The sequence below is a fragment of the Clostridium disporicum genome, assembly GCF_001405015.1.
GTDB lineage: Bacteria > Bacillota > Clostridia > Clostridiales > Clostridiaceae > Clostridium > Clostridium disporicum_B.
On sequence record NZ_CYZX01000018.1, the window covers coordinates 27,886 to 72,804 of the forward strand.

At 31.5% G+C, this 44,919-nt stretch carries 59 protein-coding genes; 56 read left to right on the top strand and 3 right to left on the bottom strand.

Annotation, left to right across the window (positions count from 1 at the left end):
- From ARA56_RS16970 to cwlD, 41 genes are all read left to right on the top strand, one after another.
- Positions 1–255: EF-Tu C-terminal domain-related protein (locus ARA56_RS16970; protein WP_479723137.1), on the top strand; the 255-nt coding region annotated here is incomplete at its 5' end.
- A gap of 562 nt (positions 256–817) precedes the next feature.
- Entirely contained in the window at positions 818–1,126 is a 309-nt protein-coding gene (rpsJ, locus tag ARA56_RS12055; RefSeq protein WP_032117023.1) for a 30S ribosomal protein S10, read from the top strand.
- A 74-nt stretch (positions 1,127–1,200) separates the two neighbouring features.
- On the top strand, positions 1,201–1,830 hold the full coding sequence (gene rplC, locus ARA56_RS12060; RefSeq protein ID WP_055267033.1) for a 50S ribosomal protein L3: 630 nt from the start codon (positions 1,201–1,203) through the stop codon (positions 1,828–1,830).
- A gap of 23 nt (positions 1,831–1,853) precedes the next feature.
- Positions 1,854–2,474 (top strand): 50S ribosomal protein L4, encoded by a 621-nt coding sequence (gene rplD, locus ARA56_RS12065; RefSeq protein WP_055267034.1) that lies wholly within the window; start codon positions 1,854–1,856, stop codon positions 2,472–2,474.
- Positions 2,474–2,770, top strand: a complete 297-nt coding sequence (gene rplW / locus ARA56_RS12070; RefSeq protein ID WP_032117026.1) for a 50S ribosomal protein L23 — start codon at positions 2,474–2,476, stop codon at positions 2,768–2,770. Before rplD ends, rplW begins: the two co-directional genes overlap by 1 nt.
- A 61-nt stretch (positions 2,771–2,831) precedes the next feature.
- Positions 2,832–3,665, top strand: coding sequence for a 50S ribosomal protein L2 (gene rplB, locus ARA56_RS12075; protein ID WP_055267036.1), 834 nt, complete (start codon positions 2,832–2,834; stop codon positions 3,663–3,665).
- Between the two features lie 66 nt (positions 3,666–3,731).
- Positions 3,732–4,016 carry a 30S ribosomal protein S19 gene (gene rpsS, locus ARA56_RS12080; protein ID WP_032117028.1) on the top strand — a complete coding sequence of 95 codons (285 nt, stop codon included), beginning with the start codon at positions 3,732–3,734 and terminating at the stop codon, positions 4,014–4,016.
- A 21-nt stretch (positions 4,017–4,037) separates the two neighbouring features.
- Positions 4,038–4,373 (top strand): 50S ribosomal protein L22, encoded by a 336-nt coding sequence (rplV, locus tag ARA56_RS12085; RefSeq protein ID WP_055267038.1) that lies wholly within the window; start codon positions 4,038–4,040, stop codon positions 4,371–4,373.
- Positions 4,374–4,394: 21 nt separating this feature from the next.
- Positions 4,395–5,063, top strand: a complete 669-nt coding sequence (gene rpsC, locus ARA56_RS12090; protein WP_055267040.1) for a 30S ribosomal protein S3 — start codon at positions 4,395–4,397, stop codon at positions 5,061–5,063.
- Positions 5,064–5,080: 17 nt separating this feature from the next.
- On the top strand, positions 5,081–5,515 hold the full coding sequence (gene rplP, locus ARA56_RS12095; protein ID WP_040419026.1) for a 50S ribosomal protein L16: 435 nt from the start codon (positions 5,081–5,083) through the stop codon (positions 5,513–5,515).
- Positions 5,515–5,727 carry a 50S ribosomal protein L29 gene (rpmC, locus tag ARA56_RS12100; protein ID WP_032117032.1) on the top strand — a complete coding sequence of 71 codons (213 nt, stop codon included), beginning with the start codon at positions 5,515–5,517 and terminating at the stop codon, positions 5,725–5,727. The genes rplP and rpmC overlap by 1 nt, the downstream gene beginning before the upstream one ends.
- Before the next feature lie 22 nt (positions 5,728–5,749).
- Positions 5,750–6,004, top strand: coding sequence for a 30S ribosomal protein S17 (gene rpsQ, locus ARA56_RS12105; RefSeq protein WP_055267042.1), 255 nt, complete (start codon positions 5,750–5,752; stop codon positions 6,002–6,004).
- A gap of 31 nt (positions 6,005–6,035) precedes the next feature.
- Complete coding sequence (gene rplN / locus ARA56_RS12110; RefSeq protein ID WP_021876949.1) at positions 6,036–6,404, top strand: 50S ribosomal protein L14; 369 nt, start codon at positions 6,036–6,038, stop codon at positions 6,402–6,404.
- Between the two features lie 16 nt (positions 6,405–6,420).
- The gene (rplX, locus tag ARA56_RS12115; protein WP_055267043.1) at positions 6,421–6,735 is read left to right on the top strand and encodes a 50S ribosomal protein L24; all 315 of its coding nucleotides are present in this window, start codon (positions 6,421–6,423) and stop codon (positions 6,733–6,735) included.
- Between the two features lie 22 nt (positions 6,736–6,757).
- On the top strand, positions 6,758–7,303 hold the full coding sequence (rplE, locus tag ARA56_RS12120) for a 50S ribosomal protein L5 (protein ID WP_055267044.1): 546 nt from the start codon (positions 6,758–6,760) through the stop codon (positions 7,301–7,303).
- Between the two features lie 12 nt (positions 7,304–7,315).
- On the top strand, positions 7,316–7,501 hold the full coding sequence (locus ARA56_RS12125; protein WP_032117036.1) for a type Z 30S ribosomal protein S14: 186 nt from the start codon (positions 7,316–7,318) through the stop codon (positions 7,499–7,501).
- A gap of 29 nt (positions 7,502–7,530) precedes the next feature.
- Positions 7,531–7,929, top strand: a complete 399-nt coding sequence (gene rpsH, locus ARA56_RS12130) for a 30S ribosomal protein S8 (protein WP_055267047.1) — start codon at positions 7,531–7,533, stop codon at positions 7,927–7,929.
- A 70-nt stretch (positions 7,930–7,999) separates the two neighbouring features.
- On the top strand, positions 8,000–8,542 hold the full coding sequence (gene rplF / locus ARA56_RS12135) for a 50S ribosomal protein L6 (protein ID WP_055267048.1): 543 nt from the start codon (positions 8,000–8,002) through the stop codon (positions 8,540–8,542).
- A gap of 18 nt (positions 8,543–8,560) precedes the next feature.
- Positions 8,561–8,923: a 50S ribosomal protein L18 gene (gene rplR, locus ARA56_RS12140; RefSeq protein ID WP_032117039.1), complete on the top strand. Its 363-nt coding sequence runs from the start codon at positions 8,561–8,563 to the stop codon at positions 8,921–8,923.
- A 20-nt stretch (positions 8,924–8,943) separates the two neighbouring features.
- On the top strand, positions 8,944–9,441 hold the full coding sequence (rpsE, locus tag ARA56_RS12145; protein WP_032117040.1) for a 30S ribosomal protein S5: 498 nt from the start codon (positions 8,944–8,946) through the stop codon (positions 9,439–9,441).
- Between the two features lie 12 nt (positions 9,442–9,453).
- Complete coding sequence (rpmD, locus tag ARA56_RS12150) at positions 9,454–9,633, top strand: 50S ribosomal protein L30 (protein ID WP_005212077.1); 180 nt, start codon at positions 9,454–9,456, stop codon at positions 9,631–9,633.
- 22 nt (positions 9,634–9,655) lie between these two features.
- Positions 9,656–10,096: a 50S ribosomal protein L15 gene (gene rplO / locus ARA56_RS12155; protein ID WP_055267050.1), complete on the top strand. Its 441-nt coding sequence runs from the start codon at positions 9,656–9,658 to the stop codon at positions 10,094–10,096.
- 1 nt (position 10,097) lies between these two features.
- Complete coding sequence (secY, locus tag ARA56_RS12160; RefSeq protein ID WP_055267052.1) at positions 10,098–11,375, top strand: preprotein translocase subunit SecY; 1,278 nt, start codon at positions 10,098–10,100, stop codon at positions 11,373–11,375.
- 22 nt (positions 11,376–11,397) lie between these two features.
- Positions 11,398–12,048 (top strand): adenylate kinase, encoded by a 651-nt coding sequence (locus tag ARA56_RS12165; protein WP_055267054.1) that lies wholly within the window; start codon positions 11,398–11,400, stop codon positions 12,046–12,048.
- A complete protein-coding gene (gene map, locus ARA56_RS12170; protein WP_055267056.1) occupies positions 12,048–12,797 on the top strand; it encodes a type I methionyl aminopeptidase in 750 nt (249 codons plus the stop codon). The genes ARA56_RS12165 and map overlap by 1 nt, the downstream gene beginning before the upstream one ends.
- A 51-nt stretch (positions 12,798–12,848) precedes the next feature.
- Positions 12,849–13,160 (top strand): KOW domain-containing RNA-binding protein, encoded by a 312-nt coding sequence (locus ARA56_RS12175; RefSeq protein WP_055267058.1) that lies wholly within the window; start codon positions 12,849–12,851, stop codon positions 13,158–13,160.
- A gap of 7 nt (positions 13,161–13,167) precedes the next feature.
- Positions 13,168–13,386, top strand: coding sequence for a translation initiation factor IF-1 (gene infA, locus ARA56_RS12180; RefSeq protein WP_005212092.1), 219 nt, complete (start codon positions 13,168–13,170; stop codon positions 13,384–13,386).
- 47 nt (positions 13,387–13,433) lie between these two features.
- Entirely contained in the window at positions 13,434–13,547 is a 114-nt protein-coding gene (gene rpmJ, locus ARA56_RS12185; RefSeq protein WP_016205879.1) for a 50S ribosomal protein L36, read from the top strand.
- Positions 13,548–13,754: 207 nt separating this feature from the next.
- Positions 13,755–14,120, top strand: a complete 366-nt coding sequence (rpsM, locus tag ARA56_RS12190; RefSeq protein WP_055267060.1) for a 30S ribosomal protein S13 — start codon at positions 13,755–13,757, stop codon at positions 14,118–14,120.
- Positions 14,121–14,135: 15 nt separating this feature from the next.
- Positions 14,136–14,531 (top strand): 30S ribosomal protein S11, encoded by a 396-nt coding sequence (gene rpsK, locus ARA56_RS12195; RefSeq protein ID WP_055267062.1) that lies wholly within the window; start codon positions 14,136–14,138, stop codon positions 14,529–14,531.
- A 32-nt stretch (positions 14,532–14,563) separates the two neighbouring features.
- Positions 14,564–15,184 (top strand): 30S ribosomal protein S4, encoded by a 621-nt coding sequence (gene rpsD, locus ARA56_RS12200; RefSeq protein ID WP_055267064.1) that lies wholly within the window; start codon positions 14,564–14,566, stop codon positions 15,182–15,184.
- Between the two features lie 102 nt (positions 15,185–15,286).
- Entirely contained in the window at positions 15,287–16,234 is a 948-nt protein-coding gene (locus ARA56_RS12205) for a DNA-directed RNA polymerase subunit alpha (RefSeq protein ID WP_055267067.1), read from the top strand.
- A 20-nt stretch (positions 16,235–16,254) separates the two neighbouring features.
- Positions 16,255–16,596 carry a 50S ribosomal protein L17 gene (gene rplQ, locus ARA56_RS12210; RefSeq protein WP_032117049.1) on the top strand — a complete coding sequence of 114 codons (342 nt, stop codon included), beginning with the start codon at positions 16,255–16,257 and terminating at the stop codon, positions 16,594–16,596.
- Positions 16,597–16,793: 197 nt separating this feature from the next.
- Positions 16,794–17,627, top strand: a complete 834-nt coding sequence (locus ARA56_RS12215; protein WP_055267113.1) for an energy-coupling factor transporter ATPase — start codon at positions 16,794–16,796, stop codon at positions 17,625–17,627.
- Positions 17,612–18,490, top strand: a complete 879-nt coding sequence (locus tag ARA56_RS12220; RefSeq protein ID WP_055267069.1) for an energy-coupling factor transporter ATPase — start codon at positions 17,612–17,614, stop codon at positions 18,488–18,490. Before ARA56_RS12215 ends, ARA56_RS12220 begins: the two co-directional genes overlap by 16 nt.
- A gap of 2 nt (positions 18,491–18,492) precedes the next feature.
- Entirely contained in the window at positions 18,493–19,290 is a 798-nt protein-coding gene (locus tag ARA56_RS12225; RefSeq protein WP_055267071.1) for an energy-coupling factor transporter transmembrane component T family protein, read from the top strand.
- A 23-nt stretch (positions 19,291–19,313) separates the two neighbouring features.
- Positions 19,314–20,048, top strand: a complete 735-nt coding sequence (gene truA / locus ARA56_RS12230; protein WP_055267073.1) for a tRNA pseudouridine(38-40) synthase TruA — start codon at positions 19,314–19,316, stop codon at positions 20,046–20,048.
- Between the two features lie 158 nt (positions 20,049–20,206).
- Positions 20,207–20,641, top strand: coding sequence for a 50S ribosomal protein L13 (rplM, locus tag ARA56_RS12235; protein ID WP_055267075.1), 435 nt, complete (start codon positions 20,207–20,209; stop codon positions 20,639–20,641).
- Positions 20,642–20,667: 26 nt separating this feature from the next.
- Positions 20,668–21,060 carry a 30S ribosomal protein S9 gene (rpsI, locus tag ARA56_RS12240; RefSeq protein ID WP_032117054.1) on the top strand — a complete coding sequence of 131 codons (393 nt, stop codon included), beginning with the start codon at positions 20,668–20,670 and terminating at the stop codon, positions 21,058–21,060.
- A 287-nt stretch (positions 21,061–21,347) separates the two neighbouring features.
- The gene (locus ARA56_RS12245; protein ID WP_055267076.1) at positions 21,348–22,961 is read left to right on the top strand and encodes a Na/Pi cotransporter family protein; all 1,614 of its coding nucleotides are present in this window, start codon (positions 21,348–21,350) and stop codon (positions 22,959–22,961) included.
- Positions 22,962–23,108: 147 nt separating this feature from the next.
- Positions 23,109–23,813, top strand: a complete 705-nt coding sequence (gene cwlD, locus ARA56_RS12250; RefSeq protein ID WP_055267078.1) for an N-acetylmuramoyl-L-alanine amidase CwlD — start codon at positions 23,109–23,111, stop codon at positions 23,811–23,813.
- 135 nt (positions 23,814–23,948) lie between these two features.
- On the opposite strand, the gene ARA56_RS12255 is transcribed toward cwlD, so the two are convergent.
- The gene (locus ARA56_RS12255; RefSeq protein ID WP_055267080.1) at positions 23,949–24,806 is read right to left on the bottom strand and encodes a YitT family protein; all 858 of its coding nucleotides are present in this window, start codon (positions 24,804–24,806) and stop codon (positions 23,949–23,951) included.
- Positions 24,807–25,120: 314 nt separating this feature from the next.
- Here ARA56_RS12255 and ARA56_RS12260 point away from each other — a divergent pair, with 314 nt between their 5' ends.
- The 6 genes from ARA56_RS12260 (at position 25,121) to iadA (ending at position 32,801) form a co-directional block, all read left to right on the top strand.
- Positions 25,121–27,352: a ribonucleoside-diphosphate reductase subunit alpha gene (locus ARA56_RS12260; RefSeq protein WP_055267082.1), complete on the top strand. Its 2,232-nt coding sequence runs from the start codon at positions 25,121–25,123 to the stop codon at positions 27,350–27,352.
- Positions 27,353–27,505: 153 nt separating this feature from the next.
- Positions 27,506–28,540, top strand: coding sequence for a ribonucleotide-diphosphate reductase subunit beta (locus ARA56_RS12265; protein WP_055267084.1), 1,035 nt, complete (start codon positions 27,506–27,508; stop codon positions 28,538–28,540).
- Between the two features lie 172 nt (positions 28,541–28,712).
- On the top strand, positions 28,713–30,332 hold the full coding sequence (gene ptsP, locus ARA56_RS12270) for a phosphoenolpyruvate--protein phosphotransferase (protein WP_055267085.1): 1,620 nt from the start codon (positions 28,713–28,715) through the stop codon (positions 30,330–30,332).
- Positions 30,333–30,498: 166 nt separating this feature from the next.
- Positions 30,499–31,032 (top strand): chromate transporter, encoded by a 534-nt coding sequence (locus ARA56_RS12275; RefSeq protein WP_055267087.1) that lies wholly within the window; start codon positions 30,499–30,501, stop codon positions 31,030–31,032.
- A gap of 3 nt (positions 31,033–31,035) precedes the next feature.
- Positions 31,036–31,560 carry a chromate transporter gene (locus ARA56_RS12280; RefSeq protein ID WP_055267089.1) on the top strand — a complete coding sequence of 175 codons (525 nt, stop codon included), beginning with the start codon at positions 31,036–31,038 and terminating at the stop codon, positions 31,558–31,560.
- A 68-nt stretch (positions 31,561–31,628) separates the two neighbouring features.
- On the top strand, positions 31,629–32,801 hold the full coding sequence (gene iadA, locus ARA56_RS12285; RefSeq protein WP_055267090.1) for a beta-aspartyl-peptidase: 1,173 nt from the start codon (positions 31,629–31,631) through the stop codon (positions 32,799–32,801).
- Positions 32,802–33,011: 210 nt separating this feature from the next.
- Here the strand turns inward: iadA and ARA56_RS12290 are convergent, their stop codons facing one another.
- Positions 33,012–33,602, bottom strand: a complete 591-nt coding sequence (locus tag ARA56_RS12290) for a cell wall hydrolase (protein ID WP_055267092.1) — start codon at positions 33,600–33,602, stop codon at positions 33,012–33,014.
- Positions 33,603–33,666: 64 nt separating this feature from the next.
- Positions 33,667–34,665: a hypothetical protein gene (locus tag ARA56_RS12295; RefSeq protein WP_055267094.1), complete on the bottom strand. Its 999-nt coding sequence runs from the start codon at positions 34,663–34,665 to the stop codon at positions 33,667–33,669.
- A 159-nt stretch (positions 34,666–34,824) separates the two neighbouring features.
- Between ARA56_RS12295 and cdaA the strand changes: the two genes are divergently transcribed.
- The 9 genes from cdaA to ARA56_RS12340 all read left to right on the top strand — a co-directional run bounded on the left by cdaA (position 34,825) and on the right by ARA56_RS12340 (position 44,806).
- Positions 34,825–35,682 carry a diadenylate cyclase CdaA gene (cdaA, locus tag ARA56_RS12300; RefSeq protein WP_055267096.1) on the top strand — a complete coding sequence of 286 codons (858 nt, stop codon included), beginning with the start codon at positions 34,825–34,827 and terminating at the stop codon, positions 35,680–35,682.
- Positions 35,649–36,893, top strand: coding sequence for a CdaR family protein (locus ARA56_RS12305; RefSeq protein WP_055267098.1), 1,245 nt, complete (start codon positions 35,649–35,651; stop codon positions 36,891–36,893). Before cdaA ends, ARA56_RS12305 begins: the two co-directional genes overlap by 34 nt.
- A 261-nt stretch (positions 36,894–37,154) precedes the next feature.
- Positions 37,155–38,753: an NAD(P)/FAD-dependent oxidoreductase gene (locus tag ARA56_RS12310; RefSeq protein ID WP_055267100.1), complete on the top strand. Its 1,599-nt coding sequence runs from the start codon at positions 37,155–37,157 to the stop codon at positions 38,751–38,753.
- Positions 38,754–38,895: 142 nt separating this feature from the next.
- Positions 38,896–39,804 (top strand): phosphate butyryltransferase, encoded by a 909-nt coding sequence (gene ptb / locus ARA56_RS12315; RefSeq protein WP_055267101.1) that lies wholly within the window; start codon positions 38,896–38,898, stop codon positions 39,802–39,804.
- 24 nt (positions 39,805–39,828) lie between these two features.
- A complete protein-coding gene (buk, locus tag ARA56_RS12320; RefSeq protein WP_055267103.1) occupies positions 39,829–40,899 on the top strand; it encodes a butyrate kinase in 1,071 nt (356 codons plus the stop codon).
- A gap of 223 nt (positions 40,900–41,122) precedes the next feature.
- Complete coding sequence (locus ARA56_RS12325) at positions 41,123–41,962, top strand: AIM24 family protein (RefSeq protein WP_055267105.1); 840 nt, start codon at positions 41,123–41,125, stop codon at positions 41,960–41,962.
- A 173-nt stretch (positions 41,963–42,135) separates the two neighbouring features.
- Complete coding sequence (gene glmM, locus ARA56_RS12330) at positions 42,136–43,479, top strand: phosphoglucosamine mutase (protein ID WP_055267107.1); 1,344 nt, start codon at positions 42,136–42,138, stop codon at positions 43,477–43,479.
- Between the two features lie 332 nt (positions 43,480–43,811).
- Positions 43,812–44,234: an FMN-binding protein gene (locus ARA56_RS12335; RefSeq protein WP_055267109.1), complete on the top strand. Its 423-nt coding sequence runs from the start codon at positions 43,812–43,814 to the stop codon at positions 44,232–44,234.
- A gap of 155 nt (positions 44,235–44,389) precedes the next feature.
- The gene (locus ARA56_RS12340; RefSeq protein WP_070205695.1) at positions 44,390–44,806 is read left to right on the top strand and encodes an FMN-binding protein; all 417 of its coding nucleotides are present in this window, start codon (positions 44,390–44,392) and stop codon (positions 44,804–44,806) included.
- Positions 44,807–44,919 lie beyond the last annotated feature (113 nt).

Consider the following 44,919-nt stretch of genomic DNA (forward strand, 5'->3'; position numbering starts at 1 on the left):
GTACTTAAGAAAGAAGAAGGTGGAAGACATACTCCATTCTTCGATGGATACAGACCACAATTCTACTTCAGAACAACAGACGTTACAGGATCAATCAAATTACCAGATGGTATGGAAATGGTTATGCCTGGAGACCACATCGATATGAACGTTGAATTAATAACTCAAGTTGCTATGGACGAAGGTTTAAGATTCGCTATCAGAGAAGGTGGAAGAACTGTAGGTTCAGGAGTTGTTACATCTATAATCGAATAATTTCAATTATAAATGTATAACTTTTAAAATTAAAAGATTAATTTCTTACAAATATATAAGCGCTAAAAAAGTCATGACAATTGAAAAGAATAAGGGGACGCCCTTATTCTTTTTTTTATTTAAAAAAAAAATTTTTATGGATGATAATGTTTAACATGTGAAGTTTAGGGGAAGATTAAAAAAGATAATCTAAAAAAGGCTAAAATTACATCTAAATAACTATTGATTAAAATTAAAAATCATTATAGAATATTAATTGCAAATTGAGAAAAAACACAGAAATTATTTACTTTAAAATCCAATAATGACGATGAAAAAACAATAAAAAAAGTCTTGATAAAGATATGTAAACATAGTATAATAAAGAAGTTGTGTAATATGACGCGATGAATCAAGAGGTTGTCGGACTTCCGGGTTATTCTTGAGGAGCAAGTTAGGATCTAGAATCCAACGACAGTGATTAGTTTTACGTTTCATATATATGAAACACCAGGAACAGTTTACAGAACTATCGCTGTTGTGCGTTAGAAGTAAAGCGTACATGAAAAGGAGGGAAACCAGAATGTCAAAACAAAAAATAAGAATCAGATTAAAGGCTTTTGATCACACAATATTAGATCAATCAGCTGAAAAAATCGTTGAAACAGCAAAGACTACAGGTGCAAAGGTTGTAGGTCCAGTACCACTACCAACTGAGAAAGATGTAATAACAATCTTAAGAGCTGTTCACAAGTACAAAGATTCAAGAGAACAATTCGAAATCAGAACACACAAGAGATTAATCGACATCGTTAATCCATCACCAAAGACTGTTGATGCTTTAATGAGATTAAACTTACCAGCTGGTGTGGATATCGAAATAAAGCTATAATTAATATTTAAACGAAAAGTTGAACGGTTATGATTGCTAAGCAATCCGCTAATACGTTTAGGAGGTGTAAATACATGAAAAAAGCTATAATCGGTAAGAAAATAGGTATGACTCAAATATTCGACGAGAATGGAAAAGTTGTTCCTGTAACTGTAGTAGAAGCTGGCCCATGTGTTGTTGTTCAAAAGAAGACTATCGAAAAGGATGGTTATGAAGCAATACAAGTAGGTTTCGGTGAAATAAGAGAAAAGTTAGTGAATAAACCAGTTAAAGGTCATTTCGCTAAAGCAGGAGTTTCTTTAAGAAGAACTTTAAAAGAATTTAGATTAGATAACGCTAACGAATACGAAGTTGGTCAAGAAATAAAGGCTGACATATTCACTGCTGGTGAAAAAGTTGACGTTTCTGGAGTTTCTAAAGGTAAGGGATTCCAAGGTGTTATCAAGAGATGGAATGCTAACAGAGGACCAATGTCACACGGTTCTAAGTTCCACAGAGCAGTAGGTTCAATGGGAGCTTCATCAGATCCATCAAAAACATTCAAGAACAAGCAAATGCCAGGACATATGGGTGCTGTTAACACTACAGTAATGAACTTAGAAGTAGTTAGAGTTATCCCAGAAAAGAACTTAATACTAGTTAAGGGTGGTATCCCTGGTGCAAATAAGAGCACAGTAGTAATAAGAAACGCAGTTAAAGCTTAATTCTGTAGAAAGGAGGAAATAGGATGCCTACAGTAGGATTATTTAACAAAGAAGCAAAGCAAGTTGGAGATATCCAATTAAATGATAAAGTATTCGCAGTAGAAGTGAATGAAGCTGCAATGCATCAAGTAGTTGTTGCATTATTAGCTAACAAGAGACAAGGAACTCAATCAGCTAAAACTAGAGCTGAGGTTAGAGGAGGCGGAATCAAGCCTTGGAGACAAAAGGGAACTGGTAGAGCAAGACAAGGTTCAATCAGAGCACCACAATGGATCAAAGGTGGAGTTGTATTCGCACCAAAGCCAAGAGATTACAGAATGTCAATACCAAAGAGCATGAAAAGAGTTGCTATGGTATCAGCATTAACTAGCAAGGTTCAAAACAACGAAATGGTAGTTTTAGAAAGCTTAGATTTCGAAGCACCAAAGACAAAGCAAGTTGTTGAAATGTTAAAAGCTTTCGAAGCTAAGAAGACATTAATCATCACTGCTGAATCTAACGAAAATGTTTATAAATCTGCTAGAAATATTGAGGGGGTAGCAGTATTACCTGTTAACAACATCAATGTTTATGATTTATTAAAGTATCCAACAGTAATGGTAACTAAGGATGCCGTAACAAAGATTGAGGAGGTGTACGCATAATGAAGTTAACAAGCCACGATATAATAAGAAAGCCTGTTATAACTGAAAAATCTATGACTGCTATGGCAGAAAAGAAGTACACTTTCATAGTTCACATGAATGCTAACAAAGTTCAAATAAAAAGAGCTTGTGAAGAAATTTTCGGCGTTAAAGTTGAAAAAGTTCAAACAATCAGAACTATGGGAAAAACTAAGAGAATGGGCGTACATGTTGGTAAGAGAGCTGACCAAAAGAAAGCTATCGTTACTTTAGCTCAAGACAGCAAAGCTATTGAATTCTTTGAAGGAATGCAATAATTTTAAAAAAGCGTAGTATTGGCGACAAAGCCAGAGAAGCTTAAAGAAGGAGGGAATTAGCATGGCAGTTAAAAAGTTTAGACCTACTACACCATCAAGAAGAGAAATGACTATGGCTACTTTTGAAGAAATAACTACAAATAGCCCAGAGAAATCACTTCTTGTTTCTTTAAAGAAAACTGGTGGTAGAAATGCTCAAGGTAAAATAACTGTAAGACACCACGGTGGTGGAGCTAAGAGAAAATACAGAATAATAGATTTCAAGAGAAACAAGGATGGTATTCCAGCAAGAGTTGCTACTATAGAATACGATCCAAACAGAACAGCTTACATTGCGTTAGTTGTATATGCTGATGGAGAAAAGAGATACATACTTGCTCCAGTAGGATTAAAGGTTGGAGATACAGTAGTATCTGGACCAGAAGCAGATATCAAACCAGGTAACTGTTTACAATTAAAGCACATGCCAGTTGGTACAGTAATTCACAACATCGAATTACAGGCTGGTAAAGGTGGTCAAATGGTAAGATCAGCTGGTACTTCAGCTCAATTAATGGCTAAGGAAGGCGATTACGCTACATTAAGATTACCATCAGGTGAAATGAGATATGTAAGAATCGAATGTAGAGCTACAATCGGAACAGTTTCTAACACTACTAACGATATCATCAACATTGGTAAAGCAGGTAGAAAGAGACACATGGGATGGAGACCTACAGTTAGAGGTTCTGTAATGAACCCTTGCGATCACCCTCATGGTGGTGGTGAAGGTAGATCACCAATCGGTAGACCAAGTCCAGTTACTCCTTGGGGTAAACCAGCTCTTGGATACAAGACTAGAAAGAATAAGAAGTATTCTGATAGATTTATAATTAAGAGAAGAAATAGCAAATAATTGAAGAGAATTTTAATTCTCTTCGAGGTTTGCTAAGCCTAGAGATTATGAAGGGAGGCAAAAATAGTGAGTAGATCAATTAAAAAAGGGCCTTTCGTACACGAAGGACTTTTAAAGAAAATAGAAGAAATGAACGCTAATGGTGAGAAAAAAGTTGTTAAGACTTGGTCAAGAAGTTCAACAATTTTCCCACAAATGATCGGTCATACAATCGCTGTTCACGATGGAAGAAAGCACGTTCCAGTTTATGTTTCAGAGGATATGGTTGGACATAAGTTAGGAGAATTCGTTCTTACTAGAACTTATAAAGGACACGATTACGACGAGAAAGCATCAAGAAAGAGAAAGTAATCTCAGAAAGGAGGAACATAAATGGAAGCTAGAGCTATAGCTAAATACGTTAGAATATCTCCAATGAAAGTAGGAGTTGTTCTTGATTTAATAAGAGGAAAGAGTGTTAACGAAGCTTTCGCTATATTACAATATACTCCAAAGGATGCTGCAGTTGTTATAAACAAAGTTTTAAAATCAGCTGTTGCAAACGCAGAGAACAATCATGACTTAAACGTTGAAAACTTATATGTTGCAGAAACATTCGTAGGTGCTGGTCCAACATTAAAGAGATTCAGACCAATGGATCACGGTAAAGCATTCAGAATCAACAAGAGAACAAGTCATATTACAGTAGTAGTTAAAGAAAGAGCTTAATAAAGAAGGAGGGAAACAATAGTGGGTCAAAAAGTACATCCTCACGGACTTAGAGTAGGAGTTATCAAGGGTTGGGATGCAAAATGGTACGCTGACAAGAAGACTTTTGCAGACAACTTAATCGAAGATAACAAAATAAGAGAATTCGTAAAGAAGGAACTTTTCTCAGCTGGTATCTCTAAGATAGAAATCGAAAGAGCTGCTAAGAGAGTTAAGTTAAATATATATACTGCTAAACCAGGTGTTGTTATCGGTAAAGGTGGAGCAGGAATCGAAGCTTTAAAAGCTAAGGTTGCAAAATTAGTAAACGGAAAGAACATCTTAATCAACATCGTTGAAGTTAAGAATGCAGAAGCTAATGCTCAATTAGTAGCTGAAAATATAGCTGCTCAATTAGAAAAGAGAGTATCTTTCAGAAGAGCTATGAAGCAAAGCATCCAAAGAGCTATGAAATTAGGAGCTAAGGGTGTTAAAACTGCTTGTTCAGGAAGATTAGGCGGAGCTGAAATCGCTAGAACTGAACAATATCATGAAGGAACAATTCCACTACAAACATTAAGAGCTGATATCGATTATGGATTTGCTGAAGCAGATACAACATACGGAAAAATCGGAGTTAAAGTTTGGGTTTATAATGGAGAAGTTCTTCCAACTAAAAAAGTTGAAAAGAAGGAAGAAGTTAACGCATAAGAAAGGAGGAATAAGTCATGTTAATGCCTAAAAGAGTAAAGCATCGTAAGGTACAACGTGGTAGAATGAAAGGTAAGGCAACTAGAGGTAATTTCCTTGCATACGGAGATTTCGGTATACAAGCGCAAACTTGTGGTTGGATTACAAGCAATCAAATTGAATCTGCCAGAATTGCTATAAATAGATACATTAGAAGAGGTGGAAAACTTTGGATAAAAGTATTCCCAGATAAGCCAGTTACTGAAAAACCAGCTGAAACAAGAATGGGTTCTGGTAAAGGTTCACCAGAATACTGGGTAGCTGTAGTTAAACCTGGTAGAGTATTATTTGAATTATCAGGAGTTAACGAAGAAGTTGCAAGAGAAGCAATGAGACTTGCATCACACAAACTTCCTGTAAAGTGTAAGTTCGTTACAAGAAGAGATTTTGAGGAAATGGGTGGTGAAGAATAATGAAGGCTAGAGAGTTAAAAGAATTAAGAGCAAATAATCCTCAAGATTTAAAGGTTAAATTAAACGACCTTAAAGCTGAATTATTCAATTTAAGATTCCAATTAGCTACAGGTCAATTAGAAAATCCTATGAGAATAAAAGAAGTGAAAAAATCTATAGCCCAAATCAAAACCATCATAAGAGAAGAAGAGATCAGGGCATTTGAACAGTAAATCTGGAAGGAGGTAGCCCCTAATGGAAAGAGGATTAAGAAAAAAGAGAATCGGTAGAGTTGTTTCTGATAAAATGGAAAAAACTATCGTTGTTGCTGTTGAAACTAAAGTAAGACATCCACTTTACGGGAAAACAGTAAACAGAACTACTAAATTTAAAGCTCATGATGAAAATAATGAAGCAAAAATTAATGATAGAGTATTAATAATGGAAACTAGACCATTATCTAAAGATAAGAGATGGAGACTTGTTGAAATAGTTGAAAGAGCTAAATAAGCTTTAAAGACTGAAAGGAGGGTAAAATTCAATGATACAACAACAAACCTTACTAAAGGTAGCAGATAACTCAGGTGCAAAAGAAATCATGTGTATCAGAGTTTTAGGCGGATCAAAAAGAAAGTTCGGTAACATTGGAGATATAATAGTTGCTAGCGTTAAAAGTGCAACACCAGGCGGAGTTGTTAAAAAAGGTGACGTTGTAAAAGCTGTTATAGTTAGATCAGTAAGAGGATTAAGAAGAGCTGACGGTTCATACATCAAATTTGATGAAAACGCAGCAGTTATAATAAAAGACGACAAGCAACCAAGAGGAACTCGTATATTCGGGCCTGTTGCTAGGGAGCTAAGAGATAAAGAATTCAATAAAATATTATCATTAGCACCAGAAGTTCTATAATAAGGAGGTGGCTAATTTGAAGTTACACGTTAGAAAGAACGACACAGTAGTAGTTATTTCTGGTAAAGATGCTGGAAAGACTGGTGAAGTTTTAAAAGTATATCCAAAGACAGGAAAGGTTCTTGTTCAAGGAGTTAACATAGTAAAGAAACACCAAAAGCCAACAAGAGCAAACGCTCAAGGTGGTATAATAGAAAAAGAGGGAGCTATATTCAGCTCAAAAGTTATGTTATACTGCACAAAATGCAAAAATGCTACAAGAATTAGCAACAAAATCTTAGAAGATGGTACTAAGGTTAGAACTTGTAAGAAGTGCGGAGAAACATTCTAGAATTTGAAAGGAGGTACTTATAATGACACCAAGACTTCAAGAAAAGTACAAAAATGAAGTAGTTCAAGCGATGATTGAAAAGTTCGGATATAAAAATATTATGGAAGTTCCAAAGCTTGAAAAAATAGTTATAAACATGGGAGTTGGAGAGGCTAAAGATAACCAAAAGGTTTTAGAATCAGCTGTTGCAGATTTAACTTTAATCACTGGTCAAAAGCCAATCTTAACTAGAGCGAAGAAATCAGTTGCAAACTTTAAGATAAGAGAAAACATGGCATTAGGATGCAAAGTAACATTAAGAGGAACTAAAATGTTTGAATTTGCTGACAAACTAGTGTCAATAGCCCTTCCAAGAGTTAGAGACTTCAGAGGAGTTTCAGATAAGGCTTTCGATGGAAGAGGAAACTATTCATTAGGAATTAAAGAGCAATTAATATTCCCAGAAATAGAATACGATAAAATCGATAAAGTTAGAGGAATGGATATAATCTTCGTTACTAGTGCAAAAACTGACGAAGAAGCAAGAGAATTATTAAGATTCCTTGGAATGCCATTCGCTCAAAAATAAGGAGGGAAAACTGTGGCACGTAAAGCTATTATTGAAAAGTGGAGCAAAACACCTAAATACACTACAAGAGCTTATACAAGATGCAGAATATGTGGAAGACCACATGCAGTACTAAGAAAATTTGGTATTTGTCGTATATGCTTTAGAGAACTTGCTTACAAGGGTGAAATCCCAGGATGTAGAAAAGCAAGTTGGTAGACTTGAACCAGTGAAAGGAGGCAAATTAAATGGTTATGACAGATCCTATCGCAGATTTACTAACTCGTATTAGAAATGCAAATTCTGTGAGACACGAAGTTGTAGAAGTACCTTCTTCAAATGTAAAGAAGGCTGTTGCAAATATATTATTACAAGAGGGATACATCAAAAATATTGAAGAATATAATGATGGTGTAGTTCCAATGATGAGAATAGCTCTTAAATATGGCTCAAACAAAGAAAGAGTTATAACTGGTATAAAGAGAATATCTAAACCAGGTTTAAGAGTTTACTGTAAGAAAGACGAAGTTCCAAGAGTTCTTAACGGACTAGGAGTTGCTGTTATATCAACTTCAAAAGGAATAGTAGTTGATAGAGAAGCTAGAAAAATGGGATTAGGCGGAGAAGTTCTTTGCTACGTTTGGTAGTTTCTAAACTAAAAAGAGAAATTAACTAGATTAACATATATATCTAACAAGTAAAATAGGAGGTGCGATTATGTCAAGAGTAGGTAGATTACCAATAGCTATCCCTACTGGTGTAACTGTAACTGTTGCTGAAGGTAACGTAGTTACTGTTAAAGGACCAAAAGGTGAATTAGTTAAAACTATGGCTAAAGACATTAATATTGCAGTTGAAGACAACCAAGTTGTTGTAACTAGACCTAGCGATGTAAAAGAGCACAGAGCTCTTCATGGATTAACTAGAGCATTAATCAACAACATGATTATAGGAGTTGAAAAGGGATTCCAAAAAACTCTAGAATTAGTTGGTGTTGGTTACAGAGCTCAATTACAAGGTAAAAACTTAGTAATGAACTTAGGATTCTCACATCCAGTTGAAATAAAAGCAGTTGAAGGGATAACTTTCGAAACTCCATCAGCTACTAAAGTTGTTATATCAGGTATAGATAAGCAAGTAGTTGGAGCTGTTGCAGCTGATATAAGAAAATGGAGAAAACCAGAACCATATAAGGGTAAAGGTATTAAGTTTGAAGGTGAAGTTATCAGACGTAAAGAAGGTAAGACTGGTAAGAAATAATAGAAAGGAGTGGACCGTATGTTTAAAAAGGTAGACAAAAATTCAAATAGAGTAAAGCGTCACCTTAGAGTACGTAAGAAAGTTTCTGGTACTCCTGAAAGACCAAGACTTTCAGTATATAGAAGTGAAAAGAATATATACGCTCAAATAATAGATGATGTAAATGCTGTTACTTTAGTATCTGCTTCAACTTTAGATAAGGATTTAAACTTAAAAGTTGGTGGAAACAAAGAAGCTGCAAAGCTTGTTGGTGAATTAATCGCTAAGAGAGCTGTAGATAAGGGTATAACTGAAGTTGTATTTGACAGAGGTGGATACGTATATCACGGAAGAGTTCAAGTATTAGCAGATAGCGCTAGAGAAGCAGGCTTAAAATTCTAATAAAACAAGGAGGGAAATCAATGAGAATCGATCCTAGCACACTAGACCTTAAGGAAAAGGTTGTTTTTATAAACAGAGTTACTAAGGTTGTTAAGGGTGGTAGAAACTTCAGATTCAGCGCTTTAGTTGTTGTTGGTGACGAAAACGGACACGTAGGCGTAGGAATGGGTAAGTCAATCGAAATCCCAGAAGCAATTAAAAAAGGTATCGAAGACGCTAAGAAAAACATGGTTAGCGTTGCTATAGTTGGAACAACAGTTCCTCATGAAATATATGGTAAATTTGGAACTGGTAAAGTTCTAATAATGCCAGCTAAAGAAGGTACAGGAGTTATCGCTGGAGGTCCAGCAAGAGCTGTCCTTGAATTAGCAGGATTAAAGGACGTTAGAGCTAAGTCTTTAGGTTCAAACAATCCAAGAAACATGGTAAATGCTACAATCAATGGTTTAGCAAGCTTAAGAACAGCTGAAGATATAGCTAAGTTAAGAGGCAAAACTGTTGAGGAAATTTTAGGTTAGGAGGTATAAGCAATGGCAAAGATAAAGGTTACTTTAGTTAAGAGCTTAATCGGAAGAAAGAAAGACCATATCGCTACTGCAAATGCCCTTGGTCTAAGAAAAATCAACAAGACTGTAGAGCATGAGGATACTCCTCAAATCAGAGGTATGATCAACAAAGTTGACTACTTATTAAAAGTAGAAGAAGTATAAGAACGAGGAGGTGCACTAAGATATGAAACTTCATGAATTAAAACCAGCAGCTGGAAGCAGAAAAGCTCCTAAAAGAGTTGGTAGAGGTACTGGTTCAGGTTTAGGAAGAAACGCTGGTAAAGGTGAAAAAGGACAAAACGCTAGATCAGGTGGTGGAGTAAGACCTGGTTTTGAAGGTGGTCAAATGCCTTTATACAGAAGACTTCCTAAGAGAGGATTCACAAATATCTTCGCTAAAAAGTACGTTTCTATCAACGTTGATAGATTAAACATATTTGAAAATGGTACAGAAGTAACTCCTGAATTATTATTAGAAACTAGAGTAATATCTAAGGTTCTAGACGGAGTTAAGATATTAGGTAACGGAACTATAGAAAAAAGCTTAACTGTTAAGGGATGCAAATTCTCTAAACAAGCGGCAGAGAAAATCGAAGCAGCCGGAGGAAAAGTTGAGGTGATTTAATATGCTATCAACCCTACGTAATGCCTGGAAGGTTCCCGAATTAAGAAAGAAATTTTTATGGACGATATTTTTAGTAGCAATTTTCAGGATAGGGATACATATTCCTGTTCCTGGGATTGACACATCATATTTGACACAAGTAACTGAATCTGGAGGATTATTAAGTTTTTATAACTTAATATCAGGAGGAGCTTTAAAAAACTTTAGCATATTTGCTTTAGCAGTTTCTCCATATATTAATGCTTCAATCATAGTGCAATTACTAACAATTGCAATTCCTTCATTAGAACAACTTTCTAAAGAAGGTGAAGAAGGTAGAAAGAAGATACAAAGTATTACAAGATACTTATCAATAGGAATAGGATTCGTTTTAGCAATGGGAATATTCACTATGATATCTTCTCAAGGAGCTGCTACAGGATTAAATACAGCTGAAAAAGCAGTAGTATTAATTTCTTTAGTAGTTGGTTCTACATTCTGTATGTGGCTTGGAGACCAAATAACTCAAAGAGGATTCGGTAACGGGGTATCAATATTAATATTTGTCAATATCGTATCTCAATTACCAATGACTTTAATGTCATTATTTACATTAAAGGAAGCTGGTCAAGTAGGAATAGTAGAAATTACCATATTCTTAGTAGCTGTAGTTGCACTACTAGCAATAAGTATTTTCTTCTCATTAGCAGAGAGAAGAGTGCCTGTTCAATATGCTGGTAAAGCTGTTGGAAGCAAGGTTATGAAAGGTCAATCTACACATATTCCACTAAGTATAATAGGATCAGCGGTTATTGCTATAATCTTTGCAATGTCAGTAATGATGTTCCCTGAGACAATAGCTAATTTCTTCCCTGGTAAGAGTTGGTCAACATGGATTTTACATAGTCCATATAGTATATTCAATAAAGAAACATGGATGTACCCAGTATTCTATGCTGCGTTCACTATATTCTTTACTTGGTTCTATACTCAAATCACTTTTAAACCAGATGAAATGGCTGAAAATCTTCATAAATCTGCAGGATTTATTCCAGGTGTTAGACCAGGAGCTCCAACAGAGAAGTATTTTGAAAAGTTACTTACTAAAGTATCTTTAATCGGAGGAGTATTTGCAGCGGTTTTAGCAGTATTACCAACAATAGTTAATAATTATACAGCATTCAAAGGAATTCAATTCGGTGGAACATCTGTATTAATTTTAATCGGAGTTGGATTAGATTTTTCTAGACAACTTGATTCACAATTAGTAATGAGACACTATCAAGGATTCTTAAAATAGATTAATAATGGAGATGATGCCCGTGAAGATAGTATTATTAGGTCCTCCTGGGGCTGGAAAAGGAACACAGGCAAAATCAATTAGTAATAGATATTCTATACCACATATTTCTACTGGGGATATCTTTAGAAAGAATATTTCTGAAGGAACCCCTCTAGGAATAGAAGCAAAGAGTTACATGGATAAAGGTCAGTTAGTTCCAGATGAAGTAACTATTAATATGGTTAAGGATAGACTTACTTGGGAAGACTGTAAAAATGGATATCTATTAGATGGTTTTCCAAGAACTGTTGCTCAAGCTGAAGCCCTAGAAGGATTTTTAGCAGATAGAAATGAAAAGTTAGATACAGCTCTTTCAATAGAAGTACCTAGCAGTTTCATTCTTGAAAGAATGACAGGAAGAAGAGTATGTCCATCATGTGGAGCTAGTTATCATGTAAAATTCAATCCACCTACTAAAGATGGTGTGTGCGACGTTTGCGGAAGTGATATAGTACAAAGAAAAGATGATACTGAAGAGACAGTTAGTGAAAGACTAGAGGTCTACGAAAGACAAACACAACCACTGATTGATTTTTATAATAATAAAAACTTATTATCAACAGTAGATGGAACTAAAGCTATAAACGAAGTTTTTGAAAGTATCTGTAGCATATTAGGAAGTGTTAATTAATGATAATTATTAAGACTGAAAAAGAAATTGACCTAATGAGACAGGCAGGAAAAATCGTTGCTGAAACTTTATTACTTGTTGAAAAAGAGGTTAAACCAGGAGTAACTACTGCTGAACTGGATAGAATAGCAGAAGAATTTATAACTAAGCATGGGGCAAAACCTTCATTTAAAGGGCTCTATGGATTTCCTGCTTCACTATGTATATCAGTTAATGAGCAAGTAGTTCATGGAATACCAGGAGGTTATGTATTAAAAGAAGGAGATATTATCAGCGTTGACTGTGGAGCAGAAATAAATGGCTTCCATGGTGATGCAGCAAGAACTTTTGCTGTTGGTGAAATTTCTGAAGAAGCAAGAAGGCTTATAACTGTAACTGAAGAATCATTCTTCAAGGGAGTTGAAGCTGCTATCGTTGGAAACAGACTATCTGATATTTCTCATAATATACAGAATCATATAGAGGCTAATGGTTTTTCAGTTGTAAGAGATTTCGTAGGTCATGGAATAGGAAAGACAGTTCATGAAGATCCTGAAGTTCCTAACTTTGGTAGACCTGGCCGTGGTCCCAAGTTAGTTGCTGGTATGGCACTAGCTATAGAGCCTATGGTTAACATGGGAACATATAGAGTGAAAACCGCAGGTGATGACTGGACAGTTGTTACTGCAGATAAGAGCTTATCAGCTCACTACGAAAACACTGTTGTAATTTTACCAGATGGGCCGGAAATATTGACACTAATTAAATAAGTGTTGCTTAGTTATAAATTCGCATGATACCAAAAGGTGGCTTGTAGATTTATGACTAAGGTAATCATCGAGGTGAAAAATTTGCAAAACAATGACTTAATTGGAAAAGTTGTTCTTTCAACATGTGGAAGAGATAAGGATCATTATTATGTTATTGTTAAAAAATTAAATGATGATTATTACCTTCTTAGTAACGGAAGGACTAAAACTATTCAGATGCCGAAGAAGAAAAAACTAAAACATTTTATTGTTTTAGAAGATGTAAATGATGAGATTAAAGCATCAATTATATCTCAACATAGAGGTGCTGATTTAAAGATTAAAAAATTTCTAAAAGAAAAAGGCATTGTTAAGGAGGGTTGATTACCTTATGTCAAAAGATGATGTAATAGAAATGCAAGGTGTAGTTTTAGAAGCTTTACCTAATGCAATGTTCCAAGTTGAGTTAGAGAGTGGTCATAAGATTCTAGCTCATATCTCAGGAAAGTTAAGAATGAACTTCATAAGAATTCTACCTGGAGATAAGGTTACTATAGAACTTTCTCCATATGACCTAACAAGAGGAAGAATTACTTGGAGAGCTAAATAAATTAAACCAATTAATTGGTTTACCATAAATAACAAGGAGGGTTAGCGATGAAAGTAAGACCATCAGTTAAGCCTATTTGCGAAAAGTGCAAGATTATAAGAAGAAAAGGAAAAGTAATGGTTATCTGTGAAAATCCAAAGCACAAGCAAAAACAAGGCTAATATAATTAAGTATTAGACATATGTATTTACAAATATTAATATATTGACTTTTTACTGAAATTTCAATATTATTATATAGGCGTTAAATTAGATGAAAATAGTTTTTAGGTACGGCTGACAATAGGAATTTTCCTATTGACCTAAAAATTTATTATAAATAAAACAAGCAAATATAAATGCATTTCAATTATCAGGAGGTGTAAATTAATGGCAAGAATAGCAGGTGTTGACCTACCAAGAGAAAAAAGAGTTGAGATAGGTCTAACATATATATATGGAATAGGTTTATCAACTTCACAAAAGATTTTAGCTACTACTGGAATCAATCCAGACACTAGAGTTAAGGATCTTACTGAAGATGAAGTAAATGAAATCAGAAACTACATTAAAGACTTATTAGTTGAAGGTGACTTAAGAAGAGATGTTGCTTTAAACATTAAGAGATTAGTAGAAATCGGTTGTTATAGAGGGATTAGACATAGAAAAGGTCTTCCAGTTAGAGGACAAAAAACTAAGACTAATGCTAGAACTAGAAAAGGTCCTAAGAAGACTATCGCAAACAAGAAGAAGTAATAAGGAGGGAAACACATGGCAGCTAAACAAGTCAAGAAGACTAGAAGAAGAAAAGAAAGAAAGAATGTTGAGCACGGTGCTGCACACATTCAATCTACTTTCAATAACTCAATAGTTACTTTAACTGATGCAGCTGGAAATGCTTTATCATGGTCAAGTGCTGGTGCATTAGGATTCAGAGGATCAAGAAAGAGCACTCCTTTCGCAGCACAAATGGCAGCAGAAACTGCAGCTAAAGCAGCTATGGAACACGGTTTAAAGAGTATAGAAGTATACGTAAAGGGACCAGGTTCAGGTAGAGAAGCAGCTATAAGATCATTACAAGCTGCTGGATTAGAAGTAACTTTAATTAAAGATGTTACTCCAATTCCACACAACGGATGTAGACCACCAAAAAGAAGAAGAGTCTAGTTATTATATAAATTCAACAGGAGGTGTAACGAATGGCAAGATATACTGGAGCTACATGTAGATTATGTAGAAGAGAAGGTCAAAAGCTATTCCTTAAGGGAGATAGATGTTATACAGATAAATGTGCTTTCGTAAGAAGAAGCTATGCACCAGGACAACATGGCGCAGCTAAGAAGAAGATGTCAAACTACGGAGTACAATTAAGAGAAAAGCAAAAAGCTAGAAGAATATACGGAGTTTTAGAAAGCCAATTCAGAACATATTATGAAAAGGCTGATCACATGAAAGGTATCACAGGTGAAAACTTACTTAAGTTACTAGAAATGAGATTAGATAACGTTGTTTACAGATTAGGATATGGTGCTTCAAGAAACGAAGCTAGACAATTAGTTACTCATGGACATTTCTTAGTAAATGGTAAGAAGGTAGATATCCCTTCATACAGAGTTTCAGTAAATGACGTAATTGCTGTTTGCGAAAAGAGCAGAGGAACTGAAAAGTTCAAGACATTTGTTGAAAATCCAAAGACATTACCAAAATGGTTAGAAGCTAACGTTGAAAACTATGAAGGTAAAGTAGTTGCTGAACCAGCTAGAGAAGACATTGACGTACCAGTTAACGAAACTCTAATCGTTGAGTTATACAGCAAATAATAAATTAATATTTGTTTTAAAACGAATATATCTTAGATTTAAGTATGGAATCAGTTGCCCTCGTAATAAGGTTGCCATTTTAAATATAAGGAGGGTTTGTACATGTTAGAAATAGAAAAGCCAATAATCGAGTGTATAGAATCGAATGAAGATGGTACTTACGGTAAGTATGTAGTAGAACCACTTGAAAGAGGTTACGGTATAACACTTGGAAATGCTATGAGAAGAATACTTTTATCATCACTTCCAGGTGTGGCTACTACATCAGTTAAAATTGACGGAGTATTACATGAATTCTCAACTGTACAAGGTGTTAAAGAAGATGTTACTGAGTTAATCTTAAACATTAAATCTTTAGCATTAACAATGGAAGGTGAAGGTCCAAAGACTATCTACATAGATGCTCAAGGACCTGGAGTAGTAACAGGTGCAGATATAAAAACAGATGGAGACGTTGAGGTTGTAAACAAAGACCTACATATTGCAACTTTAGACGATAACGGAAAGTTATATATGGAGTTAACTGTTAACAGAGGTAGAGGATACGTTACTCAAAATAAAAATAAGAGTGATGAACTTCCTTTATCAGCAATAGCTGTTGATTCTATATACACTCCAGTAAAAAGAGTTAACTTCACTGTAGAAAATACAAGAGTTGGTCAAATTACTGACTACGATAAGTTAACTTTAGAAATCTGGACTAATGGAACTATTAAGATTGATGAAGCTATAAGTTTATCAGCTAAGATTTTAATTGAGCACTTTAAGTTATTCATGTCTTTAGGAGTAGCTACTAACGACGTTGAAATTATGATAGAAAAAGAAGAAGACAAAAAGGAAAAAGTCCTAGAAATGACAGTTGAAGAACTAGATCTTTCAGTTAGATCATATAACTGTTTAAAGAGAGCTGGTATCAACACTGTTCAAGAATTAGCTAACAAATCAATGGACGACATGATGAAAGTTAGAAATCTAGGAAAGAAATCCTTAGAAGAAGTTGAAAGAAAGCTTAAGGAATTAGGCTTAAGCTTAAAACTAAGCGACGAGTAGTAAGTAAGGAGGTAAATTCCATGGCAGGTTATCGTAAGTTAGGTCTTTCTACAGACCAAAGAAGAGCTATGTTAAGAAGTCTTGTTACAAGCTTTTTAAAGCATGGTAAAATAGAGACTACTGAAACAAGAGCTAAAGAAGCTAGAAGTATAGCTGAAAAAATGATCACTCTTGCTAAGAGAGGAGATCTTCACGCTAGAAGACAAGTTTTATCTTACGTTTTAGAAGAAGAAGTAGTTAAAACTTTATTTGAAGAAATCGCTCCAAAGTATGCTGACAGAAATGGTGGATATACTAGAATGATTAAAAAAGGCCCTAGAAGAGGGGACGGAGCTGAAGTTGTTATACTTGAATTAGTATAATATATTAGGGGATTAAGTTAATACTTAATCCCCATTTTGTATATAATTAGATATTATATAAAAATTTTAACTTTTTACTTAAAGTATATACACTTGTAAATAATTTAACATGATATATAATTAATTTATGGAAAAAATATAAAGTTTTTATATGATATTTATTATTACTTTCTAAGGGAGGGATTGAATTGACAAAAATGATTGAGTGTAAGAACTTAGTTTTTAAATATGATAATTTTGAAGATAAAGCTCCAAAATATGCTATCAATGGTGTAAATCTTGAAGTAGAAAAAGGGGAATTTCTAGTTATATTAGGACATAATGGATCAGGAAAATCAACGATAGCAAAGCATATGAATGCTTTATTATTACCAAGTGAAGGAACTGTAGTTGTAAATGGATTAAATACTTCAGAGGATAATAATTTATGGGAAATAAGAGCAGCAGCAGGCATGGTTTTTCAAAATCCAGATAATCAATTAGTCGCTACTATAGTTGAAGAAGATGTAGCTTTTGGACCAGAGAATTTAGGAGTACCTCCTGAGGAAATTAGACAAAGAGTTGATGAAGCTCTAGAAAAAGTAGGTATGCTTGAATATAAGAAACATGCTCCACATTTATTATCAGGTGGACAAAAGCAAAGAATTGCTATTGCAGGTATTTTAGCAATGAAGCCTAAATGTATAATATTTGATGAGCCTACGGCTATGTTAGACCCATCAGGACGCAAAGAGGTTTTACGTAATATAAAAGAGGTAAACAAGAAATATGGAATAACTGTTGTATTAATAACTCACTATATGGATGAAGCTGCAGAAGCTGATAGAGTTATAGTTATGGATGGTGGTAAAGTTATTTTAGAAGGAATACCTAGAGATGTCTTTTCACAAGTTAAGAAAATGAAAGATATAGGATTAGATGTACCACAGGTTACAGAGTTATGCTATGAGCTACAAAAAGCTGGTATAGATATAGATACTAAAATTTTAAATGTGAATGAGATGGTGAGTGCGTTATGTCAATTAAAATAGAGAATTTAACACATATCTATATGCCAAAAACTCCTTTTGAAAAAAAAGCATTAGATGATGTTAATTTATATATAGAAGATGGAGAATTTATAGCATTAATAGGACATACTGGTTCTGGAAAATCAACATTGATTCAACATCTAAATGGATTATTAGAACCAAGTTCAGGGAAGATAATAATTGATGATATCGATATAACTGAAAAAGGTGTTAAATTATCAGATATAAGAAAAAAAGTAGGATTGGTATTTCAATATCCAGAGTATCAATTATTTGAGGAAACTATTGAAAAGGATATAGCTTTTGGACCTACTAACTTAGGATTAGAGCAAGATGAGATATTAATTAGAGTTAAAAGAGCTATGGAAATGGTTGGCCTTGATTATGAAAAATATAAAGATGTATCTCCATTTGAGTTAAGTGGAGGACAAAAAAGAAGAGTTGCTATTGCAGGTGTTATAGCAATGGAACCAAAAGTTTTAATTTTAGATGAACCTACAGCAGGATTAGACCCAAAAGGTAGAGAAGATATTTTATCTCAGATTAAAAAGCTTCATGAAGAGTATAAAATGACTATTATTTTAGTTAGTCATAGTATGGAGGATGTAGGTAAGCTTGCTAAAAGAATAATAGTTATGAATCATGGAAAAGTAGCGTTACAAGGAGAACCTAAAGATGTATTTAAGGAAATTGATACATTAGAGGAGATTGGATTAGGAGCACCGCAGGTTACTTATTTAATGAGAGAATTAAGAAGAAGAGGATTTAATGTTTCTGATGAGATATTTACAGTTGAACAGTGTAAAAAGGAATTATTAAGAGTTCTTCTGAATGATAAAAAAATTAATATGGGAGAAAAGTAATTATGATTAAGGATATAACTATAGGACAATATTTGCCTGGCGATTCATTTGTTCATAATCTAGACCCTAGAACTAAGATATTATTATCAATATTATTTATAGTTTGCTTATTTGTAATTGATAAATTTGTAGGGTATGCGTTTGTTGTTGCTTTTTTAGCATTGGTGGTATACATTTCACAAATACCCCCTAGATATTTATATAAAGGTTTAAAACCAGTATTTTTCTTAATAATTTTAACTGCAGTATTAAACATATTTATGTTAAGAGGCGGAGCTTTATTATTTGAATTTGGTTTTATTAAGATATATGAAGAGGGAATAAGAACAGCTGTATTCATGGCTGTAAGGTTAGTATTATTAATAATGGGTACTTCAGTATTAACACTAACTACATCACCTATAGAGCTTACAGATGGTATAGAAAGACTATTAAGACCTATAGGTAAAGAAATAGCACATGAATTAGCTATGATGATGACAATAGCTTTAAGATTTATACCTACATTAATAGATGAGACTGATAAGATTATGAAAGCTCAAAAGGCAAGAGGAGCAGATTTTGAAACAGGTGGTATAATTCAAAAGGCGAAGAGTTTAATTCCATTACTTGTACCACTATTTATTAGCTCATTTAGAAGAGCTGATGAGTTAGCAATGGCAATGGAGGCAAGATGCTATAGAGGGGGAGCGGGAAGAACTAGAATGAAGGTATTAAAGTTCTCATCAAGAGACTTTATAGCCTTTGGTGTTTTCTCACTTTTAGTTATAGCAAGTTTTGCAATAAGATTTGCTATGTAATATTAAATCAATAAGGTGATAATGTGAATAATATAAAGCTAACAATAGAATATGATGGAACAAATTATTATGGATGGCAAAGACAAAAAGATAAAATAAGTATACAAGAAGCAATAGAACAGGCTATTGCTTCTATTACTAAGGAGAATAGTGAAGTTATAGGATCATCTAGAACAGACGCAGGAGTTCATGCAAAAGGTTTTGTAGCTAACTTTAAGACTAATAGTTCTGTGCCTCCAAACAGGTTTAGAGAAGCGTTAAATACTAAACTACCTGATGATATAGTTATAATTAAATCAGAAGCTGTAAATGACGAATTTCATGCGAGATATAACGCAAAAGGAAAGACTTATGAATATAATCTTTTAAATACTGAGGCTCCTTCAGCCCTACTTAGAAACTATTCATATCATCCTAAGTATGATTTAAACGTAGAGGCTATGAAAGAAGCTGCAAAATACTTTATAGGAACTCATGACTTCATTGCGTTTAGAAGTCAAGGAAGCTCAGTAAAAGGAACTGTAAGAACTATTTTCGATTTAAAAGTAGAAGAAAAAGATGAAATAATAAAAATTTCTGTTACAGGTGATGGTTTTTTATATAATATGGTTAGAATAATAGTTGGAACACTTATTGAAGTAGGCCGTGGAAAAACTAAATCGGAAGATATCAAAGAAATTATATTAAAAAAAGATAGGAAATTAGCAGGATTCTGTGTACCTGCAAAAGGATTATTTCTTAAAGAAGTTTATTATTAAAAAAATTTAAAAATTTGTTGACACACCCGAAACCGTGTATTATAATAAGTTTTGTTTGTTAGAATATTTATGTAGGTAAGATCCGCTAGCCCAGGATCTTAACATAAATCGGTAATTATAAAAAATTACTTTAAATGTAAGTTCAGGGAGGGAAAAACATGAAATCATACATTGCAAAACCACAAGAAGTTGAAAGAAAATGGTATGTTGTTGACGCTGCTGGAAAGCCACTAGGAAGAGTTGCTTCTCAAGTTGCTTCTATCTTAAGAGGAAAGAACAAGCCAACATTCACACCAAACGTTGACTGCGGAGATCACGTAATAGTAATCAATGCTGAGCAAGTTGTTTTAACTGGTAAGAAGTTAGATCAAAAAATGATGAGAAAATACAGCGGATACGTTGGTGGATTAAAGGAAACTCCATACAGAGAAGTTTTAGCTAAGAAGCCAGAATTTGCTATGGAAGAAGCTGTTAGAAGAATGCTTCCATCAGGAGTATTAGGAAGAAAAATGCTTGGAAAATTAAAAGTATATAGAGGTGCTGAGCACAATCACGAAGCTCAAAAACCAGAAGTACTTGAATTAAAGTACTAATACAATCTCGGGAGGAGGAATAAAAAATGGCAAAAGTTCAATACATGGGTACTGGAAGAAGAAAGAAATCAGTTGCAAGAGTAAGACTTGTACCAGGAAATGGTAATGTAGTTATCAATAAAAGAGATATCGAAACATACTTCGGTTTAGAAACTTTAAGAATGATCGTTAACCAACCATTAGTTTTAACAGGAACTAAGGAAAAGTTCGACGTTTTAGTTAATGTTCACGGTGGTGGATTCACAGGTCAAGCTGGAGCTATCAGACACGGAATAACTAGAGCTTTAATAAAATCAGATGAAAACTTAAAATCTGAATTAAAGAAAGCTGGTTTCGTAACAAGAGACCCAAGAATGAAGGAAAGAAAGAAATACGGTCTTAAAAAGGCTAGAAGAGCTCCACAATTCTCTAAGAGATAGTTTGGTGTTCCAAGAGAGGTTTTTACCTCTCTTTTTTTTATGTCAATATATTCATTAATTTGTTCCAGGTAATTATTTATTTTTAGCTAAGATAAATTTAGTTATATTAAATCTATGTTAAAAAACAGATACAACGCTTAACAATTGTTAAGAAGTATTGTAAACTTACTCTGTAATATAAATTTGTAATAAGTGAGAATCAAAATTTTATATTTTGTAAGTGAAACTTGCACATGTTCTTATGGGGGAAGGAGTTTCATTTATATGGAGAAAAGGAGATTATTATTTTGGATACTTTAATGGTTATAATCAAATTATTAGGCGGTTTAGGACTATTTATCTATGGTATGAAGTTAATGGGAGATGGTCTTGAAAATGCTGCAGGAGAAGGCTTAAAAAAGATACTTGAAAAAGTAACTAAGAATCCAATTATAGCGGTTACAGTTGGTGCAATAGTAACTGCAGTCATTCAAAGTAGTAGTGCTACCACAGTAATGGTAGTAGGATTTGTTAATGCAGGTCTTATGAATCTTGCACAAGCAGCAGGAATCATAATGGGAGCTAATATTGGTACAACAATAACGGCTCAACTTGTAGCTTTTAAATTAAGCACAATAGCTCCAATATTTGTTTTTATTGGTGCTATGATAGTTATGTTTGTAAAGGTAAAGAGAAAAAGAGAAATTGGTAATATTATTTTAGGATTTGGTATTTTATTCACTGGAATGGGATCAATGAGCTCAGCAATGAAGCCTTTAACAGACTCAATAGTATTCCAACAAATATTATCAACAGTTGGAGGAAACTTATTCTTAGGAGTTCTTGCAGGGGCAGTAATAACTGCAATATTACAAAGTTCTTCAGCAACTACAGGTATTTTAGTTGCATTAGCAACAGCTGGAGCATTAGATATAAATCAAGCATTACCAATTATAATGGGATGTAATATAGGTACTTGTGTAACAGCAATGATAGCTACAGTTGGAACTAATAAAACTGCACATAGAGCAGCCTTATTACATTTAATATTTAATATAGTTGGTACAGTAATATTCTTACCATTTATAGCAAGTCATTTATTAGGAAACTTTGTTGCAGGATTTACTTCAGATGTAAGTAGACAAATAGCAAACTCACATACTATATTTAATATAGTTAATACAGTAATAATGGTACCATTGATACCTGTCTTAATTAAGATAGTTACTAGATTAATACCTGGTGATGATGATGACGAAAAGGCTGGAGTTAAGTATATTGATGATAGATTATTAGAAACACCAGTAATTGCAGCGGGACAAGTTATTAAGGAAACTATTAGAATGGCTAATAAATCTAAAAAGAGTTTAGAGTTAGCTATGAGTGCATTCAATAATAACGATGAAAAATTAGCTCAAAAAGTTTATGAAAATGAAAATGTAATAAATATTCTTGAAGAATGTATCACTACTTATTTAGTTAAGTTGTCTAAGTGTGAATTATCAGATAAAGAAAAGAATATAGTTGCAGCTACATTCCATATAGTTAATGATATAGAGAGAATTGGAGATCATGCAGAAAACCTTGCAGATTTAACAATTCAAAAGATAAATAAAAAATTAGAGTATAGTGCTGAAGCTTTAGAAGAGTTAAAGTCTATTTATGAATCGACGTTACAGGCTGTAGATATATCTATTGAAAGTTATGAAAATAGAGATGTTGAAAAAGCTAAAACTGTTATGGAAGTAGAAGCTCAAATAGATAAAAAGCAAAGAAAATTCAGAGATTTACACATAAAGAGATTATATGATGGAACTTGTAACGCTTATGCAGGTGCAGTTTACCTGGATTTATTAAGTAACCTTGAAAGAATAGGGGACCATTCAACTAATATAGCCGAAAGTGTTATAGAAAATAATTAATAATTTAAAAAAAAGATGTTGTAGGATTAAAGCTTATAACATCTTTTTTTTATTCAGGTACTTTAAAAATTTTAATAAATGTAGAATGGTATAAAGAGTGATACATTAAAGAATACTAATATCAGATATGTATATTGGAGGAATAATATGAAGAAGATTATTATATTTGTATTTAGTATTTTTATTTTATTATCAATTTGTACAGTGTCTGCAAAAGCAAATGTAGAAAGTGATGATTCTAAAGTTATATTAATAGATCCTGGTCATGGAGGAATTGATGGAGGAGCTCAATCTAAAAATGGAACTATAGAAAAGGATATTAATCTCCAAATAGCTACAAAGCTTAAAGAAAAACTAGTTAGTAAGGGATATACAGTATATATGACTAGAGATGAAGATGAAGGATTATACCAAAAAGGTAGTACTATTAGAGAGAAGAAGCGTGATGATTTAAAAAGAAGAACAGAGATGAAGATAGAAACTAATTGTGATATATTTGTCTCTATACATCAAAATATGTTTGCGCAAAGCAAGTGTTATGGAGCACAGGTTTGGTATGCGTCTAATGATAAGAGCTCAACATTAGCTAATATAGTTCAAGATTCATTAAAAGAAACAATTAAAGATAATAATAAAAGAGTAGCTAAGCCTGCTGGTGAGGCATATTTGATTTTAAGAGATAAGTTTGATGGAGCATCAATATTAGTTGAATGTGGCTTTTTATCTAATCCTGAAGAGGAAGTAAAGTTAAAGAGTGAAGAGCATCAAAATTTAATAGTTGATGGAATTTCTTTAGGAATAGATAGATATTTTAATGAAAATAGTAATAATACTAATGATAATAGCAATTAATAAACATTGCCGGGGAAATAACACGAAAGGGTAATAGAGAAGAGTTAAAAGTTAAAGAATAAAATTATAATAACTTTATTGTATTAGAAACTATATTAGTAGTTCCATCTTTAACTTTTAACTCTTAATTTTTAACTATATGTTTATGAATCCTTTACCTTTAACTTCTGAAGCATCAATTATTGTAATAAATGCTTTAGGATCAATACGAAGAATTTTATTTTTTAAACTAATAAATTGTGAAGAAGTAATAGCTACATATAACATCTTCTTCTTACTATGAGTATATTCACCTTCAGCCATAATTGATGTAATACCACGGTGCAAGTCATTTATAACGTAATTTATAATTTCATTTTCTTTTTCTGTAAGGATTAACAATAATTTCTTGCTTGTAAATCCATTTAATACTTTATCTAAAATAGTTCCTTGTATGAACATAGAGATAAGTGTATAAAGCGCTTGTGGTAAACCGAAAATAAGTGCAGCAATAGCAACTATAATTAAGTTGAATACAAAATTAAGTTTACCAATTTCAAAATTAGAATATTTTTTTCTAATTACCATAGTTATAATATCTATTCCACCAGTAGAACCATTTCTATAAAATACAAGCCCCATACCAATACCACATAAGACTCCACCGTATATACAGTATAATAGTATGTCGTTAACTTGAATTAATGCTGATAATGGTTTAGTAATTATTAATGATAATGAAATAGAAAGCATACCTATAGCGGTATATAGAGTAAATCTTTTACTAAGAAATTTATAACTTATAAAAAATAAAGGAATATTTAATAGGAATACAGTAATACCTGATGGAATATCAGATACATATTGTAAAATAAGAGCTATTCCTGTAACCCCTCCACTTACAAGTTTTGCATTAGTTAAGAAAAGATTAACTCCTAGTGAGTAGATAAAACACCCTAAAATTATAACTACTACATCAATATAAAAGTTTTTTGATTTAAGTAAATCTTTCATTAGTGCACCTCATGTTACAATTATTATTTTTCATAAGTTTGATTATATATTAGTTTCTAAGAGATGTTAATATTATTTTAATAAAATTAGCAATAAAATATTGACAATTACGATAATATATATTAAATAGTAATAGTTATTAATTATTAAAAATAATAGATAATTTAAGCAAGTGAGAGGAAAATATGTTATTTTCTCTTTTTTTATTTATTTTTTAATTTTACAAGTATATATAGCAAAGTTATAATTAACAATATATTGTGTCAGAGTGTTGAAAAAAAGAGTAAAGTATACTATATATGGTGGAGGAAACTATGGGATATTTACAAAGAATATGTAACTATGCAGTTGAAGGATTAGAAGGGGAAAATGAAATCTATACAAGTAAGAAGCTAATAGAGAGTTGTGAAAATATAATAAGACCGTCAATGAGTAATGATGAGATTAGAAAGTCAGTAATTCAAATTTCACTTGAGTTAACAACAGATAGTGAACCAAAGTGGCAATATGTAGCTTCAAAATTATATATAGATAAACTGTATGATGACATAAGAAAAAACAGAGAATTAGAAGAAGATTCTAATGTATATAATGATTTTTATAGCTTCATAAATAATATGACAGAAAAAAAATTATATGGAGAGTATATATTAAACAGTTATTCTAAAGATGATATATATGAATTAGAGAAATTTATAAAACCAGAAAGAGATTTAATTTTTACATATAGCGGAATAGATTTATTAGCAAAGAGGTATCTAATTCAAGACTTTAGTAGGGCTGTTTTAGAAGCACCTCAACAGATGTTTATGGGTATAGCTATGCATTTAGCAATTCCAGAAAAAAAAGAGGAAAGATTGTATTGGGTAAAAAGATTCTATGATGTTTTAAGTTCGCTTAAAGCAACTATGGCAACACCAACTATGTCAAATGCAAGAAAACCATTCTATCAATTGAGTTCGTGTTTTATAGATACAGTAGATGATAGCTTGAAGGGAATATATAAATCATTAGACAATTTTGCTGAGGTTTCTAAATTCGGTGGAGGAATGGGAATATATCTTGGTAAAGTAAGAGCTATGGGTTCTACTATTAGAGGATTTAAAGGAGCTGCAGGCGGAGTAATACCATGGATAAAATTATTTAATGATACAGCTATTGCAGTAGACCAATTAGGAGTTAGAAATGGATCAGTTGCAATATGGTTAGATGCTTGGCATAAAGATTTACCAGAATTTTTACAGTTAAGAACAAATAATGGTGATGATAGAAAGAAAGCTCACGATATATTCCCAGGGCTTTGTTATCCTAATCTTTTCTGGAAGCTAGCTGAGTCTAATATAGATGCAGATTGGTATATGATGTGTCCACACGAAATAAGAACTGTGAAAGGATATAATCTTGAAGATTTCTATGGAGAAGAATGGGAAGAAAAATACTATGAATGTGTTAATGATGAAAGAATAGAAAAAAGAGTAATGTCTGTTAAAGATATAGTTAGATTAATTATAAAGAGTGCTGCAGAAACAGGAACTCCATTTGCTTTTTATAGAGATACAGCAAATAAAATGAATCCTAATAAGCATAAAGGTATGATATATTCTTCAAATCTTTGTACAGAGATAATGCAAAATACAAGTGCTATGGACATACAACAAACAGAAATAATTGATGAAGATGGAGACAAAATAATAGTAGAAAAAACTAAAGCTGGAGATTTTGTAGTATGTAATCTTTCATCAGTAGTTTTAGGAAATATAGATGTAAATTCAGATAAAGAAATTGAGTATGTAGTAGAAACTCAAATAAGAGCTATGGATAATGTAATTGATCTAAATTATTATGCGGTACCATTTGCAGAAGTTACTAATAAGAAATACAGAGCTATAGGTCTTGGAACAAGTGGTTATCATCATATGCTAGCTAATAATAAAATTCATTGGACAGAAGATAAGCATCTAGAGTTTGCTGATAAAGTGTATGAAAAGATTAATTTCTATGCAATAAAAGCTAGTGTTAATATAGCAAAAGAAAAAGGTTCGTATACATATTTTGAAGGATCTGATTGGCAGACAGGTGATTATTTTGATTTAAGACAATATAACTCACCAATGTGGAATGAATTAAGAGAAAATGTTAAAGAATTTGGAATGAGAAATGGATACCTATTTGCGGTTGCTCCAAATGGATCTACTGCTACTATAGCTGGAACATCTGAAGGTGTTGACCCTGTTATGGCAAGATTCTGGTTAGAGGAGAAAAAGGGAAGTATAATACCAAAAACAGCTCCAAATTTAAGTTGGGAAAACTTCTGGTATTATAATTCAGCGTATAACATAGAACAAAAATTATGCATACAAGTAAATGGAATAAGACAAAGACATATAGATCAAGGACAATCATTTAATTTATATATAACTACAGATTATACAATGAGACAAATAATGAACCTATATATAGAAGCATGTAAATGTGGTGTTAAATCAATTTATTATGTAAGATCTAAATCATTAACTGTTTCAGATTGTGAAAGCTGTTCAGCTTAAAACAGTGACAACTTAAAGTGAGTTAAAACTTAAGGAATAAAATCACCTGAGGTTATTTTAGAAAATTTTATTTAAAGAAAGTTGCTTAGAAATTTTATTAGTAACTTGTAATTTTAAATTTGTCACTAAAAAAGAAGTGAGGAGAAATGAGAGATGAATGTTAATAGAAAGCCATTATTTAATGAAAATGGTGATATAGATATAAGTAAGAAGAGGATGATTAATGGAAATACAACTAACTTAAATGATTTTAATAATATGAAGTATAGTTGGGTTGCTGATTGGTACAGACAAGGAATGAATAATTTCTGGATACCAGAAGAAATTAATCTTTCTCAAGATTTGAAGGATTATAATAAATTAACAACAGAAGAAAGAACAGCTTATGATAAAATACTATCTTTTTTAATATTTTTAGACTCAATACAAACTGCTAATTTGAGTAATATAAATAATTACATCACAGCTAGTGAAGTAAATTTGTGTTTAACAATTCAAGCTTTCCAAGAAGCTGTTCACTCTCAAAGCTATAGTTATATGTTAGATACTATATGTTCACCAGAAAAGAGAAATGAGATACTTTATCAATGGAAAGATGATGAAATTTTATTAACTAGAAATAAATTTATAGGAGATTTATATAATAATTTTATAGAATCACCTACAAAAGAGAATTTGATTAAGACTATAATGGCAAACTATATATTAGAAGGTATATATTTTTATTCAGGATTTATGTTTTTTTATAATTTGGAGAGAAATGGTAAAATGCCAGGTTCAGCTCAAGAAATAAGATATATAAATAGAGATGAGAATACACACCTTTGGTTATTTAGAAACATAATGAGAGAACTTCAACGAGAAGAGGAAACCTTATTTACGGATGAACTTAAAGAGGAATTAAGGGAAATGATGAGATGTGGAGTGGAAAATGAAATAAATTGGGGGCATTATGTTATCGGAGATAATATCCAAGGAATAAATAAAAATATGATAGAGTCGTATATAAAATATTTAGGTAATAAAAGATTAAAAGAGATAGGTTTAACGCCTTTATATGAAGGATATGATAAAAATCCTGCTAATTGGGTAGACACTTTATCAGATGCAAATTCAGTAAAAACAGATTTTTTTGAAGCTAAGTCAACAGCATATGCAAAAGCAAGCACATTAATAGATGATTTATAGGAAAATAATATAGAATTTTTTTCAGATTGGAAAAAATGTAAACAATTTTTATTAACAATAATAAAAAATATGTTATAATGAAAATTAGTGATAATTATTTGATAAAAATTTTAATTAATTTTTAACTTAAGAACAACAAGATTTATGCTTAAGTATAGGGAGGAATTCAATAATGAAAAAAGGTATTGCTGCATCAAAGGGTTATGCAATAGGTAAAGTATTCATACAAGAACATGAAGAAATAGTTATAACTGATGCTAAAGTTTCAGACGTAGCTGCTGAAAAAGAAAGCTTAAAGAAAGCTTTAGACGCTTCTAAAGAACAATTAACAGCTATAAAAGAAAAAACCCTTGCAGAAATAGGAGAGCACGAAGCACAAGTTTTTGAAGCTCATTTAACTTTATTAGATGACCCAGAATTCACAGGTCAAATGGAAATGACTATTGAAGGTGATAGCTTAAATGCTATGAAAGCAGTTCAAAGCGTTACAGATACATTTGTTATGATTTTCGAATCAATGGAAGATGACTATATGAGAGAAAGAGCTGCTGATATTAAAGACGTTTCTAAGAGAATCATCTCTAACTTAGCAGGAAAAGGTGGAAGTGGATTTGCTATAACTGAAGCAAATACTGTAGTTGTTGCTTACGACTTAACTCCATCAGATACAGCTCAATTAGATAGATCAAAAGTTGTAGGTTTCTTAACTGATATCGGAGGAAGAACTTCTCACTCTGCTATCATGGCTAGAACTTTAGAAATCCCAGCTGTAGTTGGTTTAGGAGATATAACTAAATCAGTTAAAAATGGTGATTCAATCATCGTTGATGGTATAGAAGGATTTGCAATAATCAATCCATCAGAAGAAGTTATTGCTGAGTATATAGCTAAGAAAGAAAGATTTGCAGCAGAACAAGAAGAGTTAAAGAAACTTATCGAAGTTAAGACTGTAACTAAATCAGGAAAGAGAATTGAAGTTTGTGGTAACATCGGTAAGCCTGAAGATATAGATCAAGTATTAGCTAATGGTGGAGACGGTGTAGGTCTTTTCAGAACTGAATTCTTATACATGGATAGAGAGTCAGCTCCAACTGAAGAAGAACAATTCCAAGCTTACAAAACTGTTTTAGAAAAAGCTAACGGTAAACAAATCGTTATTAGAACATTAGATATCGGTGGGGATAAAGTATTACCATACTTACCATTACCAGAAGAAATGAACCCATTCTTAGGATATAGAGCTATAAGATTATGTTTAGATAGAAAAGACATATTCAGAGTTCAAATAAGAGCTTTATTAAGAGCTTCTGTATACGGAAATCTTTGTGTAATGTTCCCAATGATTTCAGGATTAGAAGAATTCCAAGCAGCTAAAGCATTCGTTGAAGAATGTAGAGCAGAATTACATTCTGAAGGAGTTAAAACTTCAGATACAACTCAATGGGGTATCATGGTTGAAATTCCAGCTGCAGCAGTTATGGCTGATGAATTAGCTAAGCACGTAGACTTCTTCTCAATCGGAACTAACGACTTAATCCAATATACATTAGCTGCAGACAGAATGAGTGAGAAGGTATCATACCTTTACAATCCAATGCACCCAGCTGTATTAAGATTAATAAAAATGACTATAGATGGAGCTCACAAACACGGTAAGTGGGTTGGAATGTGTGGAGAAATGGCAGGAGATGAAGCTGCTATCCCAACATTAGTAGAATACGGACTAGATGAATTCTCAATGAGTGCTACATCAATATTAACAGCTAAGAAGATAATATTAGAACAAGAGTAATATTAAAATAATTAACAATAGATAAAAAAGTACGCTTAATAGGCGTACTTTTTTTATTTATTAATAATTGAAAAATATATCATAAATTGTTAAATTTAAACTATAGATTATTGAAGTATCATATACTCACAGTAAGAAAGAATAAAGGTAAATTATGGAGGAGATTATGAAAAAGTCTTTAGAACTATTTTTATCAATATTTAAGATTGGGACATTTACCTTTGGAGGAGGATATGCAATGATACCACTAATAGAAGAGGAAGTGGTAGTAAATAAAGGATGGATTAGTAAAGAGGAATTTTTGGATATTTTGGTTGTTTCTCAAAGTTTACCAGGAGCTTTAGCTGTTAACACTTCAGTATTTTTAGGATATAAAATTGGGGGATTTATAGGTGCGATGGTAGCATTACTTGCTGTAATACTACCATCATTTTTAATCATTCTAATCATTGCAGTTTTTTTTATGAAATTTAGAGATAACTATTATGTAAATGCAGCTTTTAAAGGGATAACAGCAGCAGTGCCAATGCTAGTTTTAATTGGAGCAATAAGCCTTTCAAAAGGTCTAGAGAAGAATATAAGAACACTAATAACTATAATTGTTGGAATAATTGCTTTGGCATTTTTTAATATACACCCTGTATTGGTAATAATTATTTCAGGATTATATGGAGTTATATTCTTAAAAAATCAGGTGTAATATATGGAAATATTAATTAAACTTTATTTTGTTTTCTTAAAGATTGGAACATTTAGCTTTGGCGGGGGTTATGCAATGTTACCTTTTATGCAGAGGGAAATAGTAGAAAATAATTGTTGGATATCAATGTCTCAATTTAGTGACATAATAGGAATATCACAAATGACACCAGGACCTGTAGCGATAAATTCAGCAACATTTGTGGGATATAAAGTTGGAGGAGTGGCTGGTAGTGTTGTAGCAACACTAGGAGTTATAACAACATCGTTTATATTAGTAACAATTATAAATAAGATATTAGATAAGTTTAAAGAATCGATTACTGTAAAGGCTATGTTAGCTGGTATGAGACCTATACTTATAGCTTTAATAATATATGCATTTATAGATTTAGCTAAAGAATCATACGTAGATTTAAAAAGCATAATTATAACTATAATAATAGGAATTATATTAGTCTCCAAGAAAGTACATCCAATTTTAGTTATAGTTATTGCGGCAATATTAGGACTAATATTTTATTTGTAACTAATAATATTAATAGGATAAAAATATAACTTAGATAAAGTTTTTAAGAAAATTATAGGAGGAGAATAATGATTACTGTTATTAAGAATATACATGTTTACGCGCCAGAAGATTTAGGAATTAAAGATGTAGTAATAACTTCAAATAAAATTGAAGGAATATATGATAATGTAGAAATTCCAAATAATTTTGTAGCAATAGAAATAATTGATGGGAAAGGAAAGCTACTTTATCCAGGATTTATAGATAATCATGTTCATATATTAGGTGGAGGTGGTGAAGGTGGATTTAAGACACGTACACCAGAGATGCAGTTATCAACGCTAATAGAAGCTGGAGTAACGACAGTAGTAGGATGTATTGGAACTGATGGAGTATGTAGAAATATGAGATCATTAATTGCAAAAGCTAAAGGATTAGAAGAAGAAGGTATAACTACTTATTGTTATACTGGTTCTTATGAGATTCCTGTAAAGACCATTACAGATAGTATAAAAGGGGATATGATGATGGTCGACAAAGTTATAGGAGTTGGAGAAGTAGCGTTATCTGATCATAGAAGTTCTCAAGCAACATTTCAAGATTTCGTAAATACAGTAGCTAGTGCTAGAGTTGGAGGCTTGTTATCTGGAAAGGCTGGGATAGTTAATGTTCATTTAGGAAATGGAGCAAGAAAGTTAGAATATTTATCTAAATTAATAGATGAAACAGAGATTCCACCAACGCAAGTATTACCAACTCATATAAATAGAAGTGATAAGTTATTCTATGAAGGTGAATTATATGCAAAAAAAGGTGGTTTTATAGATTTAACAACAAGTAGTGATCCTAACTTTTTAGAGCCAGGAGAAATAAGAGCCGGTGAAGGATTATCAACTCTTTTAAGAAATGGAGTAGATATAGAACATATAACATTTTCTTCAGATGCTAATGGAAGTATGCCTAAATTTGATGAACAAGGACATTTAGTAGGGTTAGGAATATGCTCAGTATCAAGTTTATATAGAGAGGTTAAAGAGAGTATAAAAGAACATAAGGTACCAATAGAAGAGGCTATAAAAGTAATAACTTCTAATGTAGCAAATATACTTAAGCTTGATAATAAGGGAAGGATAACAGGAGGAAGAGATGCAGATTTTGTAATAGTAGACGAAGAAAGTTTAGATATAGATATGGTAATAGCGAAAGGAAAAATAGTTGTTGAAAAAGGAGAGGCTGTTGTAAAAGGAACATTTGAATAGTATTGTTGGCGAAGCTCATAAGCGAAAAGTCGACTACGTCGAGGTGAAAATGCTACTATCGTAGCAGTGAAAATTTAACTGAAGTTAAAGTGAAAGCTATTAATATAGATACTTTCCATCATTGCCATAGGCAATATTTTCACTGTCACGTCAGTGGCATTTTCCCTTTTGACAAAGTCAAACTTTTCACCAAAGTGCTACGCAATTTATTTAATACAGTGAAAAGAAAACGTGATGACCTATAGGGGTTATATTAGTTTTATCAACTTCTTGCATCCAACTACAGGTTGCAATTTCAGGATTATAAAAGAATAAGGCCTCTCTAGTTGGATCGTGGCCATTTATAGCCTCATGAACTGCATCAAAACATTCTTGAGTAGGTGATACTTGTATTTCGTTATTTATGACGCAAGAAAAAGCATTTGGTTGAAATACTACCTCCTCAATAGTATCAGGAAAGTTAGGAGATAATACTCTATTAAGTATTACCGATGCAACCGCTACCTTTCCTTCAAAGGGTTCCCCTTTACTTTCAGCATAAACTATTTGCGACATAAGATATATATCATTTTGAGTTAAATAAATCATTTTATCATTTTGGCTAAAAACTTCTACATACTCATCATTGGATATATCTATAAAATTATTTATTAAATTGTTGTTTTCTCTAGTCGTTAAAAGTATATTTGCGCTATCATTAATGATATTTATATCATTTTCAGAAGCAAATTTAGGATAACTATATAGTACTGAAAGGGAAAGGGTCAAAATAAAAGAAAATATTTGTTTTAATTTTTTCATAAAAACCTCCTTTTGGATATAACCCAATCAAACAATATTTTTACCCAAAAGAAGAAAATTAATACTAAAAATTTTCTAAAGACTTATTTAAAGAGTTTAATGAGTCATTTACATCGTCAAGTTTAGAAAAAGCATTCTCATAATTCTTATCTATAGAATCTTTATTATCTTTATAATTAGTAGATGATTTTTCAAATATTATAGCTACTTTTAATGTTTTTAAATAGTTAGAGTATAAGTTAAAGGTGTCAATTAAAGCATTGTAATATGATAAATAGCCTTCAGGAATAGATATACTATTAATATTGCTTTTTATATTTAAGAATTTACTTTCTTTATCAGCTATATCATTAAGTATAGAGTCAAATGATCTATTGTCTTCTCGGACTTTTGATATAGCAGGCTCAAGATCTTCAACTAATTCAGAAAAATTATTAACAGCAGTTTTGAAGTTCTTCATAAATGCTTCACCTTGAGATGTACTAATATTATTTTTTTTAGTAACAATTTCTAAATTATTCAAGTAATTTATCAACTTATCAAAAAAGACTAAAGAGCTATCATTGAATTTTATGTCTATGCCTAAATAATTTAAATCGCTATAACTTTTTAATAAATCAAATTGTTGTTCATTTATTTTAGTTACATATTCAGAAGAAGATGATATATTTTGATATTCTAGAGATGAAATACAACAATTATATAAAGTTTGGGCAGACTCTATAGATGAGAGAATTTTTGAAGATATATCTCTAGTGTAATCATCTAGAATAATTAAAGCACGTAAATCATTTTTAATTGTTTCTAAATTATTTATATTATTTCTAAGAGAAGTAACTATGCTTTCATTGTTTAGATTAAATTCAGTAGGATAGTCTTTGATTGAATTATTTATAGCATTTATTTCTTCAACTATATAATCAAATGTATTAGATTTAGAATTGTTATTTTTAAATTTATAATTATAAATAAATGCTATAGATATAAATGCCAGTAAAAGTACTAAGAATATAATTAATATAAACTTTTTGTTTTCACGAAGTTTAGTTTTAAAAATTTCCATTATATACACCTCCAAAAAGTATTCTTTACATAAATTTATATTAGTGAAAATAAATAAATATTAATAAGTTAAGGAAAAATAATAAAATAAAATTTCTTATACTAAGATTTGGAATAATGGTGTATAATTTTAATTAGAAAAATTATGGTGGTGGACTAAATGCAAGAATTTTTTACAGTGGTTACAAATTCACTAGCAAATATTTCAATAATGTCTATAGTGGATATTTTAGTAGTTGCATTTATTTTTTATAAAGGATATATGCTCATAAAAGAAACTAGAGCAGAACAATTATTGAAAGGTATAGTTTTTATAGTAATTTTAATTCCTATAAGTGGGTTATTAAAATTAACTATGTTGAATTTTATATTGAATAAGACATTAACTATAGGAGTATTATCGGTAGTTATTATTTTTCAACCAGAAATAAGAAGAGCATTAGAGCATTTAGGAAGAAGTGCTTTTGAAGATGTATATGGTTTTGAAGATAGTGAGAAGAGAAATATATATGTAAAAGAAATAGTAACAGCAGTATCTAATTTAGCTGAAACAAAGACAGGAGCATTAATAGTTATTGAGCAAAGTACTGGGCTTGCTGAAATAATATCTAATGGAACTGTATTAGATGCACGAATTTCAGCCAACCTTTTAGAAAATATATTTGTAGTGAATACGCCATTACATGATGGTGCAACGATTATAGGGAAGAATAAGATATTAGCAGCAGGGTGTGTGTTACCTTTAACAGGAAATAAAGATATCAATAAAAAACTTGGAACTAGACATAGAGCGGCCATTGGGTTATCTGAAATATCAGATGCAATAGTAATAATAGTTTCTGAAGAAACAGGAACAATATCATTAGCTATCAATGGTAGATTGACTAGAAATTATGATAAAGAAAAATTAAGAGTAGTTTTATTAAAGATAATGGAGCATAGAGAAGAAAAGAGAGTTAAAACAGCAGGCAAGAAGGTGAAATTATGGATAACTGGAATAATAAACAAAAAGCAATAGTTCAAATGGTATGTCTTTTGTTATCCATAGCTTTATGGTTTTATGTGACAAATGTTGAAAATCCAATTAAGACACAAGATATAAATAAAGTGCCGGTTCAACTTATGAACGAAGGAGTGCTTAAAGATTCTAATCTAACATTAGCACCTAATCAGCAATTTTTTGTTAACCTAAAGATTGAAGGAACAACTCAAGATTTGCGTAAAATAAATAAGGATGATTTTGAGATTGTAATAGATTTAAGCGAATATGCATATAAGATTGGAGCTAATAAAATCCCAGTTCATATAGTGGATTCACCGGCTAGAGTAGCAATAAAAAATAATAGTTCATTGACTCTAACTATATATATAGAGGAGTATGTTAAAAAGGATATAGAAATAACCTCTGATATAAATATAATAGCTAAACCAACATATTATGTTGCACCAATAGAATTTAGTAATGACAAAGTAACTATCAGTGGACCAAAATCAGCTATAGATAATGTTGCCTCTGTAGTAGCTAGAGGGGAAGAATATAATTTAAGTGAAACTATTTCAAAAAGTTATCATTTATATCCAGTAGATGAAAATGGAAATAAGGTTGATAATGTTACATTATCTCAAGATACGATTGATGCTACGATAAATGTAAATGAAGGCAAAATTGTTCCAGTTAAAGTAAATACAGTAGGTGAATTAATAAGTGGAATAAGATTAAAGGATTTTACATCAAATTACAAAGAAGTAGAATTAAGTGGTCCTAAAGAAATTTTAGATACTATTGATGTTATTGAAACTAATCCAGTAAATTTATCAAATATTACAGGTGATACAACTATAGATGTAGATTTAAAAATACCAGATAAAGTACAAGTTAATTTAGGAGATGTTAATAGTGTTTCTGTAACTATTACTGTAGAAAATGAATCAAGTAAAGAAGTAACTGTAGATGTTGCTTTAAATGGAGTTGTTGACGGGTTAAATCTGGATGTTACAAATAAGACAGTAAGAGTTAAGGTTATTGGTTATGAAGAAGATATAAAGAATATAACTGCAGAATCTATAACAGCTAACTTAGATTTATCAAGTTATACTGAAGCAGGGCAATTTACTGAATATCCAGCGATAACATTAAATTCTCCTAATGATAAAGTTAGATTAGAAGTTCTAGATAAAGTATCATTTAATTTAGAAAAAGTAGTTACGGAAACTACGCCAACAGAGTAGTTTTTTATGAATAATTAGAAATTTATAAGTTATGCTTAATGAATAAAGTCAGCTTAATAGCAGGCTTTATTTTTTTATAAAAAACTGTATTAATAATTAAGATATGATAAAATATAGAACTATAAGAAAGTATACAGAAGTTAAATTCAAAATCTGTCATTTATTTAAATAAATTTTTACAGAATGAATTATAATTTTGTAAGTGGAAATTATTACTATAACGGTTGTAGTTTCATAAATAACAATTTGAAAGGTGATTATATGACTATAAGAATTAATAATATAGTACTTGGACTAGATGATAATATAGAAGTTTTAAAGAAAAGAGTAAGTAAGAAATTAAAGATTTCAATTGATGAAATAGAAAACTTTAAAATTATAAAAGAAAGTTTAGATGCAAGAAATAAAAATAATATTAAGTTTACATATGCTATTGAAGTTAATCATAAAAATGAAAAGAAAATTGTTGATAGACTTCATGATAACAATGTAAAAATAGATGATACAAAGTATGATCCAGATGTAGAACCTGGAACTGAAGAACTTAATAGTAGACCTGTTGTAGTAGGTCTAGGTCCAGCTGGGTTATTTGCAGCGTTAATGTTAGCTGAAAAAGGATATAGACCATTAGTTATAGAAAGAGGAGAAGATGTAGATAAAAGAACTGAAACAGTAAAAAGATTTTGGGATAATGGAGAACTAAACCTAGAATCTAATGTTCAGTTTGGAGAAGGGGGAGCCGGATCATTTTCAGATGGAAAATTAACTACAAGAATTAAAGATAAAAGATGCGACTATGTTTTAGAGCAATTAGTTTCAGCTGGTGCACCTGCTGAAATTATATATGAAGCTAAGCCACACGTTGGAACTGATATATTAAAAGATGTAGTTAAGAATATAAGAAAAAAGATTATAGCTTTTGGGGGAGAAGTTATGTTCTCTTCAAAGCTTGAATACATAAATGGGAAAGATGGTAAAATAAAGAGCATAATAGTGAATGGCGAAGAAATACCTTGTGATGCTCTAGTTTTAGCTTTAGGACATAGTTCAAGAGATACATATGAGATGTTAAAAGAAATTGGTATATTTATGGAGCCAAAGGCTTTTGCAGTAGGTGTAAGAATAGAACATCCACAAGAAATGATAAATATTTCTCAGTATGGAAAATATCATAATCATCCGAGATTAAAAGCGGCAGATTATAAACTTACATATCAAAGTAAAGATTTAAATAGAGGGGTTTATTCATTCTGTATGTGTCCAGGTGGAGTTGTTGTTGCAGCTTCTTCAGAGGAGAATAGATTAGTATCAAATGGAATGAGTTATTATGCTAGAGATTTAGAAAATGCAAACTCTGCTTTAGTAGTTACAGTTAGTCCAGAGGACTTTGAAGGAAATGATGTATTAAGAGGTATGGAGTTCCAAAGACATTATGAAAGTTTAGCCTTTAAACTTGGAGGAAGTAATTATAATGCACCAGTTCAGTTATTAGGTGATTTCTTAAATAATAGAAAATCTACTAAATTAGGAGCTGTAAATCCTAGTTATAAGCCAGGATATGAATTAGTTGATATGAGAGGGTGCTTACCGAGTTATGTAGTTGAAGCTATAAAAGAAGGTGTAGTTAACTTTGATAAGAAAATACAAGGGTATGGAAGAACTGATGCTGTTCTTACAGGAATAGAAACTAGAACATCTGCTCCAGTAAGAATAACAAGAAATGAAAATCTTGAAAGTATATCTATGCATGGATTATATCCAGCAGGTGAAGGAGCTGGGTTTGCTGGAGGAATAATATCAGCAGCAGTTGATGGAATAAAAGTAGCAGAAAGAATAATAGGAAAATATAAGTGTTATTAAATATAGTAAAAAATCCTGAAAAGTTTATTTTCAGGATTTTTTTTATTACAAATAATTTTAAAATAGTAAAATGATGGTATAATGGTTAATGGGTAAACAAATAATTAAATAAAGAAAAGTATGGAATAGTATGAGGTGTTATATGGGAAAGAATTTTGAAGAATTATTTTCACAATTAAAGGCTGTAAGTACTAAGAAATTAGCTGTAGCGGTAGCTCAAGATGAACCTGTCTTAGAAGCTGTTAATTTAGCAAAAGATAGAGGAGTTGTAGATTCAATTCTAGTAGGAGATAAGGCTAAAATTGAAAAAATAGCTAAAAATATTGATATGGATTTAAGTAAATTTGAAATAATAAACGAAGAGGATCCACAAAAAGCTACATTGAAAGCTATGGAGTTAGTATCTACCGGACAAGCTGATATGGTAATGAAAGGTCTTATAGATACAGCTACATTTTTAAGAGGTGTATTAAATAAGGAAGTAGGATTAAGAACAGGAAAGCTTATGTCTCATGTTGCAGTATTTGAAATCGATGGTATAGATAGACTTATATTACTTACAGACGCAGCATTTAATACTTATCCAGACATTAAGGCAAAAGCTCAGATTATTAATAATTCAGTGATGGTAGCGAAAGCTTGTGGTATTGAGTACCCAAAGGTAGCTCCAATTTGTGCTGTAGAAGTTGTGAATACAGATATGCCGGCAACAGTAGATGCATCACTTTTATCTAAGATGAATGATAGAGGTCAAATAAAGGGATGTATAGTAGATGGACCATTAGCGTTAGATAATGCGTTATCTGAAGAGGCAGCTCATCATAAGGGTATAAAAGGTGAGGTTGCTGGAAAAGCAGACATATTATTATTTCCAAATATTGAGGCTGCGAATGTAATGTATAAAGCATTAACATATACAGCGAAAACTAGGAATGGTGGTATTTTAGTAGGAACATCAGCTCCAGTTATTTTGACATCTAGAGCTGACAGTTGTGAAACTAAGGTAAATTCTATAGCTTTAGCAGCATTAGTTGCAGAATCAAAGAAATAAACGGATAAAGAGGGAGATTGAGAAATGTCATACAGATTACTTATAATAAATCCAGGGTCAACATCAACTAAGATAGGAGTATATGATGGAGAACATGAAGTTTTAGTTGAAACTTTAAGGCATTCAGCAGAAGAGATTCTTTCTTATAAAACTATTTATGACCAAAAAAGTTTTAGAAAGAATGTTATTTTAGATGTGTTGAAAAATAAGAAATTTGATATAACTACTTTAGATGCTGTAGTTGGTAGAGGTGGAATGCTTAAACCTATGCCAGGAGGAACTTATGAAGTTGATGAGTCTATGATAGAAGATCTAAAAGCAGGAGTACAAGGGCAACATGCATCTAATTTAGGGGGAATATTATCGAAGGAAATAGCTGATGAATTAGGAATAAAGGCTTTTATAGTTGATCCAGTAGTAGTAGATGAACTTCAAGATATTGCAAGGATTTCAGGAATGCCTGAATTACCAAGAAAGAGTAAATTTCATGCTTTAAATCAAAAAGCTGTAGCAAAGAGATATGGAAAAGAAACTAACAAAGGATATGAAAATCTTAATTTAATAGTTGTTCATATGGGTGGAGGAGTTTCTGTTGGAGCTCATAAAAATGGAAGAGTTATAGATGTTAATAATGCATTAGATGGTGATGGACCATTCTCACCAGAACGTGCAGGATCAGTTCCTGTAGGTGATTTAATAAAGATGTGTTATAGTGGGAAATATACAGAATCTGAGGTATTTAGTAAGATAGTTGGTAAAGGTGGCTATGTAGCATATTTAAATACTAACGATGCAAGAGATGTATTAAAGCTAAAGCAAGAAGGAGATAAGTACGGATCATTAATATATGATGCATTTATATATCAAATTTCAAAAGAAATTGGAAGTATGGCAACAGTATTAATGGGCAAAGTCGATGCTATTATTTTGACAGGTGGAATTGCCTATGGAAAAAAAGTATGTGATGATATAAATTCGTATGTAGGATGGATTGCACCAATAGTAGTATATCCAGGAGAAGATGAATTGTTAGCATTAGCACAAGGGGCAATTAGAGTTCTTAGTGGAGAAGAAAAAGCAAAAAAGTACGTTTAAGATAATATAAAATTAAAGTGCAAGACAATATTTAAAGTTAAGAATTAATTCTTAACTAAAATGAGTCTTGCTCTTTTTTGTTATTAATATATATAATTTCAACTCTATATATCTGCATATGAAGCAATTAAGTTTATTTAAGTGGATGGATAACTAAAGAAATGATATTAATTCGTATTAAAAATTAAATACTTGTCAAGAATTTGGACAAGGGGTGAAGAGGATGAGAACAACTGTTAATATTAATAATAAATTAACTATGATTTCAGAAATGATTAATGATTCAACTTTTCAAATACTTGAGTATGAAAACTTAAGTGGAGTAAGTTCGATTGAGAATACAATAAATATAAATAGATTACAGAATTATGGGATAACTCTTAAGCAAGCTAGAATAATCTTAGATAATAGTTCGGTTAAAGTACAGCCTGGAGCTTTAAGCTTTATGAAAGGTGACGTTTCTATAAAAAGTAATATAGAAGTTACATCTAAATTTTCACAGAGGTTATTTAAAAATAAAAAAATAGATGAATCTATGATTAAACCAATAATTGAAGGTAAAGGGGAGGTGTTTTTAGAACAAACCCTTGAATATTTTACGTTGGTAGAGTTAGAAGATGATGAAGTAATAATAGATGATAATATATTTTATGCTTGTGAAGAGGAAATTGAAATATATAAAATTATGAAAAGGACATCTCAAATGAAAGAAGATGATGAGGATATTGTTCAATTGAAGCTAAAAGGAAGTGGGATAGTTTTATTAAAAATTCCAGTACCTGAAAGTGAGATATTAAGATGTAAACTTTATAAAGATAAACTAGTAGTAAAAGATGATTTAGTAGTATTGAGAACAGGAAATGTAAAATTATCAGTAGAGAGTTCTGGAAATACTATAATTAGGGATATATCTGATAATGATGATAAGGTTGATATATATACTGGGATAGGAGAAGCTTGGATAATTCCTACAAAAAATATTTATAACAAAACTTTTAATATAAGCAGTGATATTTGCAAAGAAAATTTTGATGACGATGATGAGAATGATGAAATATATTAATTATAAGTTCAAATAACTAAAGTTTAAATTTGAATACTAACTTATGGATATAATATATTATAAATAGACGATTTTGTTATCAAGTTGTAAATTAAAGGAATACGATGTATACTATAGTGGGGTTTTACTAGTTCATTAAAGTATATACAATAAAAATAAGTGAGGTAATTTAAATGAGTAGAATGTTTGGAACTGATGGAGTAAGAGGTGTAGCAAACACTGAATTAACTGCAGATATTGCTTATAGTTTAGGAAGAGCTGGAGCTTATGTTTTAACAGAAGGTACACATAAACCAAAGATACTAGTAGCTAAGGATACAAGAATATCAGGGGATATGTTAGAAGCAGCTTTAGTTGCAGGGATACTTTCAGTAGGAGCAGAGGCTGTATTGTTAGGAGTTGTACCAACACCAGCAGTAGCTTATTTAACAAGAAAATATAATGCTGATGCAGGAGTAATGATTTCAGCATCTCATAATCCAGTTCAAGATAATGGAATAAAGTTCTTTGATAATAGAGGATATAAATTAGATGATAGTATAGAAGATGAAATACAAAGAGTTATAGAAAGTAACTTCGCAGAGGTTCCATCACCAATAGGAGGAGCTATAGGTAGATGTAGTACTGAACCAAGAGCGTTAGATGAATATATAGATTTTGTTAAGTCAACTATTACAGGTGATTTAAAAGGAGTAAGAGTTGGATTAGATTGTGCTAATGGAGCAGCTTACGAAGCAGCAGTTAAGGCATTTAGAGAGTTAGGTGCAGTAGTTAGAGTAATCAATGATAATCCAGATGGAGAAAATATTAATGATGCTTGTGGATCAACTCATCCAGAAGAATTAATGGATTATGTTGTAAGAAAGAATTGTGATTTAGGATTTGCTTTTGATGGTGATGCAGATAGATGTATGGCTGTTGATGAAAAAGGAAATTTAATTCATGGAGATTATATCTTAACTTTATGTGCTAAGCACTTAAAAGACGAAGGAAAGTTAAAGGATGATACTTTAGTAGTAACTGTGATGAGTAACCTTGGTCTAGATATAGCTTGTAAGAAAGAAAATATAAAGACTATTAAGACTAAAGTTGGAGATAGATACGTATTAGAAGAAATGCTTAAGAATGGATATGTTTTAGGGGGAGAACAATCAGGACATATAATATTCTTAGAACATAATACAACTGGAGATGGATTATTAACAGCACTTCAAGTTGCATCTATTAAAAAGCATACAGGAAAAACTTTAAGTGAATTAGCTGGAATAATGAAAGAGCTACCTCAAGTATTAGTAAATGCTAGAGTTACTAATGATAAGAAGAATATATACTTAGAAGATGAAGAAATAATAAACTCTATTAAGGAAATTGAAGCTAAGCTTAATGGAAAAGGTAGAGTGTTAATAAGAGCATCAGGAACTGAACCTCTAATAAGAGTTATGCTTGAAGGTGAAAATCAAGAAGAAATCGATAAAATGGCCCATGATCTTGCTAACTTAATACTAAGCAAAATATAAAATTAAAGACCACACAAGTGGTCTTTTTATTTTTCAAGTAAATTATAGTTAAATCAATTTTATAAATAACATTAGAAGTATAGAAAAAACATAAGACTAGCGAATAAGATTTTTTAATTTAGTAAAAAAGAATTGGGTGAAATTTAAAGAAAAATGATAAAATGATAAAAAAATAGTCATACAAATAATAAAGTGGTAAAAAAATAACCGATAATTGATAAGCAGGTAAAGTTGTGTTAATTTTAACAATCATGTTGAAAAAATAACAAATTTGTTGTACAATCTTATCATGATAACGATTAATAAAATTATTTTTTAGGGGGATAATATTTATGAAAAAGAAAGTAATCGCAGTTACATTATTAGCAGCTATGGCATTAACAGGATGTGGATCTAAAGGATTTACAGGAGAAAAAGTTGGAGAAATAGAAGATTCAAAAGGAAATGTAACTATGGCAACTGTTCAATTTGAAAATGGTAAAGCAGTAGCAGTAGACATTGATGTTAAACAAGCTGATGGATCAATGAAATCAGAAGCTTCTAAATCAGGTGCTTATGATATGAAAAATGAACCAGGAAAGAAATGGCACGAACAAGCTGACTTATTAGAAGAGTTCATCGTAGCTAACGACTTTGATTTAAGCAAAGTAACTTTAACAAATGACGAAGGAAACACTGATGCAGTATCAGGAGTTACAATAAAAGTTAAAGGTTACTTAGACGCAGTTGAGGATGCATTAAAACAAGCTAAATAATAATTGATATAATAAGTGGGTATCATTCAAAAATGAATGATACCTTTTTGTTTAAAATAAATTTACTTTACAACATAAACGCTAAAATGTATAATTTATCATGCCGAAAAAACAAAAAAAATATAGAAAATTATATGTTTTAGGGAATGACACTTATGAAAAAGAAAGTAATTGCAGTTGTATTATTAGCATCTATGACATTAACTGGATGTGGGTCAAAAGCATTTACAGGAGAAAAAGTAGGAGAAGTTCCAGGTGGATTTGGTGGAACAACTAAAGCTACAGTTAAATTTGAAGAAGGTAAGCCAGTTTCAGTTGAGCTTGATAATGTAGAAGATAATGGTTCAAGTAAAGCAGAAGCTTCTGAGGCAGGAACTTACGATATGAACAATGCTCCAGGAAAGAAGTGGCATGAGCAAGTTGATTTATTAGAAGAAGCTATCGTTTCTAATGAATTTGATTTAAGCAAATTAAATGTAACTGATGGAAAAACTGATGCAGTATCAGGAGTTACAATTTCAGTTCAAGAATTCGTAGATGCAGTTCAAAACGCTTTAGAACAAGCTAAATAGTAACTAATATGAAAAAGGGGCTGTATCAAAAAAAATTTGATATTTGCCGATAAAGAAAAGGAAGTTCGAATTTGAACTTCCTTTTTTGCGCATAGTAATAATATGAAAAACTT

Coding starts and splice junctions, on each gene's coding strand:
- rpsJ (WP_032117023.1), top strand. CDS start 818: ATGTCAAAACAAAAAATAAGAATCAGATTAAAGGCTTTTGATCACACA.
- rplC (WP_055267033.1), top strand. CDS start 1,201: ATGAAAAAAGCTATAATCGGTAAGAAAATAGGTATGACTCAAATATTC.
- rplD (WP_055267034.1), top strand. CDS start 1,854: ATGCCTACAGTAGGATTATTTAACAAAGAAGCAAAGCAAGTTGGAGAT.
- rplW (WP_032117026.1), top strand. CDS start 2,474: ATGAAGTTAACAAGCCACGATATAATAAGAAAGCCTGTTATAACTGAA.
- rplB (WP_055267036.1), top strand. CDS start 2,832: ATGGCAGTTAAAAAGTTTAGACCTACTACACCATCAAGAAGAGAAATG.
- rplV (WP_055267038.1), top strand. CDS start 4,038: ATGGAAGCTAGAGCTATAGCTAAATACGTTAGAATATCTCCAATGAAA.
- rplP (WP_040419026.1), top strand. CDS start 5,081: ATGTTAATGCCTAAAAGAGTAAAGCATCGTAAGGTACAACGTGGTAGA.
- rpmC (WP_032117032.1), top strand. CDS start 5,515: ATGAAGGCTAGAGAGTTAAAAGAATTAAGAGCAAATAATCCTCAAGAT.
- rpsQ (WP_055267042.1), top strand. CDS start 5,750: ATGGAAAGAGGATTAAGAAAAAAGAGAATCGGTAGAGTTGTTTCTGAT.
- rplN (WP_021876949.1), top strand. CDS start 6,036: ATGATACAACAACAAACCTTACTAAAGGTAGCAGATAACTCAGGTGCA.
- rplE (WP_055267044.1), top strand. CDS start 6,758: ATGACACCAAGACTTCAAGAAAAGTACAAAAATGAAGTAGTTCAAGCG.
- rpsH (WP_055267047.1), top strand. CDS start 7,531: ATGGTTATGACAGATCCTATCGCAGATTTACTAACTCGTATTAGAAAT.
- rplF (WP_055267048.1), top strand. CDS start 8,000: ATGTCAAGAGTAGGTAGATTACCAATAGCTATCCCTACTGGTGTAACT.
- rplR (WP_032117039.1), top strand. CDS start 8,561: ATGTTTAAAAAGGTAGACAAAAATTCAAATAGAGTAAAGCGTCACCTT.
- rpsE (WP_032117040.1), top strand. CDS start 8,944: ATGAGAATCGATCCTAGCACACTAGACCTTAAGGAAAAGGTTGTTTTT.
- rpmD (WP_005212077.1), top strand. CDS start 9,454: ATGGCAAAGATAAAGGTTACTTTAGTTAAGAGCTTAATCGGAAGAAAG.
- rplO (WP_055267050.1), top strand. CDS start 9,656: ATGAAACTTCATGAATTAAAACCAGCAGCTGGAAGCAGAAAAGCTCCT.
- secY (WP_055267052.1), top strand. CDS start 10,098: ATGCTATCAACCCTACGTAATGCCTGGAAGGTTCCCGAATTAAGAAAG.
- map (WP_055267056.1), top strand. CDS start 12,048: ATGATAATTATTAAGACTGAAAAAGAAATTGACCTAATGAGACAGGCA.
- ARA56_RS12175 (WP_055267058.1), top strand. CDS start 12,849: ATGACTAAGGTAATCATCGAGGTGAAAAATTTGCAAAACAATGACTTA.
- infA (WP_005212092.1), top strand. CDS start 13,168: ATGTCAAAAGATGATGTAATAGAAATGCAAGGTGTAGTTTTAGAAGCT.
- rpmJ (WP_016205879.1), top strand. CDS start 13,434: ATGAAAGTAAGACCATCAGTTAAGCCTATTTGCGAAAAGTGCAAGATT.
- rpsM (WP_055267060.1), top strand. CDS start 13,755: ATGGCAAGAATAGCAGGTGTTGACCTACCAAGAGAAAAAAGAGTTGAG.
- rpsK (WP_055267062.1), top strand. CDS start 14,136: ATGGCAGCTAAACAAGTCAAGAAGACTAGAAGAAGAAAAGAAAGAAAG.
- rpsD (WP_055267064.1), top strand. CDS start 14,564: ATGGCAAGATATACTGGAGCTACATGTAGATTATGTAGAAGAGAAGGT.
- ARA56_RS12205 (WP_055267067.1), top strand. CDS start 15,287: ATGTTAGAAATAGAAAAGCCAATAATCGAGTGTATAGAATCGAATGAA.
- rplQ (WP_032117049.1), top strand. CDS start 16,255: ATGGCAGGTTATCGTAAGTTAGGTCTTTCTACAGACCAAAGAAGAGCT.
- ARA56_RS12215 (WP_055267113.1), top strand. CDS start 16,794: ATGATTGAGTGTAAGAACTTAGTTTTTAAATATGATAATTTTGAAGAT.
- ARA56_RS12220 (WP_055267069.1), top strand. CDS start 17,612: ATGTCAATTAAAATAGAGAATTTAACACATATCTATATGCCAAAAACT.
- ARA56_RS12225 (WP_055267071.1), top strand. CDS start 18,493: ATGATTAAGGATATAACTATAGGACAATATTTGCCTGGCGATTCATTT.
- rplM (WP_055267075.1), top strand. CDS start 20,207: ATGAAATCATACATTGCAAAACCACAAGAAGTTGAAAGAAAATGGTAT.
- rpsI (WP_032117054.1), top strand. CDS start 20,668: ATGGCAAAAGTTCAATACATGGGTACTGGAAGAAGAAAGAAATCAGTT.
- cwlD (WP_055267078.1), top strand. CDS start 23,109: ATGAAGAAGATTATTATATTTGTATTTAGTATTTTTATTTTATTATCA.
- ARA56_RS12255 (WP_055267080.1), bottom strand. CDS start 24,806: ATGAAAGATTTACTTAAATCAAAAAACTTTTATATTGATGTAGTAGTT.
- ARA56_RS12260 (WP_055267082.1), top strand. CDS start 25,121: ATGGGATATTTACAAAGAATATGTAACTATGCAGTTGAAGGATTAGAA.
- ARA56_RS12265 (WP_055267084.1), top strand. CDS start 27,506: ATGAATGTTAATAGAAAGCCATTATTTAATGAAAATGGTGATATAGAT.
- ptsP (WP_055267085.1), top strand. CDS start 28,713: ATGAAAAAAGGTATTGCTGCATCAAAGGGTTATGCAATAGGTAAAGTA.
- ARA56_RS12275 (WP_055267087.1), top strand. CDS start 30,499: ATGAAAAAGTCTTTAGAACTATTTTTATCAATATTTAAGATTGGGACA.
- ARA56_RS12280 (WP_055267089.1), top strand. CDS start 31,036: ATGGAAATATTAATTAAACTTTATTTTGTTTTCTTAAAGATTGGAACA.
- iadA (WP_055267090.1), top strand. CDS start 31,629: ATGATTACTGTTATTAAGAATATACATGTTTACGCGCCAGAAGATTTA.
- ARA56_RS12290 (WP_055267092.1), bottom strand. CDS start 33,602: ATGAAAAAATTAAAACAAATATTTTCTTTTATTTTGACCCTTTCCCTT.
- ARA56_RS12295 (WP_055267094.1), bottom strand. CDS start 34,665: ATGGAAATTTTTAAAACTAAACTTCGTGAAAACAAAAAGTTTATATTA.
- cdaA (WP_055267096.1), top strand. CDS start 34,825: ATGCAAGAATTTTTTACAGTGGTTACAAATTCACTAGCAAATATTTCA.
- ARA56_RS12305 (WP_055267098.1), top strand. CDS start 35,649: ATGGATAACTGGAATAATAAACAAAAAGCAATAGTTCAAATGGTATGT.
- ARA56_RS12310 (WP_055267100.1), top strand. CDS start 37,155: ATGACTATAAGAATTAATAATATAGTACTTGGACTAGATGATAATATA.
- ptb (WP_055267101.1), top strand. CDS start 38,896: ATGGGAAAGAATTTTGAAGAATTATTTTCACAATTAAAGGCTGTAAGT.
- buk (WP_055267103.1), top strand. CDS start 39,829: ATGTCATACAGATTACTTATAATAAATCCAGGGTCAACATCAACTAAG.
- ARA56_RS12325 (WP_055267105.1), top strand. CDS start 41,123: ATGAGAACAACTGTTAATATTAATAATAAATTAACTATGATTTCAGAA.
- glmM (WP_055267107.1), top strand. CDS start 42,136: ATGAGTAGAATGTTTGGAACTGATGGAGTAAGAGGTGTAGCAAACACT.
- ARA56_RS12335 (WP_055267109.1), top strand. CDS start 43,812: ATGAAAAAGAAAGTAATCGCAGTTACATTATTAGCAGCTATGGCATTA.
- ARA56_RS12340 (WP_070205695.1), top strand. CDS start 44,390: ATGAAAAAGAAAGTAATTGCAGTTGTATTATTAGCATCTATGACATTA.